The sequence below is a fragment of the Streptomyces sp. NPDC001292 genome (genome assembly GCF_042896465.1).
Lineage (GTDB): Bacteria > Actinomycetota > Actinomycetes > Streptomycetales > Streptomycetaceae > Streptomyces.
The window spans coordinates 594654-637868 of the sequence record NZ_JBIAXG010000001.1; the positions used below are offsets into that span (position 1 = coordinate 594654).

Here is a 43215-nt window from a genome sequence, read left to right on the forward strand (position 1 = left end):
GACCGGGCCAAGCGAAACGACCGGGCCGAACCCGTCCCACCCCGAACACACCCCACACCACAACCTCCCGGACGCGGGCTGACACGCACGGTCGGCGCCCGTACGGCCATTGCCCCCACGGCGGCGGCCGTCCGGCCGGGCGGTGCCGGTCCGCGGGGCTGTGCCGCCCCGGTCCCGGTCCGCGGGGCTGTGCTGCGCCGGGCCCGGTCCGCGGGGCTGTGCTGCGCCGGGCCTGTCCCGGTGCCGACGTCCGGGTCGGCATGGCTGGGATGTCCTCCCGGCCCGAGTCGCCCGCGGGCCGCGGTCTTCGTGGCCCGGGCCTGCGAGGACGGGCCGGCGTTGTGGGCGGGCGTACGGCTGCCGTGCCGCGGTCCGCCCGGCGGGACGGCCGCCCGCCGGGCCGGTCCGCGGGGCTGTGCTGCGCCGGGCCTGTCCCGGTACCGACGCCCGCGCCAGGCACGTTCGGGTCGGCCGGGAGGAACACCTCCCGGCTCGGACTCACGCCGCGCCGCGGCCGTCGTGGCTCGGCTCCGCCGGGCACGTGGGCGCGTGGGGCGGAGGAGCCGAGCGGCAGGTCGGGGGGTGGAGGCAATAGGGTGGAAGGCGCCTGAAGCCCTTCCAGTTCCCGTGTGCCGGGCGGGAGGGGCCGTCCGATCGCTCCGCCGTGCAAGAGGCGGTGCCGCGCCGAGGAGTCAACTGCCGTGTCGGACCCGATGCGCCCGCCCGTCTCCCACCACCACCCTCAATCGACGTCGCTGCGCTCCGACCCCTCTCGTCCCCGCGCTTCTCTCCGTACCGCCGTGGTCTGGGAGGTCCTGCAGGATGCCCTCGACCGCCGGGTCAAGGCCACGGGCCGGGAGTCCCTGGACGTCCTCGACACCGGCGGCGGCAGCGGCAACTTCGCCGTGCCCGCCGCCCGGCTCGGCCACCGGGTCACCGTCGTCGACCCCAGCCCCAACGCGCTGTTCGCGCTGGAGCGCCGTGCCGCCGAGGCCGGCGTGGCCGACCGGGTGCGGGGCGTCCAGGGCGACGTCCACGGCCTCTTCGACGTGGTCGAGCGCGGCGGCTACGACGCCGTGCTGTGCCACGGCGTCCTGGAGTACGTCGACGACCCCGCCGAGGGCGTGCGCAACGCGGTGGCCGCCCTGCGCGCCGAGGGCGTCCTGAGCGTGCTCGCCGCCGGTCTCGGCGGCGCCGTGCTCGCGCGCGCCCTGGCCGGGCACTTCAAGGAGGCCCGGCAGGCGCTCGACGACCCCGAGGGACGCTGGGGCGAGGGCGACCCGGTGCCGCGCCGCTTCACCGCCGAACAGCTCACCGCGCTCGTCGAGGGCGCGGGGCTGCGGGTCGGCGCCGTGCACGGGGTGCGGGTCTTCGCCGACCTGGTGCCCGGCGTGCTCGTGGACACCGAGCCCGGAGCGCTGGACGCCCTGCTGAAGCTGGAGGCGGCGGCGGCCGAGCGGCCCGCGTTCCACTCCGTGGCCACGCAGCTCCACGTACTCGGTGAGACCCGGGGCACGGCAGAGACCTGAGCCGTCCCGCGGGGCGGGCCGCCGACCGGCCCTTCGGCCGGGCACGCAGTCCGCCACAGGCCGCCCGGACACCGGCTTCGCGCCGTATGATCGAGGGAGACCGTCCGGCATGACGGCCCGCCCGCCGGGGAATGGAAGCCTCAGCGGACCGGGACCGACATGGCGGATTCCGGTTGGCCAATTGGCGCAGAGGGGCGGGTTTCACGGGGGCGATTCCCTGCCTATCCTTAAGGGACCCCCCGAGTCGCCCCGGCGACTGCACGATGAGGAGGACTCCGTGCCGCTCTCGGAGCACGAGCAGCGCATGCTCGAGCAGATGGAGCGAGCGCTGTACGCCGAAGATCCCAAGTTCGCGTCGGCGCTCGAGGGAAGCGGGCTGCGTACGTACACCCGGCGGCGGGTCTACCAGGCGGTCGTGGGCTTCCTCGTAGGTATCGCGCTCCTCATGGCAGGAATGGTCGTCCAGAAGCTCATCTGGGTCAGTGTGGTGGGCTTCCTGGTCATGCTGGGCTGCGCCGTACTGGTCGTGACCGGCTGGCGCAAGGCTCCCAAGCCGGGCGAGCAGGCCGCCGGTGGCCCGCAGGCCCGCCGTCAGGCCCGTACGAAGCGTTCCATGATGGACCGCATCGAGGAGCGCTGGCAGCGCCGCCGCGACGAGCAGGGCGGCCACTGACAAGCCGCGCACCCACAGTCCTGCGTGAGGGGGTGGCCACCGATGGTGGCCACCCCCTCACGCATGTCCGGGACCGGGACGGGCACCAGGCCCTCAGCCGGAGGAAGCCTCGGCCCGGTCCCCCGAGCCCTGCTGCCCGGACGGCCCGCGCAGCGCCGTCCGGGCGGCGACGACGCGGGCGCCGGCACGGGACCGGAGCGCGTTCCACCGGGCCGACGCCGCCCAGACCACGCGCACGGTCGAGCGCGGGGCCAGCGCGGCCCGCAGCCTGGTGCGACGGGACGCCGTGCCCCGCAGGCCGCCAGCGACCCGCCGGACGTCCTCGGCGAGCCCCGCCACCGGACGCGGGCGCGGCGCGTACAGGACCTGCTCCACGGCGCCCGCCAGCCGGTGCGCCGAGGCGGCGGCCACCTCGTCGAGACGCCCGAGGCGGATGATCCGGGCGGCCGCCTTGCGCGGAGTCTGCGACTCGTCCGGCAGGATCCCGAAGTCCCAAGCGGTGTCGCCCAGTTCCTGCCAGACCCCCAGGATGTGCGGACCCGCGTCCGCCTCGCCGCGCCCGTGCGCGCCCAGCCGCACGGAGCGCATCCGCCGACGCCACAGCAGCGGCGACAGCGGCAGGGTGACGACCAGCAGGCCACCCAGCGTCCACCCCAGGACGGCGTACCACCTCGGGCCGCCGCCCTTGGCCGGCACGGCCTGTGCGGACGGGCCACCGCACTCCTGGAGCCGCCGCAGCTCCGGCGGGCAGCTCTGGTTCGCCGACGGCGCGGCGGAGGGCGCCGTGCTCGCATCCTGGGAGGGCGCCGTCGGCTCCGGCGGGCTGGTACCCGGTGTGTCCGGCTGGGTGTACGACGGCACCGTGCCGCGCGTCGGGGTCGGCTCGAAGCGGGTCCAGCCGACGCCCTCGAAGTACAGCTCGGGCCAGGCGTGCGCGTCCTTCAGACCCACCGCCACGGTGCCGTCGCCCTGCGCGGTGCCGGGCGCGAAGCCCACCGCGACCCGGGCCGGTATGCCCAGCGTGCGGGCCATGGCGGCCATCGCGAAGGAGAAGTGCACGCAGAAGCCGCGCTTGTCCTTCAGGAACCGCGAGATGGCCTGCGGTCCGCTGCCCGCCTCGACCTGCGTGTCGTACTGGAAGCCGCCCCCGAGGGCGAACCAGTCCTGGAGCTCGACCGCCTGCTCGTAGGGGTTCGCCGCGCCCTCGGTGACCCGGCGGGCGGTGCTCGCGACGACCGCCGGCAGCGACTTGGGCACCTTGGTGTACTCACGCCGCAGCGCCGCCGACGGCTCCGGCGCCGTGGCGAGCTGCTCGGCGGTCGGCCGTACCTGAAGGCTCTTTACCTCGTAGGTCAGCCCGCGCGTGTTCTGCCCGTGGTCGCCGACGAGGGTCATGCCCACTGGCTCGTAGCGCCAACTGCCCTTGATCCGCACGGCGCTCGGCGGGTACGGCATCGGCAGCCAGTCCTGGGCGTACCAGTCCGCCGCCGAGATCGTCGTGGTGATCTCCGTGCGCTTGACGCCGCCGTCCAGGCCCAGGGGGGCGGGCAGCGGGTCGGGCACGGCCACGATGTGCCGCTGGGACGGCTTCCAGGTGGTGCCGTCGAAGTCGTCCAGGGATACGATCCGCAGGTACAGGTCCGAGGTGTCGGAGGTGTCCGTGCGCAGGGTGATGACCGTGCGGTCCTCGTCGACGTTCAGGCTGTCGCGCAGCGACACCAGCGGGTTCACCGCGGAGATCGTGCCGCCGTTGCCGCTGCCCGAGCCGACTCCGGTTCCGTCGGCGCCGAGCAGCCCGCCCTGCATCGCCGGCAGGGCGAGTGGCACCACCAGGGCGATGCCGAGGGCGAGGGCGCCGATCCGGCGCCCCGTGCGCACCGGCGCGGTCGCGCCGCCCGGCTCGACGCCCCCTGTGCGCGGTGCCCCGGCGAACACCCGCCCCCACTGCGAGAGCCGGTCCCGGCCCTCGGCCAGCAGCAGCATCAGGTAGCCGGCGGCCGCTACCAGGAACCACCACCAGCCGGTGCCGCCGTCGGACAGACCCGCGGCCACGGAGTACATGGCGAGCAGCGGCAGGCCCGCGGGGGCCGCGCTGCGGAAGGTCACCGCGAGCATGTCCACGATCAGCCCGATCACCAGGACACCGCCGACGAGCATCAGACGGATACCGTCGGTCTGCGGCGCCGGGATGGCGTACCGCCCGACGTCGTCCGCGCCCTGCCGCAGCAGTTCGGCCATGTGCCGGAAGGCCTCCGGGCCGGGGAGCAGCCCGGCGAAGGCCTGCGCCCGGGCGAAGACCAGGGTGAGCAGCACCAGCGTGGCCAGGGCCTGCGCCGCCACGGTCAGCGGCCGCGCCAGAGGCACCCGCCGGGCCACCGCGCCGACCCCCGACTGAACCGCCAGCATCAGGACGACCTGAAGGATCCAGGTGGCGGGGGAGACCAGCGGCAGCAGCGCGCACGACGCCATCAACGTCGCCGCCGCCGCACACAGCGCCAACCGCGTCCGCCCGCTCATACCCACCCCTCCCCGGCGACCGTGCCGCCCACGGGCCCGTCACGCCGGTCCTGGCGCCGGTCCGGGACCGCCCGGCCCGTCACACCGGTCATGACCATCCCCCGCCCAGGCCCGTCCCACTGGCCGCGCCCGCGCTGATGCGCTCCTGGTCCGCCAGGCGCCACAGGCCGTCCAGGCCGGCGCCCCGGGGTACGGGCACGGCCGTCCAGCCCGCGTCGCGCAGCAACCGGAGGCGATCGTCGGCCTCCGACACGGGCCCCGGTACGTCGCCCGGTTCCCGGACCCAGGACTCGCTGTCCAGGACGAAGGCGACCGCGCCGCCGCTGCGCTGCCGCATCCTGGCCGCGACCGCGGCCTGCGCCTCGTCGAGGTCGCCGAGGAAGGCCACCAGCAGTCCCTCGTTGCCGCCGCGCAGCACGTCGTAGGCGCGGGACAGGCCCGCCCCGTCGGAGTGGTCGATCACGGCGAGGGTGTCCATCATCAGCCCGGCCGCGTCCGCCGACTCCTGGCTGGCGCCCGCGAACCCGTCGCTGCCCTCGCCGGGCACGGAGTTGCCGGTGTCGGTCAGCAGCCGTACCGAGAAGCCCCGCTCCAGCATGTGCACCAGGACCGACGCGGCACCGGACACGGCCCACTCGAAGGCCGAGTCGGGCCCCGCGCCCCGGTAGGCGAGCGCCCGGGTGTCGAGGAGCACCGTGCAGCGCGAGCGCTGTGGCTGCTCCTCGCGGCGCACCATCAGCTCGCCGTAGCGCGCGGTGGACCGCCAGTGCACGCGGCGCAGATCGTCGCCGTAGCGGTACCCGCGCGGGATGACGTCGTCCTCGCCGGCCAGTGCCAGCGAGCGCTGCCGCCCGTCGCCGTAGCCCTTGGCCTCGCCGCTCAGGCGCACCGGCGACAGCGGCTCCACCCGCGGGATCACGGTCAGCGTGTCGTGGGCCGAGAAGGAGCGGGTCAGTTCGCACATCCCGAAGGGGTCGGTCAGCCGCAGTTGCAGCGGGCCCAGCGGATACCGTCCGCGCAGGTCGGAGCGGACCCGGTAGGACACCTCACGGCGACCGCCCGGTTCGACCCGGTCGAGTACGAACCGGGGCCGCGGTCCGAGCACGTACGGCACCCGGTCCTGGAGCATCAGCAGGCCGGTGGGCAGCCGCGAGACGTTGTCCATCCGCAGGTGCACCCGGGCCTCGCTGCCCGCGGGCACGCGCGCGGGGGAGAGCCGGCGGCTGCCGGCGACCCGGTAGCGCGTGCGGAAGAGCACCGTGGCGCACACCAGCGGCAGCGCCGCCAGCAGCAGCCCGACCCGCAGCAGGTCGCTCTGGCCGAGGACGTAGGCGCAGACGGCGGCGGCGATCCCGGCGGCCAGGAAGGAGCGCCCGCGGGTGGTCAGACCGGCCAGCGCGGTGCGGACGCCGCCCCGCTCCCTGCGGTCGTCCTCCGCGTGCGCCGTCCCCGCGTCGGCCATCACAGGCTCCGCGGCGGCTGCTGGTCGTACACCGGAGCGCCGCGGCCCAGGCCGAAGCCGCCGGACTGCTGGGGCGCCGCCGGTACCGGGGTGCGCTGGAGGATCTCCTGGACGACCTGCTCGGCGGTGCGGCGGTTGAGCTGGGCCTGGGCGGTGGGCAGCAGCCGGTGGGCCAGGACGGCCACGGCCAGCGCCTGCACGTCGTCGGGCAGCGCGTACTCCCGGCCGCTCAGCGCGGCGGACGCCTTCGCCGCGCGCAGCAGGTGCAGCGTCGCGCGCGGCGAGGCGCCGAGTCTGAGGTCGGGGTGGGTGCGGGTGGCGGAGACCAGGTCCACCGCGTACCGCCGCACCGTCTCGGCGACGTGCACCCCTCGCACGGCCTCGATCAGCTTCATGATCTCGTGTGCGTGCGCCACCGGCTGGAGGTCGTCCAGCGGGCTCACCCCGCCGTGCACGTCCAGCATCTGCAACTCGGCGTCCGGGCTCGGGTAGCCGATGGACACCCGGGCCATGAAGCGGTCGCGCTGGGCCTCGGGCAGCGGATAGGTGCCCTCCATCTCGACCGGGTTCTGGGTGGCCACCACCATGAACGGCGAGGGCAGTTCGTAGGTCTGCCCGTCGATGGTGACCTGCCGCTCCTCCAGGGACTCCAGCAGCGCCGACTGGGTCTTGGGCGAGGCCCGGTTGATCTCGTCGCCGATCACGATCTGCGCGAAGATCGCGCCGGGCTTGAACTCGAAGTCCCGGCGCTGCTGGTCCCAGATGGACACGCCGGTGATGTCCGACGGCAGCAGGTCGGGCGTGAACTGGATGCGCCGCACCGAACAGTCGATGGACCGTGCCAGCGCCTTGGCGAGCATCGTCTTGCCCACCCCGGGAACGTCCTCGATCAGAAGATGCCCCTCGGCGAGCAGCACGGTCAGCGAAAGCCGTACGACCTCGGGCTTGCCCTCGATCACTTCCTCCACCGAACGGCGGACCCGCTCCACGGTGGCGGCGAGATCACCCCCCAGTCTCGGCTCCGCTCGAGCGGGGGCTCCCCCATGGCTCGCTCGATCGTCATAGGTCGTCACCCGGCGGCCCTCCTCGGCCCTTCCCCACGCTCGACGGCGAGCGGGGGATACCCCAACTTTCCGGGCCGACGCTCTGCTGTGCGGACCGGCCCACCCCGAATCAGGCACCACGCGTGAAACGTTCCGCGTGAGGCCACCCCCGCATTCTTGCCGCCGTTACCGATTCGTGTCACTCGCCTGTGGACAACTGGCCGCGATATGTCGGGTCTTGCGGCTTTCGCTGGTGACAGCGGCATGCCACGCACTGGACTTCGGCGCGCGTGCGGCGGTCAGGCGGGGTCGATCTCGCGCAGCAGGCCCGTCCTGACGTCGAAGACGAAACCGCGCACGTCGTCGGTGTGCAGCAGGAACGGCGAGGTGCGTACGCGCTGCATCGACTGCCGCACGTCCTGGTCGACGTCCCGGAAGGACTCCACGGCCCAGGCCGGACGCTGTCCGACCTCCATCTCCAGGTCGTGCCGGAATTCCTCGGTGATGGACTCCAGGCCGCAGTTGGTGTGGTGGATGAGTACGACACTGCGGGTGCCGAGGGCACGCTGGCTGATGGTGAGCGAGCGGATGACGTCGTCGGTGACCACGCCGCCCGCGTTGCGGATGGTGTGGCAGTCGCCGAGCTCCAGGCCGAGCGCGGCGTGCAGGTCGAGACGGGCGTCCATGCACGCCACGACCGCGACCTTCAGCACAGGGCGGGCGTCCATCCCCGGATCGGTGAACGCGGCGGCGTAGCGCTGGTTGGCCTCCGTGAGACGGTCGGTGACGGTGCCACTGCGGCTTATGGCGCCCTCGGACCCGGCGGGAACTGATGCGGAAGTCGTCATACTCATGACGTTAGTGGGCGTCCGGGCCAAGGTCCTGTTGTGAGACGGTACAAAGAACCCCGTCATGGCTTGTTGTGAGGGACCCCACACGCAGGGCGAACCCGCACCCGTAGGAGTGAATCTTCGCCTCGCCGTGCCGCCGGTACTCCGTCGGGCGACGCGCAGGCCGGTTGATTGACCGCGGGACGGGGTGCACTAAAGTGACGCGAAGCGGGAGGTGAGACCCTCCCTGCTGGACTGCATTCCCGACAGGCCCCGGTCCACGCGCCGGCGGTCTCCCCACGTGCGCGGCGCGTACGTACGGCTCGGCCTCCTCCCGCTTCCGGTCGGCTGACGCTTCCGGCGCCGGCAGGCCCTTTTCTTTCCTGAGCGGTCGGGGACCCGGCGGTGCGTGCGGGACGCGCCGGACCTGAGAGGGCTCCTTGAGCGACAGCCGACACGTCCCCGTGATGCTCCAGCGGTGCCTGGACCTGCTGGCGCCCGCCCTGGAGCGGCCGGGAGCGGTGGTTGTCGACTGCACCCTCGGCCTCGGCGGACACAGCGAGGCGCTGCTCACCCGCTTCCCCGAGGCGCGGCTGGTGGCCCTCGACCGCGACAAGGAGGCCCTGCGGCTGTCCGGCGAGCGCCTGGCCCCCTTCGGCGAGCGGGCCACCCTGGTGCACGCCGTCTACGACGAGCTGCCCGACGTGCTCGACCGGCTGGGCATTCCGCGCGTGCGGGGCGTCCTGTTCGACCTCGGGGTGTCCTCGATGCAGCTCGACGAGGCCGACCGCGGCTTCGCCTACGCCCAGGACGCCCCCCTGGACATGCGCATGGACCAGAGCACCGGGATCAGCGCGGCCGAGGTCCTCAACACCTACCCGCCCGGCGAGCTGGTCCGCGTCCTGCGCGCGTACGGCGAGGAGAAGCAGGCCAAGCGGATCGTGGCCGCCGTCGTGCGCGAGCGCGAGAAGGAGCCGTTCACCAACAGTGCCCGGCTGGTGGAGCTGATCCGCGACGCGCTGCCGCAGGCCGCCAAGCGCACCGGCGGCAACCCGGCCAAGCGCACCTTCCAGGCGCTGCGCATCGAGGTCAACGGAGAGCTCGCCGTGCTGGAGCGGGCGATCCCGGCCGCGGTGAAGGCGCTGGAGGTCGGCGGGCGGATCGCCGTGCTGTCGTACCACTCCCTCGAGGACCGGCTGGTCAAGCAGGTGTTCGCGGCCGGTGCCGCGTCGAGTGCGCCCCCCGGGCTCCCGGTCGTGCCCGAGCGCTACCAGCCCCGGCTCAAGCTGCTCACCCGTGGTGCCGAACTTCCCACCGAGGATGAGATCGCCGAGAACCGGCGGGCGGCGCCGGCCCGGCTGCGCGGCGCCGAGCGCGTCAGGGAGGACGTCGAGTGAGCCAGGGGGACCAGTGAGCAGGAAACCCGAACTGAGGGGCCGCGCCGCCCGGCTCGCCCGGCTCTTCCCGGCCGGCCGGGGCCAGGTCGGCCGCACCCCCTTCGTCCTCCTCGTCGTGCTCCTGCTCGGCGGCGGCCTCATCGGGCTGCTGATGCTGAACTCCGCCCTCAGCGAAGGCGCGTTCCAGCGGGAGGCGCTCCAGAAGGACGCCAAGAACCTCACCGACGAGGAGCAGGCCCTCCAACGGGACATCGACTCCTACTCCGCCCCGGACGCCCTCCAGCTCCGCGCCCGGCAACTGGGCATGGTGCCCGGCGGCGACCCGGCCTTCCTGGGCGCCGACGGGACCGTCAAGGGCGTCCCCTCGGCCGCCCCCATGCCGCCTCCCGTGGACGAGACGCCGCTGTCGCTCCTGCCGCCCGAGGCGCTCGCCCCCTCGCCGTCCTCCACGGACGGCACCGCCGCGGCAACCGCGGACCTGGCGCCGCCACCCGCCCAGGGCCCCGCCCCGGCCTTGGAGAACACCGCGCCCACCGTTCCGGCCCTCCCGGCCGCACCTCCACCCGCCCCGACCCCGACCCCCGGCAGGTGACGGAAGTGTCCGACAGGGAACCGCCGCGTCGCCGGGTGCCCGGATCCGCCAGGCCGGCCCGGCCGGCCGCCCGGCAGCGCCCCGGCCCCGGTGCCCGGCCGGCCCGCCGCCCGGCCCCGGCCCGTCCCCAGGCCGCGCGCATCCGGCTCGGCAGCCCCCGCCCGCGGTTGCGCCTGGTCTCCCTCGCGCTGACCCTGGTGCTGCTCGTCTTCGCCGTACGGCTGCTGCAGGTGCAGGCCGTCGACGCGAGCGCGTACGCCGCCAAGGCCGAGGAGAACCGGTACGTGGTGCACACCCTGGCCGCCGAGCGGGGCCGCATCACGGACCGCAACGGCGTCGACCTCGCGACCAGCGTGGACGCCGACGACATCACCGCCGACCCCACCATGTTCAGCCGCGACCAGCTGGGCGTCGGCGACGGCCCCGAGCAGGCGGCCGCGCTGCTCGCCCCGATCCTCGGCCAGGACCAGGCGGCCCTCGCCGCGAAGCTCCGCACGCCGAACACCCGCTACGTCCTGCTCGCACGCCGCGAGACCCCGCAGGTCTGGAAGCAGATCAAGGACCTGAAGACGGCCCTGGCGAATAAGGCCCAGAAGGACAAGACCACCGTCAACGTGCTCGCCGGCGTCTTCTCCGACCCCAGCAGCAAGCGGGTCTACCCCAACGGCGACCTCGCCGCCGGGATACTGGGCTGGGTCAACGCCGACGGCAAGGGCGGCGGCGGCGTCGAGCAGCAGCTGAACGAGCAGCTGGCCGGCAAGCCAGGCAAGATCCGGTACGCCCAGTCCGGCGGCCGCGAGGTGCCCACCGCCGGCTCCACCGAGACGCGCGCGGTGCCCGGCTCGGACACCGAGCTGACCCTCGACCGCGACATCCAGTGGGCCGCCCAGAACGCCATCACCGAGCAGGTGGCGAAGTCCGGGGCGGACCGCGGCTACGTCATCGTGCAGGACACCCGCACCGGCGAGATCCTCGCCATGGCCAACTCCCCGGGCTTCGACCCGGGCGACCTGTCCCACGCCGACCCGGCCGCGCTGGGCAACGCCGCCGTCCAGGACGCCTACGAGCCCGGCTCCACCGCCAAGGTCATGTCCATGGCCGCCGTACTGGAGGAGAACGCGGCGACGCCGCTCACCCACGTCGTCGTGCCCAACCGGCTGCACCGCGGCGACCGCCTCTTCCAGGACGACGTCGACCACGACACCTGGTACCTCACGCTGAACGGCGTGCTCGCCAAGTCCAGCAACATCGGCACCATCCTGGCCACCGGCCAGCTCGGCAAGACCCAGCCGGAAGCCAACAAGGTCCTCTACTCCTACCTGCGCAAGTTCGGCATCGGCCAGCCGAGCGGACTCGGTTTCCCCGGCGAGACCAGGGGCATCCTCGCCCCGCCCGACAAGTGGTCCACCTCGCAGCAGTACACGATTCCTTTCGGCCAGGGCTTCTCCATCAACGCCGTGCAGGCGGCCTCCGTCTACTCGACGATCGCCAACGGCGGGGTGCGCGTCCAGCCGACGCTGGTGCGCGGGACCAAGGGCGCCGACGGCCGCTTCACACCGGCCGCCAAGCCGGAGAAGACGCGGGTCGTGAGCGCGAAGACGGCGAAGACGCTCGCGCAGATGCTGGAGTCCGTTGTCGACGACGAGCAGGGCACCGGTGTCAAGGCGCGCATCCCCGGCTACCGGGTGGCGGGCAAGACCGGCACGGCCAACCGCGTGGATCCGGCCACCGGCCGATACCGCGGCTACACCTCCTCCTTCGCCGGGTTCGCGCCCGCCGACAACCCCCGCGTCACCGTCTACTGCGCGATCCAGAACGCCACCAAGGGCAGCTACTTCGGCGGCCAGATCTGCGGCCCGATCTACAAGCAGGTCATGGAGTTCGCGCTGAAGACGCTCCAGGTGCCGCCGACCGGTGCGCACGCGGCGCACCTGCCAGTCGACTTCAAGCCGTGACCGGAACAGAACGACCAGGAACCAGTCCGTGACAACGATCACTCCCGGCCCCGGGAACCGCCCGTCGCACCGGCCCCCGTCCGCGCCGGACGGCGCTGCGCGAGGTCCCCTTTTTAGCCCGACAGCGGGTACGCCCGGTACGCTCACCGCCGTGCCACACGCTGATCAGTCCCAAACCACCCAGAAGGGCGCTTCCGTGACGTATCCGGGACCGCCGCGACCGGTTCAGGTCTCCGCCGCACCCCTCGCGGAGCTCGCCGATCAGCTGGGGGTCACCGCTCCGGACGGCGCCGCCGAGGTCACGGGCATCACCCACGACTCGCGCGCCGTGCGCCCCGGCGACCTGTACGCAGCCCTGCCCGGCGCCCGCACGCACGGGGCCGACTTCGTCGCCCAGGCGGCGAGCCTGGGCGCGGTCGCCGTGCTCACCGACCCGGCCGGCGCCGAGCGCGCCGCCGCCACCGGTCTGCCGGTCCTGGCCGTGGAGGACCCGCGCGGGCGGATGGGCGAGCTGGCGGCCACGATCTACGGCCGGCCCGGCCGCGACCTGCTCCAGATCGGCATCACCGGCACCTCCGGCAAGACCACCACCGCCTACCTCGTCGAGGGCGGCCTGAAGGCCGTCAAGTCCACCGGACTGATCGGCACCGTCGAGATGCGCATCGGCGAGGAGCGCATCAAGTCCGAGCGCACCACCCCCGAGGCCACCGACCTCCAGGCCCTGTTCGCGGTCATGCGCGAGCGCGGGGTCGAGGCGGTCGCCATGGAGGTCTCCAGCCACGCCCTCGTGCTCGGCCGCGTCGACGGCTGCGTCTTCGACATCGGTGTCTTCACCAACCTCAGCCCGGAGCACATGGAGTTCCACTCCGGCATGGAGGACTACTTCGAGGCCAAGGCGCAGCTGTTCACGCCGGAGCGCAGCCGGCTCGGCGTGGTCAACTTCGACGACGAGTACGGGCGGCGGCTGATCAGGGAGGCCACGGTCCCGGTCGTCACCTACTCCGCCGAGGGCCACCCCGACGCCGACTGGCGCGCCGAGGACGTCCAGGTCGGCCCGGTCGACTCCACCTTCACCGTGGTCGGCCCCGAGGGCCGGCGGATCGCCGCCAGGTCGCCGCTGCCGGGCCCGTTCAACGTCGCCAACACCCTGGCCGCCGTGGTCGCCCTGGCCGCCGCGGGCCTCGACCCGCAGGCCGCCGCCGACGGCATCGCCGCCGTTCCGGGCGTACCGGGCCGGCTGGAGCGCGTCGACGTCGGCCAGCCGTACCTGGCGGTCGTCGACTACGCGCACAAGACGGACGCCGTCGAGTCGGTCCTCAAGGCGCTGCGCAAGGTCACCAAGGGACGGCTGCACATCGTGCTCGGCTGCGGCGGGGACCGCGACCAGACCAAACGCGCGCCCATGGGCGCCGCCGCGGCCCGGCTCGCCGACATCGCCGTGCTGACCTCGGACAACCCCCGCTCCGAGGATCCCCTGGCGATCCTCGCCACCATGCTCGAGGGCGCGGCCTCGGTGCCCGCGCACGAGCGCGGTGAGGTCCTCCTCTTCGAGGACCGGGCCGCCGCGATCGCCGCCGCCGTCGACCGCGCGCAGCCCGGGGACACCGTACTGGTCGCGGGCAAGGGCCACGAGCAGGGCCAGGACATCGCCGGAGTGGTCCGTCCCTTCGACGACCGCCAGGTGCTTCGCGAAGCTATCCAGAAGACCCAGGGATGAACTTGTGATCGCCCTCTCCCTCGCCGAGATCGCAGCCGTCGTCGGCGGGCAGACGCACGACATACCGGATCCGTCCGTGCAGGTCACCGGGCCCGTGGTCCGGGACTCCCGCGAGGTGGTGCCCGGCAGCCTCTTCGTCGCCTTCGTCGGCGAGCGCGTGGACGGCCACGACTTCGCCGCGGCCGTCGTCGAGGCGGGCGCGGCCGCCGTGCTGGCGTCCCGCCCGGTCGGCGTGCCCGCGATCGTCGTCGAGGACGTGCAGGCCGCCCTCGGCGCCCTCGCCCGCCACGTCGTCGAACGGCTGGGCACGACCCTCGTCGCCCTCACCGGCTCCGCGGGCAAGACCAGCACCAAGGACCTCATCGCCCAGGTGCTGCGGCGCAAGGCGCCGACCGTGTTCACGCCCGGCTCCCTCAACAACGAGATCGGACTGCCGCTGACCGCGCTGAGCGCCACCGAGGAGACGAGGTTCCTCGTACTGGAGATGGGCGCCCGCGGCATCGGCCACATCCGCTACCTGACCGAGCTGACCCCGCCGAAGGTCGGCCTGGTGCTCAACGTCGGCACCGCCCACATCGGCGAGTTCGGCGGCCGCGAGCAGATCGCCCAGGCGAAGGGCGAGTTGGTGGAGAGCCTGCCCGCGGCCGAGGACGGCGGAACCGCGATCCTCAACGCCGACGACCCGTTGGTACGGGCCATGGCCTCCCGTACGAAGGCGAAGGTGATCTTTTTCGGAGAGTCCGGCGAAGCGGACGTACGCGCCGAGAACGTGAGACTCACGGACAGCGGGCAGCCGGCCTTCAGGCTTCACACACCCTCCGGTGCAAGCGATGTGACGATGCGCCTGTACGGTGAGCATCACGTGTCGAACGCGCTCGCCGCGGCCGCCGTCGCCCATGAGCTGGGCATGTCCGCAACTGAGATCGCGACCGCGCTCTCCGAGGCGGGCTCCCTCTCCCGCTGGCGGATGGAGGTCACCGAGCGCCCGGACGGCGTGACGGTCGTCAACGACGCCTACAACGCCAACCCCGAGTCCATGCGGGCCGCTCTGCGCGCGCTCGTGGCCATGGGCGGGGGACGGCGGACCTGGGCGGTGCTCGGCAAGATGGCCGAGCTCGGGGACGAGGCGCTCGCCGAGCACGACGCGGTCGGACGGCTCGCCGTCCGGCTCAACGTCAGCAAGCTCGTCGCGGTCGGGCGCAGGGAAGCGTCCTGGCTGCAACTGGGCGCATATAACGAGGGTTCGTGGGGTGAGGAGTCGGTGCACGTGTCCGACGCACAGGCGGCGATCGACCTGTTGCGCAGCGAGTTGCGCCCGGGGGACGTCGTCCTCGTGAAGGCGTCCCGTTCGGTCGGCCTCGAGAGCGTCGCCCAGGCGTTGCTCGAGACCGGTGCCGAGGGTGAGGTCGCCGCCCGATGATGAAGCAGATCCTGTTCGCGGGAGTCATTGGCCTCTTCCTGACGCTGGTCGGCACCCCGTTGCTGATCAAGCTCCTCGCCCGCAAGGGCTACGGCCAGTACATCCGCGACGACGGCCCGCGCGAGCACGCCAGCAAGCGCGGTACGCCGACCATGGGTGGCATCGCCTTCATCCTGGCCACGGTCGCCGCCTACTTCCTGTCCAAGGTGATCACCGGTTACACCCCGACGTACTCGGGTCTGCTGGTGCTCGGCCTGATGGTCGGCATGGGCCTGGTCGGCTTCCTCGACGACTACATCAAGATCGTCAAGCGCCGTTCGCTGGGTCTGCGCGCCAAGGCGAAGATGGCCGGCCAGCTGATCGTCGGCATCGCCTTCGCGGTGCTCGCGCTGCAGTTCTCCGACAACCGCGGCAACACCCCCGCCTCCACGAAGCTGTCGTTCATCACCGACTTCGGCTGGACGATCGGCCCGGTGCTGTTCGTGATCTGGGCGCTGTTCATGATCCTCGCGATGTCGAACGGCGTGAACCTCACCGACGGTCTGGACGGTCTGGCCACCGGCGCCTCCGTGCTCGTCTTCGGCGCCTACACCTTCATCGGCGTATGGCAGTTCCAGGAGTCCTGCGCCAACGCGATGACCCTGACCAACCCCAACGCCTGCTACGAGGTGCGCGACCCGCTCGACCTCGCGGTCGTGGCCTCCGCGCTGATGGGCGCCTGCCTCGGCTTCCTGTGGTGGAACACCTCGCCGGCCAAGATCTTCATGGGCGACACCGGTTCGCTCGCGCTCGGCGGTGTGCTCGCGGGCCTGGCGATCTGCTCCCGCACCGAGCTGCTGCTCGCGCTGCTGGGCGGCCTGTTCGTGCTCATCACCATGTCGGTGGTCATCCAGGTCGGCTCCTTCCGGCTCACCGGGAAGCGGGTCTTCCGTATGGCGCCGCTCCAGCACCACTTCGAACTCAAAGGCTGGTCCGAAGTGCTCGTCGTGGTCCGTTTCTGGATCATTCAGGGTATCTGTGTGATTGTCGGACTGGGCCTCTTCTATGCGGGATGGGCAGCGGACAAGTGACCGACTGGCAGGGTAAGAACGTCACCGTCGCGGGACTCGGCGTCTCCGGTGTCCCGGCGGCCAAGGTCCTGCACGGTCTCGGCGCGCACGTCACCGTCGTCAACGACGGCGACGACGAGCGCGCCCGGACCCAGGCGGCCGAGCTGGAGGCGCTCGGTGTCACCGTGCGCCTCGGTGACGGGGACACCCTGCCGGAGGGCACCGAGCTGATCGTCACCGCGCCCGGCTGGCGGCCGGACAAGCCGCTCTTCCGCGCCGCCGGGCAGGCCGGCGTACCCGTCTGGGGGGACGTCGAACTCGCCTGGCGGCTGCGCGGCCCCGACGCCGCCCCGTGGCTCGCCGTGACCGGCACCAACGGCAAGACCACCACCGTGCAGATGCTCGCCTCCATCCTCGAGGCGGCGGGCCTGCGCACGGCGGCCGTCGGCAACATCGGCGTCTCCCTGCTGGACGCCGTCCTCGGCGAGGAGCCGTACGACGTCCTGGCGGTGGAGCTGTCGAGCTACCAGCTGCACTGGGCGCCCTCGCTGCGCGCCCACTCCGCCGCCGTCCTCAACCTCGCCCCCGACCACCTCGACTGGCACGGCTCCATGGAGGCCTACGCCGCCGACAAGGGCCGTATCTACGAGGGCAATCGCGTCGCCTGCGTCTACAACGCCGCCGACAAGGCCACCGAGGACCTGGTGCGCGAGGCGGACGTCGAGGAGGGCTGCCGTGCCGTCGGGTTCACGCTCGGCACGCCCGGCCCCTCCCAACTCGGCGTCGTCGACGGCATCCTCGTCGACCGCGCTTTCGTCGAGAACCGGCACGGGAACGCCCAGGAGCTGGCCGAGGTCTCCGACATCCACCCGCCGGCCCCGCACAACATCGCCAACGCCCTTGCCGCGGCGGCCCTGGCGCGTGCCTTCGGGGTTCCGGCGCAGGCCGTCCGGGACGGCCTGCGGGCCTTCACCCCGGACGCCCACCGCATCGCGCACGTGGCCGACGTGGACGGCGTGGCTTATGTCGACGACTCCAAGGCCACCAACACCCACGCGGCTCAGGCCTCGTTGGCGGCGTACGAGTCGATCGTGTGGATCGCGGGCGGTCTGGCGAAGGGCGCGACCTTCGACGAGCTCGTCGCGAGCTCGGCGAAGCGGCTCCGCGGCGCCGTCCTCATCGGAGCCGATCGCGCGCGCATCCGTGACGCCCTCGCGCGACACGCCCCGGAAGTACCCGTCGTCGACCTCGACCGGACCGACACTGGGGCGATGCTCCAGGCCGTCCAGGAGGCGCGGCGGCTCGCACGGCCCGGCGACACGGTGCTGCTGGCCCCGGCCTGCGCCTCCATGGACATGTTCGCCAACTACAACAGGCGCGGCGAGGCGTTCGCGGAGGCCGTATCCGGACTCGGCGCCTGATCCCGGCCGCCCCTGCTGCCGGGCGACCTCGGGAGGGAGGCGTGGGACCCGTGAGCCGAGCCGGACTTGCGCGGCCGACGTACGGCGGAGGACCCGATGCCCGGTAGCCCCGGCAGCAGCCGTACCGGCAGGCCGCCCGTGCAGCGGACCGTCAAGCGCCCGGCGGCCGTCCGGACCCCCGGCCGGGGCACAGTGGCGAGCCTGATCGTCCGGGCGCGACGGGCCTGGGACCGGCCGCTGACGGCCTACTACCTGATCCTCGGCGGCAGTCTGCTGCTCACCGTGCTGGGTCTGGTGATGGTCTACTCGGCCTCCCAGATCACCGCGCTGCAGAAGGCACTGCCGGGCTCGTACTTCTTCCGCAAACAGCTGCTCGCGGCCGTGATCGGCACCGGACTGCTGCTGCTCGCCGCCCGGATGCCGGTCAGGCTGCACCGGGCGCTCGCCTACCCGATCCTGGCGGGCGCGGTGGCCCTGATGGCGCTGGTGCAGGTACCGGGGATAGGGATTGCGGTCAACGGCAACCAGAACTGGATCGCGCTGGGCGGCTCCTTCCAGATCCAGCCCAGCGAGATCGGCAAGCTGGCGCTGGTGCTGTGGGGCGCCGACCTGATCGCGCGCAAGCAGGACAAGCGGCTGCTGACCCAGTGGAAGCACATGCTGGTGCCGCTCGTCCCGGTCGCCTTCATGCTGCTCGGGCTGATCATGGTCGGCGGCGACATGGGCACCGCGATCATCCTCACCGCCATCCTGTTCGGCCTGCTGTGGCTGGCGGGCGCACCCACCCGGCTCTTCGTGGCAGTGCTCTCGTTCGCCTGTGTGATCGGCTTCCTGCTGATCCAGATGAGCCCCAACCGCCTCGGCCGGTTCGCCTGCATCGGCTCCAGCGACGCGACCAAGTGCTGGCAGGCGGTGCACGGCATCTACGCCCTGGCCTCCGGCGGACTGTTCGGTTCCGGACTGGGTGCCAGCGTGGAGAAATGGGGCCAACTCCCCGAAGCCCACACCGACTTCATCTTCGCCGTCACCGGCGAGGAACTGGGCCTCGGGGGGACGCTGTCGGTACTCGCCCTGTTCGCCGCTCTAGGCTATGCGGGCATCCGCGTGGCCGGACGCACGGAGGACCCCTTCGTGAGGTACGCCGCGGGAGGCGTGACCACCTGGATCACCGTGCAGGCGGTGATCAACATCGGTGCGGTGCTCGGTCTGCTGCCGATCGCCGGCGTCCCGCTCCCGCTGTTCTCCTACGGAGGATCCGCCCTGCTGCCGACCATGTTCGCCATCGGGCTGCTGATCGCCTTCGCGCGCGACGAGCCCGCTGCGCGGGCTGCGCTTGCCATGCGGCAACCTCGCTTTGGTAGAAAGCGGGCAGGAGGCTCCGCGCCCGGCCGGAGATCCGACCGCGGATCCGGTCGCGAGCCTCGGAGATGGAACACGATGCGACGGCGTGCCTCGGCGGCGCGTCCGTCCGGAGAGCGGTGAATTTCGGTGCATGTCGTACTCGCCGGCGGAGGTACCGCGGGCCACATCGAGCCCGCGCTCGCCCTCGCGGACGCCCTGCGCAGGCAGGACCCGACCGTGGGGATCACGGCCCTGGGCACGGAGCGCGGCCTGGAGACCCGGCTCGTCCCCGAGCGGGGCTACGAGCTCGCGCTCATCCCGGCAGTGCCGCTGCCGCGCAAGCCCACCCCCGAGCTGATCACCGTCCCGGGCCGGCTGCGCGGCACGATCAAGGCGGCCGAGCAGGTTCTGGAACGCACCAAGGCGGACGCCGTGGTCGGTTTCGGCGGCTACGTCGCCCTGCCCGGCTACCTGGCCGCCAAGCGGCTCGGTGTGCCCATCGTCATCCACGAGGCCAACGCCCGCCCGGGCCTGGCCAACAAGATCGGTTCGCGGTACGCCGCACAGGTCGCCGTCTCCACGCCCGACAGCAAGCTGCGCGGTGCCCGTTACATCGGCATCCCGCTGCGCCGCGCCATCGCCACCCTGGACCGGGCGGCCGTGCGCCCCGAGGCCCGTGCGGCGTTCGGGCTCGACCCGAACCTGCCCACGCTGCTGGTCTCCGGCGGCTCCCAGGGCGCCCGCCGGCTCAACGAGGTGGTCCAGCAGGTCGCGCCCTGGCTCCAGCAGGCCGGCATCCAGATCCTGCACGCGGTCGGCCCGAAGAACGAACTGCCCCAGGTGCAGCAGATGCCGGGAATGCCGCCCTACATCCCGGTAAGTTACCTTGATCGGATGGACCTCGCGTACGCCGCGGCCGACATGATGCTCTGCCGCGCCGGCGCGATGACCGTCGCCGAACTCTCCGCCGTCGGGCTCCCCGCCGCCTACGTCCCGCTGCCCATCGGCAACGGCGAACAGCGGCTGAACGCCCAGCCGGTGGTCAAGGCCGGCGGCGGACTGCTGGTCGACGACGCGGAACTCACCCCCGAGTGGGTGCAGCAGAACGTCCTGCCCGTGCTCGCCGATCCGCACCGGCTGTACCAGATGTCCCGCGCCGCCGGGGAGTTCGGCCGCCGGGACGCCGACGAGCTGCTCGTCGGCATGGTGTACGAGGCCATCGCCTCGCACCGTTAGGACCGTATGCACGAAAGGGCTTGAGAGCGTGGCCGGACCGACGACCGCGGAGCGCGGTGAACGCCAGCAGGAGTCGTCGTCCGGCCCGCCTCTGGTCCACCGGCTGAGACGGCTGCGCCCTCGTACGATCATCATTCTTTCGCTGGCCCTGCTGTGCCTCGGCGCCGGCTCCCTGTGGGTGCTGTACGGCTCGCAGTGGACGCGCGTGGAGCGCGTATCCGCCTCCGGCACGACCGTCCTGACGTCCAGTCAGGTGCGCGCGGCCGCCGGAGTGCGGCTCGGAACGCAGCTGATTTCCGTCGACACCGATGCGGTCGAGGCCCGGCTACGTCATGAATTGCCCCGAATTGACTCGGTTGACGTGGTGCGCTCATGGCCGCATGGAATCGTGTTGAAAGTGGTCGAGCGCACTCCGGTCATGGTGGAGGAAAAGGGCGGAAAGTTCGTCGAAGTGGACGCGAAGGGTGTCCGGTTCGCCACGGTTTCCCAGCCGCCGAAAGGCGTGCCTCTGCTGGAATTGTCGCTTTCCCGCTCGAGCACGGCCACCGCGAGCCTGCGGCGCTTCGGTGAGGCCCGGCTGGTGCGTGAGGCGGTCGCGGTCGCGGGGCGGATTCCCGTCGCGGTCGCCCGCGAGACACGGGTGGTCAAGGTCCGTACCTACGACGACATCTCACTGGAGTTGAGCGGGGGCCGGACCGTCGCCTGGGGCAGCAGCGAGAACGGCCGGCTGAAGGCCCGCACCCTGACCGCGCTGATGAAAGCGGCGCCCGGCGCGCGGCACTTCGACGTCAGGGTTCCCACCGCCCCGGCGTCATCGGGGAGTTGACGCACATCAGCGCAGGCCAACACCCTGGTTGAGCGCCGCTATGGCTGATCACATAGGGTGAAAAGAAAAACGGGAGGTTCGGCGTGTTCGTTGAACGGGCGCCACTTGTCGACTTAGTGTCCTGTTCCGAAGACTTCAGGGAACAGACACACTGGTAACCCTAAACTTCAGGGTTAGGGTTCGGGTCGGCGTTCGGACCGTCCCATTCGGCATCAGTCGTCGGATCGCGGCAGGACCGCGAGGCGGCGACACGTAACTCGAGGCGAGAGGCCTTCGACGTGGCAGCACCGCAGAACTACCTCGCAGTCATCAAAGTCATCGGTGTCGGCGGCGGTGGTGTCAATGCCATCAACCGGATGATCGAGGTCGGTCTCAAGGGCGTCGAGTTCATCGCCATCAACACCGACGCGCAGGCGCTGTTGATGAGCGACGCCGACGTCAAGCTCGATGTCGGCCGCGAACTCACGCGCGGACTCGGCGCCGGGGCCAACCCGGCCGTCGGCCGCAAGGCCGCCGAGGACCACCGCGAGGAGATCGAGGAGGTCCTCAAGGGGGCCGACATGGTCTTCGTGACGGCCGGTGAGGGCGGCGGCACCGGTACCGGCGGCGCGCCCGTCGTGGCCAACATCGCACGCTCGCTGGGTGCCCTCACCATCGGCGTGGTCACGCGCCCGTTCACCTTCGAGGGGCGGCGCCGCGCGAACCAGGCCGAGGACGGCATCGCCGAGCTCCGCGAAGAGGTCGACACCCTCATCGTCATCCCCAACGACCGGCTGCTGTCCATCTCGGACCGCCAGGTCAGCGTGCTGGACGCGTTCAAGTCCGCGGACCAGGTGCTGCTGTCCGGTGTGCAGGGCATCACCGACCTGATCACCACCCCCGGCCTGATCAACCTCGACTTCGCCGACGTCAAGTCGGTCATGTCCGAGGCCGGCTCGGCGCTCATGGGCATCGGCTCGGCCCGCGGTGACGACCGCGCGGTGGCCGCGGCCGAGATGGCGATCTCCTCCCCGCTCCTCGAGGCCTCCATCGACGGCGCCCGGGGCGTGCTCCTGTCCATCTCGGGCGGCTCGGACCTCGGTCTGTTCGAGATCAACGAGGCCGCCCAGCTGGTCAGCGAGGCCGCGCACCCCGAGGCCAACATCATCTTCGGCGCGGTCATCGACGACGCCCTCGGCGACGAGGTCCGGGTCACCGTGATCGCGGCCGGCTTCGACGGCGGTCAGCCGCCGGCCCGCCGGGACAACGTCCTCGGCTCGGCCGCCTCCGCGCCTCCGGCCCGCCGCGAGGAGCCGGCCCCGGTGCGGCAGCCCGAGAGCCGCCCGACCTTCGGCTCGCTCGGCAGCGTGATGCCGAAGGAGGAGCCGGAGCCCGTCGCACCCGAGCCGGTGCAGGACCTGCCGCCCATGGCCCCGCCCGTCACCCCGTCGCCGCGCAGCTACTCCGACAGCGCGGCCGAGGAGCTGGACGTCCCGGACTTCCTCAAGTGATAGATCGGCACGACACCGTGAACGGCGCGCACTTCGCCTTCACCGACCGGTGGGGCGGGGTGAGCGCCGTTCCGTTCGAGGAGCTCAATCTCGGCGGCGCGGTCGGCGACGACCCCGGCGCGGTACGCGCCAACCGCCAACTGACCGCCGAATCGCTCGGACTCGATCCGGACCGGGTGGTCTGGATGAATCAGGTGCACGGCAACGACATCGCCGAGGTCGACGGGCCGTGGACCACGCGGCTCACCCCGCCGGTCGACGGCCTGGTGACCGCGGCCCGCGGGCTCGCCCTCGCCGTGCTCACCGCGGACTGCGTTCCGGTGCTGCTGGCCGACCCGGTCGCAGGTGTGGTCGCCGCGGTCCACGCCGGGCGGCCCGGCATGGTCAAGGGGGTCGTCCCGGCCGCGGTCGAAGCGATGGAGTCGCTCGGCGCCCGGCCCGACCGCATCACCACCCGCACCGGGCCCGCCGTGTGCGGCCGGTGTTACGAGGTGCCGGAGGACATGCGCGCCGAGGTGGCCGCGATCGAGCCGGCGGCGCACTCCGAGACGAGTTGGGGCACGCCGGCCGTCGACGTGAGCGCGGGCGTGCACGCGCAGCTCGAGCGCCTCGGGGTGCACGACCGGGAGCAGTCGCCGGTGTGCACGCGGGAGTCGGGCGATCACTTCTCGTACCGCCGCGACCGCACCACGGGTCGACTCGCGGGCTATGTCTGGCTGGACTGATGGGGCATGACGGACCGTAGGAACGAACTCGCCGGAAACCTGGCGAAGGTGGAGCGGCGTATCGCCGCCGCGTGCACGGCCGCGGGCCGGGCGCGGGAGGAGGTGACCCTCATCGTGGTCACCAAGACGTACCCGGCCGCGGATGTGCGGATGCTGTCGGAACTCGGTGTGCGTCACACCGCCGAGAACCGGGACCAGGAGGCGGCGCCCAAGGCCGCCGAGTGTGCTGATTTGCCCCTGACGTGGCATTTTGTTGGTCAACTTCAGACCAATAAAGTGCGATCCGTGGTTGGTTACGCCGATGTCGTACAGTCGGTCGACCGTTCCCGGCTCGTCACCGCGCTCTCCAGGGAGGCCGTGCGGGCGGAGCGTGAGATCGGCTGCCTCATCCAGGTGGCGCTGGACGCGGGGGAGGGTGGGCGCGGTGAGCGGGGAGGCGTGGGGCCCGGCGGAATCGAAGAGTTGGCCGACCTCGTCGCCCGTTCCGAGGGACTGCGGCTCGACGGGCTGATGACCGTCGCCCCGCTGACCGGGGAGTACGCCGGCCGGCAACAGGCCGCGTTCGAGCGCCTCATGGATTTGTCGACCGACCTGCGCGGAGCCCATCCGGCTGCCACCATGGTCTCGGCAGGGATGAGCGGGGACCTCGAACAGGCCGTGGCCGCCGGAGCGACACATGTGCGCGTCGGCAGCGCGGTACTCGGAGTCCGCTCCAGGCTCGGGTAACGTCGCCAAGAAGTCGGACCACAGCAGAAAATATGGTCAATATCGCCCAACGGGGCGCAACGACCACGTGGATCGCGGGCACTTGGCGGTCGTCAGCGGATCCACCACAGAGCGGAGGACTCAGAGCATGGCCGGCGCGATGCGCAAGATGGCGGTCTACCTCGGCCTCGTGGAGGACGATGGGTACGACGGCCGGGGATTCGACCCCGATGACGACTTCGAACCCGAGCTGGACCCGGAACCCGAGCGGGACCGCCGACGGCATGAGCCACCGCACCAGTCGCACGGAACACATCAGCCCCAAAGGGATGAACCGGTGCGAGTGATGCAGCCCCCGGCGCCCCGCGAACCGGTGTCGCATTCCGCTTCGCTCCCGGCGGAATCCGGGCGTCCGGCGCGCATCGCGCCCGTGGCGTCCATCACACAAGACCGCGCAAGCCTGGAGAAGAACGCACCGGTGATCATGCCCAAGGTCGTGTCGGAACGAGAGCCGTACCGGATCACCACACTTCACCCCCGGACCTACAACGAGGCCCGTACCATCGGGGAACACTTCCGTGAGGGCACCCCGGTGATCATGAATCTGACTGAGATGGATGACACAGATGCGAAGCGACTTGTCGACTTTGCCGCCGGTTTGGTGTTTGGTCTTCACGGCAGTATCGAGCGGGTGACGCAGAAGGTGTTCCTGTTGTCGCCTGCTAACGTCGATGTCACGGCGGAGGACAAGGCCCGCATCGCAGAGGGCGGGTTCTTCAACCAGAGCTGAGACGCACCACCGTAGAACTGGCACGTAACAGGGGAGAGGGAAGCACCGATCATGCGTGTGGCCATGGAGGTTCTCTACATCGCGCTGATGGTGTTCCTCATCGTGCTGATCTTCCGGCTGGTCATGGACTATGTGTTCCAGTTCGCCCGCTCGTGGCAACCCGGCAAGGCGATGGTGGTCGTTCTGGAGGCCACCTACACTGTCACCGATCCACCGCTGAAGCTTCTGCGGCGGTTCATCCCGCCGCTGCGTCTCGGGGGCGTGGCGCTCGACCTGTCCTTCTTCGTACTGATGATCATCGTCTACATCCTGATCTCCATCGTGGGGAACTTCGCGAGGTGACTGTGGACGATACGGTCTTGCCGACTGCCGATGACTACGTTGAGGTGAAGAGATGCCGTTGACCCCCGAGGACGTGCGGAACAAGCAGTTCACGACCGTCCGCCTCCGAGAAGGCTATGACGAGGACGAGGTCGATGCCTTCCTCGACGAGGTCGAAGCCGAGCTGACCCGACTGCTCCGCGAGAACGAGGACCTGCGCGCCAAACTGGCCGCGGCCACGCGCGCTGCTGCCCAGAACCAGCAGAACATGCGCAAGCCTCCGGAGGACCAGCAGCCGCCGCATCCTCAGCAGCAGGGCATGCGAGGGCCGGGCGCTCCGGTGCCCGCCGGGATATCGGGCCCACCGCAGCAGCAGATGGGCGGCCCCATGGGTGGCCCGCCCCAGCTGCCCAGCGGTGCCCCGCAGCTGCCCGCCGGCCCGGGCGGTCAGGGCCCCCAGGGTCCCGGCCCCGGCCCCGGCCAGATGGGTCCCGGGCCGATGGGCCAGGGTCCGATGGGCCAGGGTCCGATGGGCCAGGGTCCGATGCAGGGTCAGATGGGTCCCGGCCCGATGGGCGGCGGCCCCGGTCCCATGGGCGGCCCCGGCCCGATGGGTCAGGGTCCCGGTGGCGACAGCGCCGCGCGCGTCCTGTCGCTGGCCCAGCAGACCGCCGACCAGGCGATCGCCGAGGCGCGGTCCGAGGCCAACAAGATCGTCGGCGAGGCGCGTTCGCGTGCCGAGGGTCTGGAGCGTGACGCCCGTGCCAAGGCCGACGCCCTGGAGCGGGACGCGCAGGAGAAGCACCGCGTCGCGATGGGCTCCCTGGAGTCCGCCCGCGCCACGCTGGAGCGCAAGGTCGAGGACCTGCGCGGCTTCGAGCGCGAGTACCGCACGCGCCTGAAGTCGTACCTGGAGTCGCAGCTGCGTCAGCTGGAGACCCAGGCGGACGACTCCCTCGCCCCGCCGCGCACGCCTGCGGCCCCGTCCCTCCCGCCGTCCCCGGCGCCCTCCATGGCTCCGGCCGGCGCGAGCGCCCCGTCGTACGGCGGCGGCCAGCCGATGGGCGGTGCGCCCAGCCCGTCGGGTCCGTCCTACGGCGGTCAGCAGCAGATGGCCCCGGCGATGACCCAGCCGATGGCCCCGGTGCGTCCGCAGGGCCCGGCTCCGATGGGTCAGGCGCCGTCGCCGATGCGCGGCTTCCTGATCGACGAGGACGACAACTGAGGGAACCCTGACGGGTTCTGGTGACTAGGCGTCGGCAGCCTGAGAGAACGGCCCCGGAGGGAGATCCCTCCGGGGCCGTTCCCGTATGCCGTGGCCGCGCGCCCGCCCTCGCCGCCCTGCCCAGGGGCTACGCCCCTTCAAGCCGGGCGGGGAGCCCTCCGCCTCGTGGCCGGGCGGGCTCCCCGCTGGGGCAGGTGTCGCCCCCGGTGGGTCATGCCTTGCGGAGGCGGAACGTCAGGGACAGGCCCTCGTCGGAGAAGGCGTCGCCGTAGCCGGTGTCCGCCTCGCCCTGGGCGAAGTCCGTCGCCAGGACCTCCTCCGCGATCAGCGACGCGTGCTCGCTCAGGGCGGCGATGGTCGCCGGGTCCGTCGCGGTCCAGCGCAGCGCGATCCGGTCGGCCACGTCGAGGCCGCTGTTCTTGCGGGCCTCCTGGATCAGCCGGATCGCGTCCCGGGCCAGGCCCGCACGGCGCAGCTCCTCCGTGATCTCCAGGTCCAGGGCGACCGTGGCGCCGGAGTCGGACGCCACCGACCAGCCCTCGCGCGGGGTCTCGGTGATGATCACCTCGTCCGGCGCGAGCGTCACCGTCTCGCCGTCGACCTCCACCGACGCCGTGCCCTCGCGCAGCGCCAGCGACAGCGCCGCCGCGTCCGCGCCCGCGATGGCCTTGGCGACGTCCTGCACCCGCTTGCCGAACCGCTTGCCCAGCGCACGGAAGTTGGCCTTGGCGGTGGTGTCCACCAGGGACCCGCCGACCTCGCTCAGCGACGCCAGGGAGGAGACGTTCAGCTCTTCCGTGATCTGCGTGTGCAGCTCCCGGTCCAGGGACTCGAAGCCCGCCACCGCGACCAGCGCCCGGGACAGCGGCTGGCGGGTCTTGACGCCCGACTCCGCGCGTGTGGCACGGCCCAGCTCCACCAGGCGGCGCACCAGGACCATCTGCTTCGACAGCTCCGGGTCGATCGCCGGCAGGTCCGCCTCCGGCCAGGTGGCCAGGTGCACCGACTCCGGGGCGCCCGGGGTGACCGGCACGATCAGGTCCTGCCAGACCCGCTCGGTGATGAACGGGGTGATCGGCGCCATCAGCCTGGTCACCGTCTCCAGCACCTCGTGCAGCGTGCGCAGCGCGGCCTTGTCGCCCTGCCAGAACCGGCGGCGCGAGCGCCGGACGTACCAGTTCGACAGGTCGTCGACGAACGCCGACAGCAGCTTGCCGGCGCGCTGGGTGTCGTACGCCTCCAGGGCCTGCGTGACCTGGTCGGTCAGTGCGTGCAGCTCACTGAGCAGCCAGCGGTCGAGCAGCGGGCGGTCGGCCGGGGCCGGGTCGGCCTCGGTGGGAGCCCAGGCGGATGTACGGGCGTACAGGGCCTGGAAGGCGACCGTGTTCCAGTAGGTCAGGAGCGTCTTGCGGACGACCTCCTGGATGGTGCCGTGGCCCACCCGGCGGGCTGCCCACGGGGAGCCGCCGGCCGCCATGAACCAGCGCACCGCGTCCGCGCCGTGCCGGTCCATGAGCGGGATCGGCTGGAGGATGTTGCCCAGGTGCTTGGACATCTTCCGGCCGTCCTCGGCGAGGATGTGGCCGAGGCACACGACGTTCTCGTACGACGACTTGTCGAAGACCAGCGTGCCGACCGCCATCAGCGTGTAGAACCAGCCGCGGGTCTGGTCGATCGCCTCGGAGATGAACTGCGCCGGGTACCGGCTCTCGAACAGCTCCTTGTTCTTGTACGGGTAGCCCCACTGCGCGAACGGCATCGAACCCGAGTCGTACCAGGCGTCGATGACCTCGGGCACGCGCGTGGCCGTCTTCTCGCACCGCGGGCACGGGAAGACGACCTCGTCGATGAACGGGCGGTGCGGGTCGAGCTCCGACTGGTCGGTGCCGGTCAGCCCGGTCAGCTCCGCGCGGGAGCCGACACAGGTGAGGTGGCCGTCCTCGCAGCGCCAGATCGGCAGCGGCGTGCCCCAGTAGCGGTTGCGGGACAGCGCCCAGTCGATGTTGTTGTTCAGCCAGTCGCCGTACCGGCCGTGCTTGACGCTCGAAGGGAACCAGTTGGTCTTCTCGTTCTCCTCGAGCAGCCGGTCCTTGACCGCGGTGGTGCGGATGTACCAGGACGGCTGCGCGTAGTACAGCAGCGCGGTGTGGCAGCGCCAGCAGTGCGGGTAGCTGTGTTCGTACGGCACGTGCTTGAAGAGCAGGCCGCGGTCGCCGAGGTCCTCGGTGAGCTTCTCGTCCGCCTTCTTGAAGAAGACGCCGCCGACCAGCGGGACGTCCTCCTCGAACGTGCCGTCCGGGCGGACGGGGTTGACCACCGGAAGGCCGTAGGACCGGCAGACCCTCAGGTCGTCCTCACCGAAGGCGGGGGACTGGTGGACCAGACCCGTGCCGTCCTCGGTGGTGACGTACTCGGCGTTGACCACGTAGTGCGCCGGCTCCGTGAACTCCACGAGCTCGAACGGGCGTTGGTACGTCCAGCGCTCCATCTCGGCGCCGGTGAAGGTCTCGCCCGTGGTCTCCCAGCCCTCGCCGAGCGCCTTGCCGACCAGCGGTTCGGCGACGACGAGCTTCTCCTCGCCGTTCGTCGCGACCACGTAAGTGACCTCGGGGTGCGCGGCGACCGCCGTGTTGGACACCAGCGTCCACGGGGTCGTCGTCCACACCAGGAGCGAGGCCTGGCCGGCGAGCGGACCGGAGGTGAGCGGGAAGCGGACGTAGACGGACGGGTCGACGACCGTCTCGTAGCCCTGGGCCAGCTCGTGGTCCGACAGGCCCGTGCCACAGCGCGGGCACCAGGGGGCGACCCGGTGGTCCTGCACCAGCAGGCCCTTGTTGAAGATCTCCTTCAGCGACCACCAGACGGACTCGATGTACTCGGGCTCCATGGTGACGTACGCCTCGTCGAGGTCGACCCAGTAGCCCATGCGGGTCGTCAGCTCGGAGAACGCGTCGGTGTGGCGGAGCACGGACTCGCGGCACTTGTCGTTGAACTCGGCGATGCCGTACGCCTCGATGTCCTTCTTGCCGCTGAAGCCGAGCTCCTTCTCGACCGCCAGTTCCACCGGGAGGCCGTGGCAGTCCCAGCCGGCCTTGCGGGCCACGTGGTAGCCGCGCATGGTGCGGAAGCGGGGGAAGACGTCCTTGAAGACGCGCGCCTCGATGTGGTGGGCGCCCGGCATGCCGTTGGCGGTGGGCGGGCCCTCGTAGAACACCCACTCGGGGCGGCCCTCGGACTGCTCCAGGCTCTTGGCAAAGATCTTCTGCTCGCGCCAGAAGTCGAGCACGGCGTGCTCGAGGGCGGGCAGGTCGACCTGGGCGGGCACCTGGCGGTACTGCGTCATCGATCTTCCTCCGGCGGATGTGCTGCCTTCCGTCGGAGGGACGAGAGCCTTTGTGCTGTCCACGCCGTGTTCGGCGCGCTCCCGCGGTACCACCCTCCTTGGCCCACCGGTGCGCCGTACGCTCCGACGAGCCCCCTCATTGGGGTCGCGATGCCGGTTCTACCGGCCCCTGGCTCCGTGCTGGGGCTTTCTTCCGGCGGCTCCGGGGTGATCTTCACGTCGCGCTCGCCCCCGGGCTCACACCGTCCCCGGGTCGCTCTGGGCTGCCTACGCCGCTACTCGTCCCCATCCACGCTTTTCGCTCCGCCCAGTGTACGGCGCCCCGGCGACCGGGGCCGACCCGTTTTCCGGACCGGTGGTGACCCGGATGGCGCGGCGGTGCCATCCGGATCGTAGGACGTGCCGCTGGTCGGATTACGCGGCGGCGAGCTGGGCACAACGCATGCATGCCGGCCGCGCGATCCGCGCGAGGCGGGCGAATCGGGCGGCGTGCCCCGTTGCCGCGGGACTCGAGTCGATTTATCGTCCCAGCACGATTCGCGAGCAAGATCACAATATGTGAAGGGGCCGCGGCCATGGTGGCGAAGAAGACCGCCGAGCAGTCGGCGTCCGGCAGGTCCCGGGGCAGCGGCCTCCCCGATGCCGCCGGTGGCGCGGCCGGGAAGACCACCCGAGCGGCGGCCAGGGCGTCAGGCATGGCCGCGAAGGAGGCGGTGGCCGTGAAGGAGAGGGTCACGCCGAAGCAGCCGGCCAAGGCCGGAGCGACGACGGGACGCGGGCGCAGGGGCCCGACGACCAGGGCGAACACGTCCAAGTCTTCTGTGGCCGAGCGCGGCGGGCAGAGGTCGGCCGGGGCGGCCGGGCAGGAACCCGCTGCCGCGGGGGAGGGGACGGCGGCGCCCCTGGAACCGGCACCGGCGGCTCCTGCGAAGAGCACGCGGAAGACCACGGCGAAGAAGACGGCCGCGAAGAAGCCCGTGGCGGGCAAGGCCCCACTGGAGGCGACCGCGCCGACATCCGAGCCGGAGAAGAGGCCCGCCCCCGAGGAGTCCCGCGCCGAGGCCGCCGCGGCGAGGAAGCCCCCGAGCAAGCGTGCGACGGCGAGGAAGCCCTCCGCCGAAGCCCCGGACGTGGGGGAGAAGGCCGCCGAGGGCACCGTGGCGGCGGAGGCCGCCGACAGGGGTGCCCGTGCCGGCCGGACGGCCGCGAAGAAGACGCCCGCCGAGCGGCCGGGTGCCGGGGGTGTCGTGCGGCACCCGCCTCGGGCGGCGGCCGGTGCGGGCAAGGAGGCCGCTGCCGCACAGGACGCCGTGGGGAAGAAGGACGCCGTGGCCGAGAAGTCGGGTGCCCGGAAGACAGGCGGGCACGGGGCCGCCCGCAAGGCGGGCGCCGGTGCGAAGGGCACTCGCGGGCGGACGGTCGCCACCGGCGGGGATGCGGCAGCCGCGGAGGCGGGTGCGCGGGAGCGGGCCGGCGGTGACGGGACCGTCACCGAGGAAACCCCGGTGGGGGAGACCGCCGGGGCGGGGGCGGGCGGCCAGAGCGCTGCCGTCCACGGCGCTGCCGCCGAGAAGCCCGGTGCTCGGAAGGCAGGTGGGCAAGGGGCCACCCACAAGGCGGGCGGGAAGGGCGCTCACGGGAAGGCGGACGCCACCGGCGGGGACGTCGCAGCCGCGGAGACGGGTGCGCGGGAGCAGGTCGGCGGTGACGGGGCGGGCGCCGGCGAGGACTCGGTCACGGACATCGCCGGGGCGGGGGTGGGCGGTCGGAGGAAGGCCGGCAGGAAGGCTGGTGCGGCGGTGGCCAGGGGCGGCGGTGCCGGCGGGGCGGAGACGGGGGCCGCGGGGGACGGGGACGGTGCGGGTCGCGTGGCGGCTCCTGGTGTCTCCGGTGCGGGTGCGGGCAGGAAGAGGACGGCCAAGAAGGTGGGCGCGGCTCGGGCCGCGAAGCAGACGGGAGCCACGACGGTGGTTGCGAAGAAGACTCCTGGAACGGCCGCGGCGGCGAAGACCGCCGTCCCGAAGGCACGCATCGCCGCGGCGGTGGATCCGGGCGACCTCCCGGTGCGCACGGGTGAGGATCCCTGGACCCTGGAGGAGGTCTCGGCGGCCCGCGCGGAGCTCGAGTCCGAGATGGAGCGGCTGAGCACCGAGATCACCTCGTCGGAGGAGTCCCTCGCGGGTCTGATGCGGGACTCCGGCGACGGCGCGGGCGACGACGAGGCGGACACCGGCAGCAAGAACATCACGCGCGAGCACGAGATGGCGCTGGCCGCCAACGCGCGCGAGATGCTCACCCAGACCGAGCGGGCCCTGCAACGGCTCGACGCGGGCACCTACGGCCTGTGCGAGAACTGCGGCAACCCCATCGGCAAGGCCCGCATGCAGGCCTTCCCGCGGGCCACCCTGTGCGTGGCGTGCAAGCAGAAGCAGGAACGCCGGTACTGAACCGGGTGCGAGGCGTGCCGTAGTCTCGTCCCCAGTCAGGTACCTAGGTCAAGGGACTCACGTGGCAGAGGCGGAGCGCATCATCGGTACGCCGGACACTCCGGACGCGGCGGGAGCGGGGCGGCAGCGACCCGGGGGGAACGCCGCGCGGGGCGGCCCGTCCGGCGCCGAAGGGGCACAGGCCCCGGCCGGCGGGCCCGGCACCGACCACACGGCGGCGGGCACGGACGGGACGAGCGGGACGCCGGCCGGCGCGGACGGAACGGCACCCGCCGCCGAGCGGCCCCGGGGCCGGCGCCGGGTCGCCGTGCTGTTCACGGTCGCGGCCATCGCCTACGCCCTCGATCTGGCCAGCAAGATGCTCGTGGTCGCCAAGCTGGAACACCGCCCGCCGATCCGGCTCATCGGCGACTGGCTGCAACTGGAGGCGATCCGCAACGCGGGCGCGGCCTTCGGCTTCGGCGAGGCCTTCACCGTGATCTTCACGGTCATCGCGGCCGCCGTGATCGTGGTGATCACCCGCCTCGCGCGCAAGCTCCACAGTCTGCCCTGGGCCATCGCGCTCGGCCTGCTGCTCGGCGGTGCCCTGGGCAACCTCACCGACCGGCTCTTCCGCTCGCCGGGCGTCTTCGAGGGCGCGGTCGTCGACTTCATCTCGCCGAAGCACTTCGCCGTGTTCAACCTCGCCGACTCGGCGATCGTGTGCGGCGGCATCCTGATCGTGCTGCTCTCCTTCCGCGGCCTGGACCCGGACGGGACCGTCCACAAGGACTGAGCCCGGGACGGGACGGCCGGACCGGTCCGGCATACTCGACGGGTGAGCACGCTTCCCGAGATCCGTACCCTGCCCGTGCCCGAAGGTCTGGAGGGCGAGCGCGTCGACGCCGTCATCTCCCGGATGTTCGGCTTCTCCCGTACGAAGGCGGCGGAGCTGGCCGCCGCGGGCAAGGTGCTGGTCGACGGCACGGTGGCCGGCAAGTCCGAGCGGGTGCGCGGCGGTGCCTGGCTCGAGGTCGAGATGCCGCAGGCACCCGCACCCGTGCAGGTGGTCGCCGAGCCGGTCGAGGGCATGGAGATCGTGCACGACGACGATGACGTGGTCGTGATCGTCAAGCCGGTCGGCGTCGCCGCGCACCCCAGCCCCGGCTGGTCCGGTCCGACCGTGATCGGCGGCCTCGCGGCGGCCGGCTACCGCATCTCCACCTCCGGCGCCGCCGAGCGCCAGGGCATCGTGCACCGCCTCGACGTCGGCACCTCTGGCCTGATGGTGGTCGCCAAGTCCGAGTACGCGTACACGTCGCTCAAGCGCCAGTTCAAGGAGCGCACGGTCGACAAGCGCTACCACACCCTGGTCCAGGGCCACCCCGACCCGACCAGCGGCACCATCGACGCGCCCATCGGCCGGCACCCGAACCACGACTACAAGTGGGCGGTCACCGCCGACGGCAAGCCCTCCGTCACGCACTACGACCTGATCGAGGCGTTTCGCGCCGCCTCCCTGCTCGACGTCAAGCTGGAGACCGGGCGCACCCATCAGATCCGCGTCCACATGGCCGCCCACCGCCACCCCTGCGTCGGCGACCTGACCTACGGCGCCGACCCCACCCTCGCCAAGCGGCTGAGGCTGACCCGCCAGTGGCTGCACGCGGTGCGGCTCGGCTTCGAGCACCCCGGCGACGGCCAGTGGGTGGAGTTCGCCAGCGACTACCCCGAGGACCTCCAAAAGGCCCTGGACCAGGTCCGCGAGGAGACGTACGCATGAGCCTGCCGTACGAGGTGCGTGTCGCCGAGGACCCCGCCGACCGCGAGGCATGCTTCGCGGTGCGCAAGGAGGTCTTCGTCGTGGAGCAGGGCGTTGCGCAGGACATCGAGTACGACGAGTACGACGCCGTCGCCGTGCATGTGCTGGCGGTCCGCGAGGACGGCGTGCCGCTCGGCACCGGGCGGCTGCTGTACGGCGCGGCGGCCGCCGCGAAGACCGGCGGCGACCCGGCGCTCGGCTCCCTGGGGCGGCTCGCCGTCACGGGGGACGCGCGCGGGCTGGGCGTCGGCGCGGCCCTGGTGCGTGCCATCGAGGACGCGGCACACGCGCGCGGCCTCACGGCGGTGGACCTGCACGCGCAGAGCCACGCGCTCGGCTTCTACGAGCGGCTGGGATACGAGGCGTACGGACCGGAGTTCCCCGATGCGGGCATCCCGCACCGGGCGATGCGGCGCGCCTTGTAGTCCACGGGTCCGAAGCGGCCGGTGAGCGGGGCGGCGTGGCAGGCTGGAAGCCTGTCGTGTGAACGTCCGACGTCCCGGAGCGCTGAGCGTGGATCAGTTGGCCCTGCTGTTCGTCGTGTTGCTGGGGGCCGTGATCAGCGTCCCGATCGGCGACCGGTTCGGGCTGCCCGCGCCGGTCCTGATGACGCTGCTCGGGATCGTCCTCGCGGTGCTCGACTTCGTGCCGAACGTCAGCATCCCGCCCGTTCTGATCCTGCCCACCCTGCTGCCGCCGCTGCTCTACGCCGCCGTACGGCGCACCTCCTGGCGGCAGTTCACGGCGCACAAACGGCCGATCTTCCTGCTGGCCGTGGCACTGGTGTTCGTCACCAGTTTCTGTGTCGCCGTCGTCTCGCACGCCATCGTGCCGGGGCTGTCCGTCGCCGCGGCCGTGGCCCTGGGCGCGCTGGTCGCGCCGCCCGACCCGGTCGCGGTGACCGCGGTGGCCGGACAGCTCGGGCTGCCGCGCCGCCTGGTGTCGATCCTGGAGGGCGAGGGGCTGTTCAACGACGTCACGGCCATCGTCCTCTACCACGTGGCGATCGCCGCCGCCGTCAGCGGGGAGTTCTCGGCCTGGCGGGCCGGGCTCGACCTGGTGCTGTCCGCGGTGGTGGCGGTGGCCGTGGGCATGGTGCTCGGCTGGGGCACGAACAAGGTGCTGAACCTGCTGGGGGACCCGACCCTGCAGATCGGGCTGACGCTGCTCGTGCCGTACGCCTCCTACGTGCTGGCCGAGGAGCTGCACGGCTCCGGCGTCCTCGCGGTGCTCACCACCGCGCTGTTCCTGGCCGAGTACGCCTCCGACGCCGACGACGTGCTGACCCGGCTGGCCGGGCACACCGTCTGGAACGTCGTGGACACGCTCGTCACCGGGGTCGCGTTCGGGCTGATCGGCCTCGAACTGCACAACGCGCTGCGCACCGCCTCGGGCCGGTGGGGCGAGTTGCTCGGCTGGGCGGGCGTGGTCGTGGCCGTGGTGGTGCTGGTACGGCTGGTGTGGCTGCTGCCGGCCACCTGGCTCACCAGACGGATGCACGCGCTGCGGGACTACGAGGAGGACATCCCCATGACCTGGCGGGAGACCGTCGTCATGTGGTGGTCCGGGATGCGCGGCGTGGCCTCGGTGGCGCTCGCCCTGGCCATTCCGCTGAAGACGGACAGCGGCGCGCCCTTCCCCGACCGGGACGAGATCGTGTTCATCGCCTTCGGGGTGATCATGGCGACGCTCGTGCTCCAGGGGCTCACGCTGCCGTGGCTGGTCAAACGGCTGGGGGTACGGGCGGACACCGAACGGGAGAAGGCGTTCGAGGAGGAGCTGGCGGCGCGGGCGGCGCGGGCGGCCAGGCGGCGGCTGCGGGAGATCGAGGCGGTCGAGGAACTGCCGGAGGAGCTGTCCGAGCAGATGCTGCGGCGGGCCTTCGACATCGGGCTGCGGATCAGCCCGCAGTGGGGGGAGGAGGAGCGCAGGGAGGGCCACGACAAGCGCGTACGGCGGCTGAAGCGGTTGCGGCGGATCCAGAGCGAGATGCTGAGCGCGGCGCGGCACGAGGTGCTGGCGGCGCGCAGGGAGCCGGGGGCAGACCCGGAGATCGTGGACCGGGTACTGCGCCACCTGGACGTACGCAGTCTGCGGTGAGCCGCGCTCGGTGTACGGGACCGGCCGGTGCCGTCTCGGTAGGCTCGGACCATGAGTCGCAACGTCGTCATCAGCGGGGGCGGTACCGGGATCGGACTCGCCGCGGCGCGGACCTTCGCGGCTGACGGGGACCGGGTGCTGCTGCTCGGGCGGCGGGGCGAGGTGCTGCACAGGGCCGGGGTGCCGGGCGCGCTGACGTTCGCCGCCGACGTGGGTGACGTGGCCGGGGTGCGGTCGGTCGCCCGGTTCGTGGCCGACGAGCTCGGGGCGGTGGACGTGCTGATCCACAGTGCCGGAGGGTCGGGGCGGCTGGAGCCCCGGGTGGAGCGGGAGGATCCGCTCGACCTCGTCGCCGACAACTGGATGGTCAACTTCCGGATCAACACCCTGACCGCCGTGCTGCTCACGGAGGCCCTCAAGGAGCGGCTCGCCGAGCCGGGCGGCCGGGTGCTGTTCCTCAGCTCCATCGCCGCCTACCGCGGTTCGGGCAGCGGCGCCTACGCCGCCTCCAAGGCCGCCCTGCACCCCTACGCCCACGACCTGGCCCGCCAGTTGGGCCCGCGAGGGATCACGGTGAACCTGGTCGCGCCCGGGTACGTCGAGGACACCGACTTCTTCGGCGACGCGATGGACGACGCCCGACGCGAACGGCTCGTCGCCGAGACCTCCACCGGCCGCCCCGGGACCCCGGGCGACATCGCCGCCACCCTCCACTGGCTCGCCTCACCGGCCGCCGCCCACATCACCTCCCAGATCATCCAGGTCAACGGCGGCGCGGAACGCGGCCACTGACCCCACCGCGCGTCCGCGGCCCCCTCCTGGCGCGCACGGCCGCCGGACTCGGCGGCCGTGCGGGCACCGCGGGCGGTCCGCGGCGACCGGGCCGACGACGAGTCGGCGACGGTGGGCGCGGTCCCGGGGGCGCGCCGCCGCCGGTCGGGTGAGCGCAGCGCCGGGGCACCGATCCACTCGCCCGGTCCGCGGGCCGGGGAGGCCCCGGTGCCTGGCGGCCCCGTTCCCGGTCGGCGGCGGGCGGTGGCCGGGCGCGGGTGCTCGGTCCGGGCCACCGAGCCCGCCGTGGGCCCGGACCGGCTGTCCGCTCCCAGGTGGTGGCGGGTGGTCAGCCCCGGCCTGACGGGGATTTGTTGAAGGCGGGGTGGGGCGTGCCGTCGTGGGAGCGGCCCGGGGCTGGTACGGCGCCGGCCGTGTTGACGCGGGGGAGGGCGTAGGGGTGGTGTTCGGAGAGCCAGCGGAGCATCTGCTCGCGGACCACGACCCGTACCGTCCAGATGTCGTCGGCGTCCTTCGCCGTCACCAGTGCCCGTACCTGCATCGTGGTCGGCGTCGTGTCCGTGACCACCAGGTTGTAGGCGCGGCCGTCCCAGGCCGGGCACTCGCGCAGGATGTCGCGCAGCTTCTCGCGCATCGCGTCCATCGGCGCGCAGTGGTCGAGGTGGAAGTAGACGGTGCCGGTCATCTGCGGGGTGCCACGCGACCAGTTCTCGAACGGGTTGGACGTGAAGTACGACACCGGCATGGTGATCCGGCGCTCGTCCCAGGTCCGTACCGTCAGGAAGGTCAGCGTGATCTCCTCGACCGTGCCCCACTCGCCGTTGACGACCACGGTGTCGCCGATCCGCACCATGTCGCCGAAGGCGATCTGCAGCCCCGCGAACATGTTGCTCAGCGTGGACTGCGCCGCGACACCGGCGACGATGCCGAGGAGGCCGGCCGAGGCCAGCAGCGAGGCACCGGCCGCGCGCATCGCCGGGAAGGTCAGCAGCATCGAGGCCGCCGCCACCACGATGACCACCGCCGAGACCACGCGCATGATCAGCTCGACCTGGGTGCGCACCCGCCGCACCCGGGCCGGATCCCGGTGCGCCCGGGCGCTGGCGTAGCGCGTGTACGAGGTCTCGACGACGGCGCCAGCGATCCGGATCACCAGCCAGGCCGCCGACCCGATCAGCACCAGGGTCAGCGTCCGGCCGATGCCGACCCGGTGCTCCTGCAGCAGCTCGGCCTGGTCGTAGGAGCCTCTCAGCAGGGCGGCGCACAGCACGAGCTGGTAGGGGACGCGGGCACGGCGCAGCAGGCCCCACAACGGTTTGTCCTGGTGCCGTCCGTCGGCCTTGCGCAGCAGCAGGTCGGTGGCCCAGCCGATGACCAGTGTGAGGACGACCGAGCCGCCGACCACGATCAGAGGGCGGAGTACGTTCTCCATGCCTGCGAACCTAACCTGCGACGCGCGGTGTGAACACGTGTCATCGTGAAGATCGGGGGTAGAGCCGGGGGTGGTGTGACGAGACTCTCTTCGGTCGGCCGCCCACCGTGGCCGGCGGACGCCGTCGTACCCGGCTGGCACCATGAGCTCATGAACATCGTTCTCTTCCACTCGACCTACGGCCTCAGACCCGCGGTACACCAGGCCGCGGACCGGCTGCGTGCCGCCGGGCACGAGGTGTGGACGCCGGATCTCTTCGGGGGCCGTTCGTTCGACACGGTCGAGGAGGGCAGGGCCTGCAAGGACTCGATCGGCAAGGACGAGCTGCTCAAGCGTGCCGTGCTGGCCGCGGCGCCCTACTCGGAGCGGGGCCTGGTCTACGCCGGGTTCTCGTTCGGGGCCGCCACCGCCCAGACGCTCGCCCTCGGCGACGACAAGGCCCGTGGACTGCTCCTGCTGCACGGCACCTCGGACGTCGCGCCGAACGCGAGCGCCGACGGCCTGCCCGTCCAGCTGCACGTGGCCGAACCCGACCCGTTCGAGCCGGACGACTGGCTGAGCGCCTGGTACCTCCAGATGGGCCGCACCGGCGCCGACGTGGAGGTCTACCGCTATGCCGGGGCCGGCCACCTGTACACCGACCCCGACCTGCCGGACTACGACGAGGAGGCCGCCGAGGCCACCTGGCGGGTGGCGCTCGGCTTCCTCGCGGACCTCGAAACCGACTAGGGCTCGGACCGGGTCGTAGGTGCGCCAGACCTTCTGCGTGCCGCTGCGTGTGCGGTACGAACGGGTCCGGGCCGAGGTCGCGTCAGGGCTGGTGCGGTCGGACAGCACGTAGTAGTCCATCTGCGCGCGGTCGGCGGTCAGGTCCAGCACGCCGTAGCCGTGGCGGTCGGCACCGACCCGGTGGACGTGCCGGTTGGCGGCGCGGATCACGGGCGCCGCGACCGCCGAGACCCTGCCCTCGGGAACCTTGACGATGTCGTCGAGGTTGTCGGAGGTCACCGAGGTGACCACGAACTCCGAGGCGGCGGACGCCGGCGGCGGATACGTCCCGGCGTCCACCGGGACGTCGTTGGACCACGCCAGGTGGATGTCGCCGGTCAGGAAGACGGTGTTGCGGATCGTGTTCGCGCGCAGTTGGGCGAGCAGTTCGCGGCGGTCGTCGGTGCAGCCGTCCCACTGGTCGGTGTTGACGGCCGGGCGCAGTCCCCGGACGTCGGCCTTGACGGTGTGGTCGGAGGCGGCCGTCGCGGTGATCGAGCCCTCGGCGACGACGTCGGTGAACCCCCTGCCCCCGGCCACGCCCGCGCACCTCGGTGTCCGGGCCGAGCCCGGACCCGGGTGCCGCCTCGGGGGTGGGGCTCACCCGGGTCCGCAGCAGGATGCCGTCCGGTGAGGGTCCCCCCACGACCTCGAGGCAGTGGGGGAGGATCGCCGGAGGCGACGCCGTGCAGGAGGGCGGGCGCACCGGTGACGGCGCGTGCGGGCAGCGCGGCGGCGAGCGGACCCGCCAGCACGGCGCCGGCGGCCGCGGCCTTGACGGACGTACGGCGGCGCGCGACGGGCGAGCCGGCGCTCTCGGGTTGTCTGTGGCGACTGGTCACGGGCGATCGGATTTCTGACCGGTAAGTGCGAAGAGCGGGCGAACCGGTGAAGGTTCGCCCGCTCTTCGCGCGTGATTCACGGCGGCGGCAGCGCCGCCCTGCCGGAGGTCAGCCCTTGAGGGCCGCGTCCACCACCGCGTTGAACTCGTCCACCGTCATCGGCGGGTTCTGGGTGCCAGGGGCGGTCAGCACCTTGCCGTCCATGACCAGGCTCGGAGTGCCGGTCACGCCGTCCTTGTTGTCGTCGAAGGTCTTCGACATGGCCACCGCCCAGGCGTCGTACTTGCCGCTCTTGACGTCGTTCCGGAACGACGCGTTGTTCTTCAGCGCCGGCACGGTGTCCGCGACCTGGATGAGGTAGTCGTCGTTCTTGAACTTGTCGTCGGTCTCCTCCGGGTGCCACTTCTTCGAGTACAGCGCGGCCTTGTAGTCGAGGAACGCCTCGGGGCTGACGTTGAGCGCGGCGCCCATGGCGCTCATCGCGTTCTTGGAGCCCTCGCCGTTGTCGTGGTTGTCGAGGAAGGTGCCGCCGATGTACTGGAGCTTGAACTTGCCGTCGTCGACGTCCTTCTTGACGGTCGCGCCGACGGATTCCTCGAACGTGCCGCAGATCGGGCAGCGCGGGTCCTCGTAGATCTTGAGGGTCTTCGCGGCCGAGCTCTTGCCGATGACCACCGTCGTACCGTCGGTGCCGGTGGTGTTGGCCGGGGCGACGACCTTCTCGTCCTTCACGGCCTCCCAGCGGCTGGGCTTGTTGGCCTGGACGACGGCGTAGCCGATGCCGCCGGCCGCCGCCAGCACGGCCACGACCGTGCAGGCCACGGTGATCTGCCGCTTGACCTTGGCCCGCTTGGCCTCGCGCTCTCGCTCGGCGCGCAGCCGCTCCCGGGCCGCCGTCTTCGCCGACTGGCTGTTCCGCTTGCTCATGGTGGTGTTCTCCTGTGGGACGCGCAGCTGTCGTGCGCGGGTACGAGTGGGGACTGTCGTGCTCGGGTGGCCCAGGGGCGCGGCTCAGGCGAGCGCGAGGGCGTCCGGGCACGGCGGTCCGCGCCGTCCCAGGGAGTGCACGAGGATGCGGGCGCGCAGCGCGGCGATCCGCGGCGCGGGACGCGCCGGCCGGCCCACCGAGCGGGTGCGGCGCACCGTGACCGCCGCCACCGCGAGCAGCAGCGGCCGGAAGGTCGTGGCGGCCACCGCGGACAGCAGCTGGGCGAGCGCCCGCTCGCCGCGGCGCAGCCAGCCGGCCGCGACCAGACCGACGCCGACGTGCGCGGCCAGCAGCAGCCAGGCCGTGGCCGGGTCGGCGTGCGCGAGCAGGGCGGTCAGCCGGCCGGTGTCGGTGCCGGTCATCTGGGCCAGCGGGGTGCCGACGTCGGTGTGCCCGCCGCACAGCACGTCGAAGCCGACCGAGCGCAGGGGACCGGCGACCGGACCGCCCGCAGGGCCGTAGCAGAGGTGCTGGCCGGTGGTGAAGACGGTGTCGGCGGCCAGCTCCAGCGGGACCAGCAGGGCGGCGATCCGCCCGAAGCCGCGCTCGCGGCCGGCCAGGGCGTAGGAGAGCAGGAACACGGCGGCCGCGACCGCGGCCACCGTGTTCAGCGGCAGCGGGACCCGGGACAGCAGTACGTGCGACGCGGTGCTGAGCGTCACGACCACGGCCGTGAACAGCGCCGCGCGCACGGCTCTGAGTTTGGTCCCGGATATGTCCATAGCGAGACAAGAGTGTGTCACGTCGGCCGGTAAGGGACCCCTAAAGGGTTCCTGTGCGCGGCCCATCCGTCACAGACCCGGAATCCCCCCGTTGCGGAGCAGGTCCACGAAGATCCGGTGATCGGCACGCACGCGTGCCCCGTAGGCGTGCGCGAAGTCGACGAGCAGCGGCGCGAAGCCTTCCTCGTCGCCCGCGATCGCCGCGTCGATGGCCCGCTCGGTGGAGAACGGCACCAGCGACTCGCCCGAGGTGTCGTCCGCTGCCGCGTGCATGGCGGCCGTGGCCCGGCCCAGGTCGGCGACCACCTGCGCGATCTCCTCCGGGTCGTCGACGTCGTCCCAGTCCAGGTCCACGGCGTACGGCGAGACCTCGGTGACCAGTCGGCCCGCGCCGTCCAGCTCGGTCCAGCCCAGCCACGGGTCGGTGTGCGCCTGGAGGGCGCGCCGGCAGACCACCGTGCGGTGGCCCTCGTGCCGGAAGTGGTCGCGGATCGCCTGGTCCGTGACCTGCCGGGCGGCCGCCGGGGTCCGGGCCCGCTGGACGGAGATCACCACGTCGTGCTCCAGGGCGTCGCTGTCGCCCTCCAGGAGGATGTCGTACGACAGGCCGGCCGGCCCGATCCCGCGGCGGCCGACGACGTCCTTGACGCGGTAGGACTCCGGGCGGGCCAGCGACGCCTCCGGCAGGGTCTCCAGATAGCCGTCGAAGGCCGCGAGGACCTTGTAGCGGGTGGCGGCGTCCAGCTCGACCGCGCCGCCGCCGGGCGCGAAACGGCGCTCGAAGTCGCGGATCTCGGTCATCGACTCCAGCAGCCCGGCGCGGGTCAGCGAGCGGGCGTCACGCAGCGTGTCCAGGAGGGGGCCGTCGGCGGTGTCCAGTGTGAAGGGCGGCACCTCGTCGCGCTTGGCGCCGGTGGCCAGGGCGTGGATCCGGTCGCGGTAGGCGGTCGCGTAGAGCGTCACCAGCTCGGTGATCCGGTCGTCACTGAGCGCCTTGGCGTGCCCGACGAGGGCGAGGGAGGCGGCGAACCGCTTGAGGTCCCAGGTGAAGGGGCCGACGTAGGCCTCGTCGAAGCCGGTGGCGCTGAAGACCAGCCGGCCGTCGGCGTCCATGTAGGTGCCGAAGCTCTCCGCGTGCAGGTCGCCGTGGATCCACACGCGCGAGGTGCGGTCGTCCAGGTAGGGTCCGCCGCGCCGCTCGGCGCCCAGGTCGTGGTGGAAGAGACAGGCCGTGTCCCGGTGGAACGCGAGGGCCGAGGCCGCCATCTTCCGCAACCGCGGGTGGAACGCGGCCGGCTCGTCGGCCAGGAGCTCGCCGAAGGCGGTGTCGAGGACGGCGATGATCTCCTTGCCGCGCTGCTCGTCGCTGAGCTGGGGGACCGACATCGCGGAGTGCCTCCTGGTGCAGGTGGTGCATGACGTGTGGAGTGGGGGTCCGGCAGGGGCGTCCCCCTGGATCAACGTCCGGCGGTGCGGAGGAGTGCCCGTGCCGTCCCGCCCGACGGTACGGCTGGAACGCGGCCGTGTGTCGGTGCCGGGGCATAGACTTCGACGCTGTCCCCCAGACTGTCCGCAGCCCGTCGTCTATGTTGTCCATGGAGGCCGAACCGTGTCGAAGCCGCCGTTCACGCACCTGCACGTCCACACCCAGTACTCGCTGCTGGACGGTGCCGCGCGGCTGAAGGACATGTTCAACGCCTGCAATGAGATGGGCAT

Annotated in this window: 36 protein-coding genes and 1 pseudogene (1 of these 37 cut by a window edge); 27 read left to right on the plus strand and 10 right to left on the minus strand. The window is 72.2% G+C overall.

The window, feature by feature from the left end; all coding sequences use genetic code 11:
* The 3 genes from ACFY4A_RS02590 to ACFY4A_RS02600 all read left to right on the plus strand — a co-directional run.
* Positions 1-82: the 3' end of an SAV_6107 family HEPN domain-containing protein gene (locus ACFY4A_RS02590; protein WP_390827577.1), read on the plus strand. 518 nt of this gene lie to the left of the window's left edge; the window shows 82 of its 600 coding nt (coding positions 519-600); the start codon falls outside the window, past its left edge; its stop codon occupies positions 80-82.
* A 619-nt stretch (positions 83-701) separates the two neighbouring features.
* Positions 702-1529 carry a class I SAM-dependent methyltransferase gene (locus ACFY4A_RS02595; RefSeq protein ID WP_390827578.1) on the plus strand — a complete coding sequence of 276 codons (828 nt, stop codon included), beginning with the start codon at positions 702-704 and terminating at the stop codon, positions 1527-1529.
* Between the two features lie 277 nt (positions 1530-1806).
* Positions 1807-2202 (plus strand): DUF3040 domain-containing protein, encoded by a 396-nt coding sequence (locus tag ACFY4A_RS02600; protein ID WP_390827579.1) that lies wholly within the window; start codon positions 1807-1809, stop codon positions 2200-2202.
* 93 nt (positions 2203-2295) lie between these two features.
* Here the strand turns inward: ACFY4A_RS02600 and ACFY4A_RS02605 are convergent, their stop codons facing one another.
* The 4 genes from ACFY4A_RS02605 to ACFY4A_RS02620 all read right to left on the minus strand — a co-directional run bounded on the left by ACFY4A_RS02605 (position 2296) and on the right by ACFY4A_RS02620 (position 8072).
* Complete coding sequence (locus tag ACFY4A_RS02605) at positions 2296-4719, minus strand: DUF3488 and DUF4129 domain-containing transglutaminase family protein (RefSeq protein WP_390827580.1); 2424 nt, start codon at positions 4717-4719, stop codon at positions 2296-2298.
* Positions 4720-4807: 88 nt separating this feature from the next.
* Positions 4808-6181: a DUF58 domain-containing protein gene (locus ACFY4A_RS02610; RefSeq protein WP_390827581.1), complete on the minus strand. Its 1374-nt coding sequence runs from the start codon at positions 6179-6181 to the stop codon at positions 4808-4810.
* Complete coding sequence (locus ACFY4A_RS02615) at positions 6181-7254, minus strand: AAA family ATPase (protein WP_390827582.1); 1074 nt, start codon at positions 7252-7254, stop codon at positions 6181-6183. Before ACFY4A_RS02615 ends, ACFY4A_RS02610 begins: the two co-directional genes overlap by 1 nt.
* A 269-nt stretch (positions 7255-7523) precedes the next feature.
* Positions 7524-8072 carry a beta-class carbonic anhydrase gene (locus ACFY4A_RS02620; RefSeq protein WP_390827583.1) on the minus strand — a complete coding sequence of 183 codons (549 nt, stop codon included), beginning with the start codon at positions 8070-8072 and terminating at the stop codon, positions 7524-7526.
* A gap of 422 nt (positions 8073-8494) precedes the next feature.
* Between ACFY4A_RS02620 and rsmH the strand changes: the two genes are divergently transcribed.
* From rsmH to ACFY4A_RS02700, 16 genes are all read left to right on the plus strand, one after another.
* Positions 8495-9451 carry a 16S rRNA (cytosine(1402)-N(4))-methyltransferase RsmH gene (rsmH, locus tag ACFY4A_RS02625; protein ID WP_390827584.1) on the plus strand — a complete coding sequence of 319 codons (957 nt, stop codon included), beginning with the start codon at positions 8495-8497 and terminating at the stop codon, positions 9449-9451.
* A 13-nt stretch (positions 9452-9464) separates the two neighbouring features.
* Positions 9465-10043: a septum formation initiator family protein gene (locus ACFY4A_RS02630; RefSeq protein WP_390827585.1), complete on the plus strand. Its 579-nt coding sequence runs from the start codon at positions 9465-9467 to the stop codon at positions 10041-10043.
* 5 nt (positions 10044-10048) lie between these two features.
* Positions 10049-11998 carry a peptidoglycan D,D-transpeptidase FtsI family protein gene (locus ACFY4A_RS02635; protein WP_390827586.1) on the plus strand — a complete coding sequence of 650 codons (1950 nt, stop codon included), beginning with the start codon at positions 10049-10051 and terminating at the stop codon, positions 11996-11998.
* Positions 11999-12194: 196 nt separating this feature from the next.
* Positions 12195-13715, plus strand: coding sequence for a UDP-N-acetylmuramoyl-L-alanyl-D-glutamate--2,6-diaminopimelate ligase (locus tag ACFY4A_RS02640; protein ID WP_390827627.1), 1521 nt, complete (start codon positions 12195-12197; stop codon positions 13713-13715).
* A 4-nt stretch (positions 13716-13719) separates the two neighbouring features.
* Complete coding sequence (murF, locus tag ACFY4A_RS02645) at positions 13720-15135, plus strand: UDP-N-acetylmuramoyl-tripeptide--D-alanyl-D-alanine ligase (RefSeq protein ID WP_390827587.1); 1416 nt, start codon at positions 13720-13722, stop codon at positions 15133-15135.
* Positions 15135-16205 (plus strand): phospho-N-acetylmuramoyl-pentapeptide-transferase, encoded by a 1071-nt coding sequence (mraY, locus tag ACFY4A_RS02650; RefSeq protein WP_390827628.1) that lies wholly within the window; start codon positions 15135-15137, stop codon positions 16203-16205. The genes murF and mraY overlap by 1 nt, the downstream gene beginning before the upstream one ends.
* The gene (murD, locus tag ACFY4A_RS02655; protein ID WP_390827588.1) at positions 16187-17605 is read left to right on the plus strand and encodes a UDP-N-acetylmuramoyl-L-alanine--D-glutamate ligase; all 1419 of its coding nucleotides are present in this window, start codon (positions 16187-16189) and stop codon (positions 17603-17605) included. Before mraY ends, murD begins: the two co-directional genes overlap by 19 nt.
* 96 nt (positions 17606-17701) lie before the next feature.
* Entirely contained in the window at positions 17702-19087 is a 1386-nt protein-coding gene (ftsW, locus tag ACFY4A_RS02660) for a putative lipid II flippase FtsW (protein WP_390827589.1), read from the plus strand.
* Positions 19088-19093: 6 nt separating this feature from the next.
* Entirely contained in the window at positions 19094-20182 is a 1089-nt protein-coding gene (gene murG, locus ACFY4A_RS02665) for an undecaprenyldiphospho-muramoylpentapeptide beta-N-acetylglucosaminyltransferase (RefSeq protein WP_390827590.1), read from the plus strand.
* Positions 20183-20210: 28 nt separating this feature from the next.
* On the plus strand, positions 20211-21008 hold the full coding sequence (locus ACFY4A_RS02670; protein WP_390827591.1) for a cell division protein FtsQ/DivIB: 798 nt from the start codon (positions 20211-20213) through the stop codon (positions 21006-21008).
* Between the two features lie 278 nt (positions 21009-21286).
* On the plus strand, positions 21287-22498 hold the full coding sequence (gene ftsZ / locus ACFY4A_RS02675) for a cell division protein FtsZ (RefSeq protein ID WP_390827592.1): 1212 nt from the start codon (positions 21287-21289) through the stop codon (positions 22496-22498).
* On the plus strand, positions 22495-23223 hold the full coding sequence (gene pgeF / locus ACFY4A_RS02680) for a peptidoglycan editing factor PgeF (RefSeq protein WP_390827593.1): 729 nt from the start codon (positions 22495-22497) through the stop codon (positions 23221-23223). Before ftsZ ends, pgeF begins: the two co-directional genes overlap by 4 nt.
* Positions 23224-23229: 6 nt before the next feature.
* Complete coding sequence (locus ACFY4A_RS02685; protein WP_390827594.1) at positions 23230-23949, plus strand: YggS family pyridoxal phosphate-dependent enzyme; 720 nt, start codon at positions 23230-23232, stop codon at positions 23947-23949.
* Positions 23950-24076: 127 nt separating this feature from the next.
* Positions 24077-24718: a cell division protein SepF gene (locus ACFY4A_RS02690; RefSeq protein ID WP_390827595.1), complete on the plus strand. Its 642-nt coding sequence runs from the start codon at positions 24077-24079 to the stop codon at positions 24716-24718.
* A gap of 51 nt (positions 24719-24769) precedes the next feature.
* Positions 24770-25060 carry a YggT family protein gene (locus ACFY4A_RS02695; RefSeq protein WP_365418926.1) on the plus strand — a complete coding sequence of 97 codons (291 nt, stop codon included), beginning with the start codon at positions 24770-24772 and terminating at the stop codon, positions 25058-25060.
* A 52-nt stretch (positions 25061-25112) separates the two neighbouring features.
* Positions 25113-26264: a DivIVA domain-containing protein gene (locus ACFY4A_RS02700; RefSeq protein ID WP_390827596.1), complete on the plus strand. Its 1152-nt coding sequence runs from the start codon at positions 25113-25115 to the stop codon at positions 26262-26264.
* A gap of 211 nt (positions 26265-26475) precedes the next feature.
* On the opposite strand, the gene ileS is transcribed toward ACFY4A_RS02700, so the two are convergent.
* Entirely contained in the window at positions 26476-29607 is a 3132-nt protein-coding gene (gene ileS, locus ACFY4A_RS02705) for an isoleucine--tRNA ligase (RefSeq protein ID WP_390827597.1), read from the minus strand.
* A gap of 1505 nt (positions 29608-31112) precedes the next feature.
* Between ileS and ACFY4A_RS02710 the strand changes: the two genes are divergently transcribed.
* The 6 genes from ACFY4A_RS02710 (at position 31113) to ACFY4A_RS02735 (ending at position 36747) form a co-directional block, all read left to right on the plus strand.
* Entirely contained in the window at positions 31113-32054 is a 942-nt protein-coding gene (locus ACFY4A_RS02710) for a TraR/DksA family transcriptional regulator (protein WP_390827629.1), read from the plus strand.
* Positions 32055-32115: 61 nt separating this feature from the next.
* Positions 32116-32829, plus strand: a complete 714-nt coding sequence (gene lspA / locus ACFY4A_RS02715; protein WP_390827598.1) for a signal peptidase II — start codon at positions 32116-32118, stop codon at positions 32827-32829.
* A gap of 42 nt (positions 32830-32871) precedes the next feature.
* Positions 32872-33816 carry an RluA family pseudouridine synthase gene (locus ACFY4A_RS02720; RefSeq protein ID WP_390827599.1) on the plus strand — a complete coding sequence of 315 codons (945 nt, stop codon included), beginning with the start codon at positions 32872-32874 and terminating at the stop codon, positions 33814-33816.
* Positions 33813-34280, plus strand: coding sequence for a GNAT family N-acetyltransferase (locus ACFY4A_RS02725; protein WP_390827600.1), 468 nt, complete (start codon positions 33813-33815; stop codon positions 34278-34280). The genes ACFY4A_RS02720 and ACFY4A_RS02725 overlap by 4 nt, the downstream gene beginning before the upstream one ends.
* An 88-nt stretch (positions 34281-34368) precedes the next feature.
* Positions 34369-35955, plus strand: coding sequence for a Na+/H+ antiporter (locus tag ACFY4A_RS02730; RefSeq protein WP_390827601.1), 1587 nt, complete (start codon positions 34369-34371; stop codon positions 35953-35955).
* 51 nt (positions 35956-36006) lie between these two features.
* Positions 36007-36747, plus strand: coding sequence for an SDR family NAD(P)-dependent oxidoreductase (locus ACFY4A_RS02735; protein WP_390827602.1), 741 nt, complete (start codon positions 36007-36009; stop codon positions 36745-36747).
* Positions 36748-37075: 328 nt separating this feature from the next.
* Here ACFY4A_RS02735 and ACFY4A_RS02740 read toward each other — a convergent pair whose 3' ends face one another.
* Positions 37076-38179 (minus strand): mechanosensitive ion channel family protein, encoded by a 1104-nt coding sequence (locus ACFY4A_RS02740; RefSeq protein WP_390827630.1) that lies wholly within the window; start codon positions 38177-38179, stop codon positions 37076-37078.
* A 150-nt stretch (positions 38180-38329) separates the two neighbouring features.
* Between ACFY4A_RS02740 and ACFY4A_RS02745 the strand changes: the two genes are divergently transcribed.
* Positions 38330-38908, plus strand: coding sequence for a dienelactone hydrolase family protein (locus ACFY4A_RS02745; protein WP_390827631.1), 579 nt, complete (start codon positions 38330-38332; stop codon positions 38906-38908).
* A 6-nt stretch (positions 38909-38914) separates the two neighbouring features.
* Here the strand turns inward: ACFY4A_RS02745 and ACFY4A_RS02750 are convergent.
* The 4 genes and pseudogenes from ACFY4A_RS02750 to ACFY4A_RS02765 all read right to left on the minus strand — a co-directional run.
* Positions 38915-39789: pseudogene (locus ACFY4A_RS02750) on the minus strand (alkaline phosphatase D family protein); the annotation flags it as partial.
* 108 nt (positions 39790-39897) lie between these two features.
* The gene (locus tag ACFY4A_RS02755; RefSeq protein ID WP_390827603.1) at positions 39898-40716 is read right to left on the minus strand and encodes a thioredoxin domain-containing protein; all 819 of its coding nucleotides are present in this window, start codon (positions 40714-40716) and stop codon (positions 39898-39900) included.
* A gap of 84 nt (positions 40717-40800) precedes the next feature.
* Positions 40801-41499: a hypothetical protein gene (locus ACFY4A_RS02760; RefSeq protein ID WP_390827604.1), complete on the minus strand. Its 699-nt coding sequence runs from the start codon at positions 41497-41499 to the stop codon at positions 40801-40803.
* A gap of 69 nt (positions 41500-41568) precedes the next feature.
* The gene (locus ACFY4A_RS02765) at positions 41569-42885 is read right to left on the minus strand and encodes a DUF2252 domain-containing protein (RefSeq protein ID WP_390827605.1); all 1317 of its coding nucleotides are present in this window, start codon (positions 42883-42885) and stop codon (positions 41569-41571) included.
* A gap of 223 nt (positions 42886-43108) precedes the next feature.
* Between ACFY4A_RS02765 and ACFY4A_RS02770 the strand changes: the two genes are divergently transcribed.
* Positions 43109-43215 (plus strand): PHP domain-containing protein (locus ACFY4A_RS02770; protein ID WP_390827632.1); only part of this gene is annotated, 107 nt, incomplete at its 3' end.

Excerpts from the sequence above, each read along its gene's own strand:
- ACFY4A_RS02765 (WP_390827605.1), bottom strand. The coding sequence starts at position 42,885 with ATGTCGGTCCCCCAGCTCAGCGACGAGCAGCGCGGCAAGGAGATCATC.
- ACFY4A_RS02690 (WP_390827595.1), top strand. The coding sequence starts at position 24,077 with ATGGCCGGCGCGATGCGCAAGATGGCGGTCTACCTCGGCCTCGTGGAG.
- ACFY4A_RS02755 (WP_390827603.1), bottom strand. The coding sequence starts at position 40,716 with ATGAGCAAGCGGAACAGCCAGTCGGCGAAGACGGCGGCCCGGGAGCGG.
- mraY (WP_390827628.1), top strand. The coding sequence starts at position 15,135 with ATGAAGCAGATCCTGTTCGCGGGAGTCATTGGCCTCTTCCTGACGCTG.
- ACFY4A_RS02735 (WP_390827602.1), top strand. The coding sequence starts at position 36,007 with ATGAGTCGCAACGTCGTCATCAGCGGGGGCGGTACCGGGATCGGACTC.
- ACFY4A_RS02745 (WP_390827631.1), top strand. The coding sequence starts at position 38,330 with ATGAACATCGTTCTCTTCCACTCGACCTACGGCCTCAGACCCGCGGTA.
- ACFY4A_RS02695 (WP_365418926.1), top strand. The coding sequence starts at position 24,770 with ATGCGTGTGGCCATGGAGGTTCTCTACATCGCGCTGATGGTGTTCCTC.
- ACFY4A_RS02700 (WP_390827596.1), top strand. The coding sequence starts at position 25,113 with ATGCCGTTGACCCCCGAGGACGTGCGGAACAAGCAGTTCACGACCGTC.
- ACFY4A_RS02620 (WP_390827583.1), bottom strand. The coding sequence starts at position 8,072 with ATGACGACTTCCGCATCAGTTCCCGCCGGGTCCGAGGGCGCCATAAGC.
- murD (WP_390827588.1), top strand. The coding sequence starts at position 16,187 with ATGGGCAGCGGACAAGTGACCGACTGGCAGGGTAAGAACGTCACCGTC.
- ileS (WP_390827597.1), bottom strand. The coding sequence starts at position 29,607 with ATGACGCAGTACCGCCAGGTGCCCGCCCAGGTCGACCTGCCCGCCCTC.
- ACFY4A_RS02760 (WP_390827604.1), bottom strand. The coding sequence starts at position 41,499 with ATGGACATATCCGGGACCAAACTCAGAGCCGTGCGCGCGGCGCTGTTC.
- ACFY4A_RS02725 (WP_390827600.1), top strand. The coding sequence starts at position 33,813 with ATGAGCCTGCCGTACGAGGTGCGTGTCGCCGAGGACCCCGCCGACCGC.
- ftsW (WP_390827589.1), top strand. The coding sequence starts at position 17,702 with ATGCCCGGTAGCCCCGGCAGCAGCCGTACCGGCAGGCCGCCCGTGCAG.
- ACFY4A_RS02685 (WP_390827594.1), top strand. The coding sequence starts at position 23,230 with ATGACGGACCGTAGGAACGAACTCGCCGGAAACCTGGCGAAGGTGGAG.
- ACFY4A_RS02740 (WP_390827630.1), bottom strand. The coding sequence starts at position 38,179 with ATGGAGAACGTACTCCGCCCTCTGATCGTGGTCGGCGGCTCGGTCGTC.
- ACFY4A_RS02605 (WP_390827580.1), bottom strand. The coding sequence starts at position 4,719 with ATGAGCGGGCGGACGCGGTTGGCGCTGTGTGCGGCGGCGGCGACGTTG.
- ACFY4A_RS02610 (WP_390827581.1), bottom strand. The coding sequence starts at position 6,181 with ATGGCCGACGCGGGGACGGCGCACGCGGAGGACGACCGCAGGGAGCGG.